Annotated in this window: 36 protein-coding genes and 3 pseudogenes; 11 read left to right on the forward strand and 28 right to left on the reverse strand. The window is 69.0% G+C overall.

Annotation, left to right across the window (positions count from 1 at the left end; genetic code table 11):
* Nucleotides 1-562 precede the first annotated feature (562 nt).
* Complete coding sequence (gene cpt / locus ACH4S8_RS43480) at nt 563-1093, forward strand: chloramphenicol phosphotransferase CPT (RefSeq protein WP_398404599.1); 531 nt, start codon at nt 563-565, stop codon at nt 1091-1093.
* A 51-nt stretch (nt 1094-1144) separates the two neighbouring features.
* Here cpt and ACH4S8_RS43485 read toward each other — a convergent pair.
* The 5 genes and pseudogenes from ACH4S8_RS43485 to ACH4S8_RS43505 form a co-directional block, all read right to left on the reverse strand.
* Nucleotides 1145-1282, reverse strand: a pseudogene (locus ACH4S8_RS43485) (IS630 family transposase); the annotation flags it as partial.
* A gap of 266 nt (nt 1283-1548) precedes the next feature.
* A complete protein-coding gene (locus ACH4S8_RS43490) occupies nt 1549-2091 on the reverse strand; it encodes a hypothetical protein (RefSeq protein ID WP_398404601.1) in 543 nt (180 codons plus the stop codon).
* 149 nt (nt 2092-2240) lie between these two features.
* Nucleotides 2241-2765, reverse strand: a complete 525-nt coding sequence (locus ACH4S8_RS43495) for a peptidylprolyl isomerase (protein ID WP_398404603.1) — start codon at nt 2763-2765, stop codon at nt 2241-2243.
* A gap of 503 nt (nt 2766-3268) precedes the next feature.
* Entirely contained in the window at nt 3269-3412 is a 144-nt protein-coding gene (locus tag ACH4S8_RS43500; protein WP_398404605.1) for a hypothetical protein, read from the reverse strand.
* Between the two features lie 557 nt (nt 3413-3969).
* Nucleotides 3970-4605, reverse strand: coding sequence for a maleylpyruvate isomerase N-terminal domain-containing protein (locus tag ACH4S8_RS43505; protein ID WP_398404607.1), 636 nt, complete (start codon nt 4603-4605; stop codon nt 3970-3972).
* Nucleotides 4606-4873: 268 nt separating this feature from the next.
* Between ACH4S8_RS43505 and ACH4S8_RS43510 the strand changes: the two genes are divergently transcribed.
* The gene (locus tag ACH4S8_RS43510) at nt 4874-5725 is read left to right on the forward strand and encodes a hypothetical protein (protein ID WP_398404609.1); all 852 of its coding nucleotides are present in this window, start codon (nt 4874-4876) and stop codon (nt 5723-5725) included.
* 96 nt (nt 5726-5821) lie between these two features.
* Here the strand turns inward: ACH4S8_RS43510 and ACH4S8_RS43515 are convergent.
* A pseudogene (locus ACH4S8_RS43515) lies at nt 5822-6627 on the reverse strand (IS5 family transposase).
* A gap of 52 nt (nt 6628-6679) precedes the next feature.
* Between ACH4S8_RS43515 and ACH4S8_RS43520 the strand changes: the two are divergent.
* Nucleotides 6680-7405: a hypothetical protein gene (locus ACH4S8_RS43520; RefSeq protein ID WP_398404611.1), complete on the forward strand. Its 726-nt coding sequence runs from the start codon at nt 6680-6682 to the stop codon at nt 7403-7405.
* Nucleotides 7406-7473: 68 nt separating this feature from the next.
* Here the strand turns inward: ACH4S8_RS43520 and ACH4S8_RS43525 are convergent, their stop codons facing one another.
* From ACH4S8_RS43525 to ACH4S8_RS43535, 3 genes and pseudogenes are all read right to left on the reverse strand, one after another.
* Nucleotides 7474-7980, reverse strand: a complete 507-nt coding sequence (locus ACH4S8_RS43525; protein ID WP_398404613.1) for a hypothetical protein — start codon at nt 7978-7980, stop codon at nt 7474-7476.
* A gap of 479 nt (nt 7981-8459) precedes the next feature.
* Nucleotides 8460-9048 (reverse strand): annotated as a pseudogene (locus ACH4S8_RS43530) (histidine phosphatase family protein).
* Between the two features lie 263 nt (nt 9049-9311).
* Nucleotides 9312-9677, reverse strand: coding sequence for a MerR family transcriptional regulator (locus ACH4S8_RS43535; protein WP_398404615.1), 366 nt, complete (start codon nt 9675-9677; stop codon nt 9312-9314).
* A gap of 91 nt (nt 9678-9768) precedes the next feature.
* Here ACH4S8_RS43535 and ACH4S8_RS43540 point away from each other — a divergent pair, with 91 nt between their 5' ends.
* Entirely contained in the window at nt 9769-10248 is a 480-nt protein-coding gene (locus ACH4S8_RS43540; RefSeq protein ID WP_398404617.1) for a hypothetical protein, read from the forward strand.
* A 383-nt stretch (nt 10249-10631) separates the two neighbouring features.
* On the opposite strand, the gene ACH4S8_RS43545 is transcribed toward ACH4S8_RS43540, so the two are convergent.
* Complete coding sequence (locus ACH4S8_RS43545) at nt 10632-11609, reverse strand: hypothetical protein (RefSeq protein ID WP_398404619.1); 978 nt, start codon at nt 11607-11609, stop codon at nt 10632-10634.
* A 333-nt stretch (nt 11610-11942) separates the two neighbouring features.
* A complete protein-coding gene (locus ACH4S8_RS43550; protein ID WP_398404620.1) occupies nt 11943-12068 on the reverse strand; it encodes a hypothetical protein in 126 nt (41 codons plus the stop codon).
* A 389-nt stretch (nt 12069-12457) separates the two neighbouring features.
* On the opposite strand from ACH4S8_RS43550, the gene ACH4S8_RS43555 reads away from it, so the two are divergent.
* Complete coding sequence (locus ACH4S8_RS43555) at nt 12458-13561, forward strand: hypothetical protein (RefSeq protein ID WP_398404622.1); 1104 nt, start codon at nt 12458-12460, stop codon at nt 13559-13561.
* 381 nt (nt 13562-13942) lie between these two features.
* Here the strand turns inward: ACH4S8_RS43555 and ACH4S8_RS43560 are convergent, their stop codons facing one another.
* From ACH4S8_RS43560 to ACH4S8_RS43625, 14 genes are all read right to left on the reverse strand, one after another.
* Nucleotides 13943-15442 (reverse strand): FG-GAP-like repeat-containing protein, encoded by a 1500-nt coding sequence (locus tag ACH4S8_RS43560; RefSeq protein ID WP_398404624.1) that lies wholly within the window; start codon nt 15440-15442, stop codon nt 13943-13945.
* Nucleotides 15443-15486: 44 nt separating this feature from the next.
* Nucleotides 15487-16923, reverse strand: a complete 1437-nt coding sequence (locus tag ACH4S8_RS43565) for a hypothetical protein (RefSeq protein WP_398404626.1) — start codon at nt 16921-16923, stop codon at nt 15487-15489.
* Between the two features lie 459 nt (nt 16924-17382).
* Complete coding sequence (locus ACH4S8_RS43570) at nt 17383-19305, reverse strand: ricin-type beta-trefoil lectin domain protein (protein ID WP_398404628.1); 1923 nt, start codon at nt 19303-19305, stop codon at nt 17383-17385.
* Nucleotides 19306-20017: 712 nt separating this feature from the next.
* Complete coding sequence (locus ACH4S8_RS43575; RefSeq protein WP_398404629.1) at nt 20018-20329, reverse strand: putative quinol monooxygenase; 312 nt, start codon at nt 20327-20329, stop codon at nt 20018-20020.
* A gap of 635 nt (nt 20330-20964) precedes the next feature.
* Nucleotides 20965-21297 (reverse strand): cation transporter, encoded by a 333-nt coding sequence (locus ACH4S8_RS43580; protein ID WP_398404631.1) that lies wholly within the window; start codon nt 21295-21297, stop codon nt 20965-20967.
* Between the two features lie 23 nt (nt 21298-21320).
* Nucleotides 21321-21686 (reverse strand): hypothetical protein, encoded by a 366-nt coding sequence (locus ACH4S8_RS43585; protein ID WP_398404636.1) that lies wholly within the window; start codon nt 21684-21686, stop codon nt 21321-21323.
* 72 nt (nt 21687-21758) lie between these two features.
* A complete protein-coding gene (locus ACH4S8_RS43590) occupies nt 21759-23663 on the reverse strand; it encodes an ArnT family glycosyltransferase (protein WP_398404638.1) in 1905 nt (634 codons plus the stop codon).
* A 41-nt stretch (nt 23664-23704) separates the two neighbouring features.
* Complete coding sequence (locus tag ACH4S8_RS43595; protein ID WP_398404640.1) at nt 23705-24766, reverse strand: NlpC/P60 family protein; 1062 nt, start codon at nt 24764-24766, stop codon at nt 23705-23707.
* A gap of 44 nt (nt 24767-24810) precedes the next feature.
* Nucleotides 24811-25293 (reverse strand): poly-gamma-glutamate biosynthesis protein PgsC/CapC, encoded by a 483-nt coding sequence (locus ACH4S8_RS43600; protein WP_398404642.1) that lies wholly within the window; start codon nt 25291-25293, stop codon nt 24811-24813.
* Entirely contained in the window at nt 25293-26756 is a 1464-nt protein-coding gene (gene pgsB / locus ACH4S8_RS43605; RefSeq protein ID WP_398404644.1) for a poly-gamma-glutamate synthase PgsB, read from the reverse strand. The genes ACH4S8_RS43600 and pgsB overlap by 1 nt, the downstream gene beginning before the upstream one ends.
* 15 nt (nt 26757-26771) lie before the next feature.
* On the reverse strand, nt 26772-29108 hold the full coding sequence (locus ACH4S8_RS43610; protein WP_398404646.1) for a HAMP domain-containing protein: 2337 nt from the start codon (nt 29106-29108) through the stop codon (nt 26772-26774).
* A gap of 153 nt (nt 29109-29261) precedes the next feature.
* Nucleotides 29262-30566 (reverse strand): alpha/beta hydrolase family protein, encoded by a 1305-nt coding sequence (locus tag ACH4S8_RS43615; protein ID WP_398404648.1) that lies wholly within the window; start codon nt 30564-30566, stop codon nt 29262-29264.
* A gap of 915 nt (nt 30567-31481) precedes the next feature.
* Nucleotides 31482-32174 carry a hypothetical protein gene (locus tag ACH4S8_RS43620; protein WP_398404650.1) on the reverse strand — a complete coding sequence of 231 codons (693 nt, stop codon included), beginning with the start codon at nt 32172-32174 and terminating at the stop codon, nt 31482-31484.
* Between the two features lie 331 nt (nt 32175-32505).
* On the reverse strand, nt 32506-33165 hold the full coding sequence (locus tag ACH4S8_RS43625) for a transporter substrate-binding protein (RefSeq protein ID WP_398404670.1): 660 nt from the start codon (nt 33163-33165) through the stop codon (nt 32506-32508).
* Between ACH4S8_RS43625 and ACH4S8_RS43630 the strand changes: the two genes are divergently transcribed.
* From ACH4S8_RS43630 to ACH4S8_RS43640, 3 genes are all read left to right on the forward strand, one after another.
* Nucleotides 33117-33611 carry a cupin domain-containing protein gene (locus tag ACH4S8_RS43630; RefSeq protein WP_398404652.1) on the forward strand — a complete coding sequence of 165 codons (495 nt, stop codon included), beginning with the start codon at nt 33117-33119 and terminating at the stop codon, nt 33609-33611. The two genes, ACH4S8_RS43625 and ACH4S8_RS43630, sit on opposite strands and share 49 nt — an antisense overlap.
* Before the next feature lie 161 nt (nt 33612-33772).
* Nucleotides 33773-35116, forward strand: coding sequence for an endonuclease/exonuclease/phosphatase family protein (locus ACH4S8_RS43635; protein WP_398404654.1), 1344 nt, complete (start codon nt 33773-33775; stop codon nt 35114-35116).
* Nucleotides 35020-35664 carry an RICIN domain-containing protein gene (locus ACH4S8_RS43640; RefSeq protein ID WP_398404656.1) on the forward strand — a complete coding sequence of 215 codons (645 nt, stop codon included), beginning with the start codon at nt 35020-35022 and terminating at the stop codon, nt 35662-35664. Before ACH4S8_RS43635 ends, ACH4S8_RS43640 begins: the two co-directional genes overlap by 97 nt.
* Nucleotides 35665-35955: 291 nt before the next feature.
* On the opposite strand, the gene ACH4S8_RS43645 is transcribed toward ACH4S8_RS43640, so the two are convergent.
* Both ACH4S8_RS43645 and ACH4S8_RS43650 read right to left on the reverse strand, forming a co-directional pair.
* Nucleotides 35956-36903 carry a 2-hydroxyacid dehydrogenase gene (locus tag ACH4S8_RS43645; RefSeq protein ID WP_398404658.1) on the reverse strand — a complete coding sequence of 316 codons (948 nt, stop codon included), beginning with the start codon at nt 36901-36903 and terminating at the stop codon, nt 35956-35958.
* Entirely contained in the window at nt 36900-38060 is a 1161-nt protein-coding gene (locus tag ACH4S8_RS43650) for an aminotransferase class I/II-fold pyridoxal phosphate-dependent enzyme (protein ID WP_398404660.1), read from the reverse strand. The genes ACH4S8_RS43645 and ACH4S8_RS43650 overlap by 4 nt, the downstream gene beginning before the upstream one ends.
* 471 nt (nt 38061-38531) lie before the next feature.
* Between ACH4S8_RS43650 and ACH4S8_RS43655 the strand changes: the two genes are divergently transcribed.
* The 3 genes from ACH4S8_RS43655 to ACH4S8_RS43665 all read left to right on the forward strand — a co-directional run bounded on the left by ACH4S8_RS43655 (nt 38532) and on the right by ACH4S8_RS43665 (nt 41261).
* Nucleotides 38532-39365 carry a helix-turn-helix domain-containing protein gene (locus ACH4S8_RS43655; RefSeq protein WP_398404662.1) on the forward strand — a complete coding sequence of 278 codons (834 nt, stop codon included), beginning with the start codon at nt 38532-38534 and terminating at the stop codon, nt 39363-39365.
* 138 nt (nt 39366-39503) lie between these two features.
* A complete protein-coding gene (locus ACH4S8_RS43660) occupies nt 39504-40004 on the forward strand; it encodes a GNAT family N-acetyltransferase (protein WP_398404664.1) in 501 nt (166 codons plus the stop codon).
* Between the two features lie 564 nt (nt 40005-40568).
* Nucleotides 40569-41261 (forward strand): VOC family protein, encoded by a 693-nt coding sequence (locus ACH4S8_RS43665; protein ID WP_398404666.1) that lies wholly within the window; start codon nt 40569-40571, stop codon nt 41259-41261.
* Nucleotides 41262-41490: 229 nt separating this feature from the next.
* On the opposite strand, the gene ACH4S8_RS43670 is transcribed toward ACH4S8_RS43665, so the two are convergent.
* Nucleotides 41491-41934 carry a hypothetical protein gene (locus ACH4S8_RS43670; RefSeq protein ID WP_398404668.1) on the reverse strand — a complete coding sequence of 148 codons (444 nt, stop codon included), beginning with the start codon at nt 41932-41934 and terminating at the stop codon, nt 41491-41493.
* Nucleotides 41935-42358: the final 424 nt, after the last annotated feature.

Below are 42358 nucleotides of genomic sequence, written 5' to 3' on the forward strand. Positions count from 1 at the left end.
CCCACCCCACCAAAACCACACCACCATCCACATCACCGGACACCAAAACAACCAACCCATCTTCACCACCCACCTCACCACCACCCACCCCACCCACCCCACCCACAAAGACCTCCCCCAAAACAAACAACAACAACGACAATGAAGAGAAGACCCGCCAACACACCCACCCCACAGACCACCCACCCAAACCCTGAAGACCTCCCGACCGGACCGTGCCTCTCACAGCCGACCTGACCAGCCATCCCGCCCTCCAGCACCGACCCAGCACCCGCTAAGCCGACTGCCGCAACAACCCACCCCCACCAGCCAGCCACAGACCCCCACCACACGCCCGCCCCACCAGCACCACGATCAACCACCCGCCCCACAGGGCCACACCCACCAACCCGACCACCAACCCCCACCCCACCCCACCCCACCCACCAGGCACCTCCACAACCAACAGATCCACCGTTGACCAGTGCTCTGACCGGGAGGGTTCACCGGGTCGTAGGAGGCGGGCAGCGTTCGCGGAAATCTGCTTCGGGGGTTGCTGCGGTGCCTCTACTGTGGCGCGGTGATGACTGAGGTGATCGTTCTCAACGGTGGTTCCAGCTCTGGGAAGTCCGGGATCGTCCGGTGTCTGCAGGCGGTCCTGCCGGATCCGTGGCTGGCTCTGGGGACCGACACGCTGGTTGACGCGATGCCCGCGTCCATGCAGGCGTCGGATGCGGGGATCGAGTTCGCTCCGGACGGAGAGGTGATCGTCGGGCCGGAGTTCCGGACGCTGGAAGCGGCATGGACCGAGGGGGTCGCCGCGATGGCCCGTGCGGGCGCCCGAATCATCGTCGATGAGGTCTTCCTCGGCGGAGCGGGCTCGCAGCAGCGATGGCAGAAGGCTTTGCATGACCTGCGGGTGCTGTGGGTCGGCGTCCGGTGTGACAGCGTGGTTGCCGCAGGCCGTGAGGTCGCACGAGGCGATCGGGTCATCGGGATGGCCGCGTCCCAGGCGGATGCGGTCCACCGGGGCGTGGTCTATGACCTGGAAGTGGACACCACTCATGCCGAATCGATGGAGTGCGCACGGGCCATCGCCGCACATGTCAGGTGACCGACGGCCCGGCTGCCCGCCGCTACGACCGCGGCACCGTGATGACCAGACCGCTGTTGCCAGGGGCCGTCCTCCCCAGCGGATGCCCTTCCCGCCGCGGATCCGGGCGCGCTCGCAGCGTCGGGCAGCCAGCACGCCGAGGCGGCGGGCATGAGCGTTGCGCCAGCGCAGGCAACGGTGCAGCTCACGAAGGCCGAACCGACGGCAACGCCGAAGATCGCCACCCGCACGGGCACCCAGTTCGCCCGCACAGTGACGGCTCATCGCTCCCCTCGGCAAAGACCCCACCGCGCACCGGTCAGTGCCGCGCGCCATCGCCACGCAGACACGATCGACTTCAGCCCCCACCCGTCCGAACCAATTGCTTCGAACCACCCGCCGCCGACAAACGGAACTGACAACATGCCGCGGTAATACGTCAACCCGAACGGAGCACGTCGCCACCGAGAAGGAACTCACCGAGGCGAAGAAGTACTCCTGGGCCAGTACTCCTGGGCCAGGATCCCCCGCTTCGACACACCCCGTCCGAGCGCCTCCGCTTCGTCCTTAGCGGTGGCCAACCGCACCGGGCGAGCGAATGGGCCGACGCTCTCGGACGCTCCCTCGAAGAGCAGCTCGCCGAGATCGCGCAGGAGGTCACCCTCCGCGGCGAAGCCGCAGAACGCAGACGTCTCGACGAGATCGAAGCGGCACGCCAGAAGCTCGTCCGCTGGGAAGCTGCCGTGGAGGGGGCTCGCGTCCGGTACGCGGAGGCGTACCGCGTCAGGCACCTCGAAGCCCAGGAAGCGGCATGGCGTCACGCCACCCGACTGACCGAATATGTGAACGCCGTGCGCACGCGAATCGAGGATGCCGCCGGGGAAGGCGAGAACCGAAGCCGAAGCATGGACCAGCTGGGCAGCAAACACCGTGGAGCGTCTCGAGTCCCTGGAAACCCCGCCCCGGTTGCCCGACATCCCGAGCCGCGAGCCGACGACCTGAAGCCCTTCCTCGGGCACTGGAGCCCCTACGGCCCCTGACGCGCACCCGCCTGACGGCCCGCCCAGCGGCACAGCCAATTGCAGTACGAGGCGTTCAGCAACGGCCCCTTCACATCACCGTGGGCTCAGGCACATAGCTGAACCCACGGTGACCGCACCACAGTTCATCAGGGTCGGCAGGACGGCCGGACGCTGAGCAGCTCAGTCCGCAGCACGGGCGTGCCGTCGACAGGCGCCGGGTCCTGCGAAGTTGGCTCGATACCACCAGCAGCGATCTTGTCGAGCGTCTTCAGACCGGCGGCACCGACAGTGCCGAACACCGTGTAGTTCGGTCGCAGCGCGGAGTCGCCGTAGACGACGAAGAACTGCGAACCGTTCGTGTTCGGCCCGGCGTTGGCCATCGCCAGCAAACCGCGCCCGTAAAGGCGACGGACACCGGTCGGATCGCTCGGCGCCGGCGGCAGATCCACCGGCAGCTCGTCCTTGTACTCGTACCCCGGCCCACCCTCGCCGGTGCCGGTCGGGTCGCCACACTGCAGGACCTTCAGCGTCGGATACGCCGTCAGCCGATGGCACACCGTACGGTCGTAGAACCGGTGCCGCGCCAGATGCACGAAACTCTGGACCGTACACGGCGCCTTCGCCCGGTCCAGACTCAGCGGAAGCGGGCCCTGACTGGTCCGGACAGCCATACCGACCGTGCCGTGACCGGGGGTGTGCCGCGGGTCGGGCGGCAGGGGAACCCGCCGCGCCGCCGGCTCGTCCGGGGTCTGGGTGTATCGGCAAGGACCGTGCGTGGTCCGCGGCGGGGCATCGTAAGCGGAAGCGGTGGTACTGCCCCCGGACACGGCCAACACTGCTGCCGCCCATGCGGTCATGAGAGCTCGGTCCATCCTGCACACCCTCCAAAAGATCGCCAGATTTCGGAGCGGTCGCAGCCTAAAGCGCGGCCCGGCGGGCGAGAACCCGCCCGCAAGCCAAATCCGCCCCCCAGCCCTCGGCCCGCGGCCGCAGGCCACTTCGTCCGGATGCAGCACAGCGTCAGCCGGCCGATCAGGGCGTCCACCCGGTGCACGACGGACACTCCCCGAACCCTGTCGAGCGGCCTCCCCAGTCCACACAGAGACCCCCACCGAACACTGCCGGGCGCATGAGGTGAACTCACCAGGACGCCGACGGCGGTGGTCGGGAACTCTTACTGAGCGAGGGAGGCACCCAGGGGGGTGACGGCGGCGACGTGCATGTCTTTGTGGAGGTCCACCCCTTGAGCCATCTCCTCCGCCGGGTCCGCGACTCCCTGCGCAGGCAACGTCGGCTGGGGCATGCTGATGATGGTCACGAGGCTCCTTGGACTGGGTCTGGTGGCTGGCACCGGTCCGGCGTGCGGTCAGGACTGTGACGATGCTTTGTACGGCAAAGCCCCTATCGGGACACGCTCACCCGGGCTGGCGGCAGTACGCGCTGCAGGGGCCGGAACCGACAGTTCTACTCCAAGGCAGCTGCGGCCAGTTGTCGCACGGGCAGGCTCCGGCCCCCTGCGGCGCACCGTAATCCTCACGATCGTCGCAGGCGATCTCAATCCGAATCGTCGGAGGAGAAAAAGCGTGCGCAGGTAGCAGCAGAACTCCAGGTATTGATCTGGCTGTCCAGCATGACGCGGCGTTACCCGACACCCTGCCGGAGACCTGAACGTTTGCTGTCATCGACAGTCGTTGCTGGCAGTTACTGGTTCCCGTCGAACGGCCCATAGACGGCCCGTGTCAGAGGCGGAAGGCGTTGCTCATGCAGGTGCCAAGCCGGCGGCCGGCAGATGTACAAACCGCGCGATAGCCATTCTCTGTCCTGCATATTTACGCCTAGTGCTCTGACCGGGAAGGTTCGCCGGGGCCAGCTCGATCAGTCCGATCGTGCTGCTTCCCACCGCCATGAGGTTTGGCGAGGGAGGCCGTCGAGGTCCCCGCGACCGGTGCACCAGAGAAGTACCTCGGTGGGGTCTCCAGGCGGGGCGGCAGGGAAGAGCCGGCTGAGTACGGCTGCGCTCAGCGGCGCTGGTGGTAGCCAGTCCACGGACAGCCCCTGCGTGATGTCGTGGGTGTGCAGCAGCGTTTCGGCCACGCCCATGGCTGCGAACCCCTCAGGGTCGCACGGACCCCAGTGCCAGGCACGCAAGGTCGGGTCGGCTGTGGCCAACGCGCTGCTGAGTAGCCTGCCGCGGGCGGTGGTGGCCTGGAGCACCTCAGCCGGTGAGGCGGTGGGGCGGACGTTCAGGTCGAAGGGAAGGTAGGCGTCGGCGGGCTGTGCTGCCAACTGTCCTGCGTAGGCCAGCAGGTCATGGCCGATATGCGCTGCTGTTTGCCAGCAGGTCCATTCGAGCGGCCCCGCCGGCACCGTCCAGTCCCGGGCACAGATATTCGCCGCTGGGCGAAGAGCAAGGTCGAGTTGTGCTTCACCCCGACCTGCGCCTTGTTCGTCGGCGGCGGCAAGGCCGTCGATGACGGCTGGGGCCGGCACTGCGTGCCGCACCGGTGGCACCGCCAGCAGCCGCTGTCAGAGGGCGTGCCTAGGGTGGCCGACAAGATCACCGGGAGTTCGTGCCGAGTCGGCTGGATCAATTGTGGGGGTTGGGATGCGCTGGTGGAACAGGGAGCCCCAGGAGCGTGCGCAGTGGGTGCTGGATCCGTTGGTAGGGGTAGGGCCGCTACGGTTCGGAATGAGTTCTGACCAGGTCGAGGCGGCCTTGGACTGCGGGGGTCCTCTTTTTGTCGGGGGTTATAGCGGCGACCAGTACCCGGATGTGGGTGTGACCGCGATCTACGGGCAGGGGAAGCGTCTGGTCGCTGTGGCGATCCACGCGGTGGACGGACCGCTGGTGCGGCTGGGGGAAGTCGCGCTGATCGGCCGGGTGCCGTCCGAGGCACGGTCGGACATCGAGGATCGCGCGCGCCGGGAAGGGGCAGGAGTCCGGGTGAACTGGAGCGGTGATCCCGAGGTGGCGGCATGGGGGGTGTCCATGGGGGCCATGACGGAGTGGGAGTTGTCGTCCGAGGGGTACGCCGGGCGGACGGACAGGATGATCACCGATGCTCTGTTCGTCGGTCCCGAGCTGGCGGAGGATCCGTACGGGGCCGAGCCGGTCATCCGGTGGCGGGATGGCCGTAGGTGGGAGACGGACCCGGCCGCGTGGCCGGTGAGGGACGACCGGGAGCGGCCGCGCTGGGACTGGACACCGCTGGCGAAAGTCGGCCCGCTCTGGTTCGGGATGAGCCCGCAGCAGGTGGCGGCGGCGCTGGACGGTGAGTCACCGGCCGCCGGCCGGCGTGGGTGGCAGTATTTGGGCAGCGAGCGGTTCGACAGGGCCGGGGTGACCGCGCACTACTTGTACCCGACAGATGTCCCTGCCCTGGCGGCCGTGACCGTGCACGGCCGCACCGGCCCTCAGGTCGCCTTCGCCGGCACCCGGCTCATCGGCAGGCCCCTCTCCTGTGTCGAGGCAACCCTGACCCGGTACGTCGAAGAGCACGGCATGCGTCTCCTCTACAGCTCCAGTGGAGATCTGGGGTCAGACGAAATCGGCCTGTACGTGCGGGCCACCAGGGCCGGGGACACCGTGGTCAGCGAAGCCCGGTTCTGCGCACCGGGCTGGGAGGACTGACGTTGCGCGGACGGCCCGACGGAGCATCGCAGCCGATTCACGGCAGTGGTGCCATGCCGGGTGCTGTCAGCTTGAGCGGGGTGGCTTAGCCGTGTCCTATGTGGTGAGCCGGACGAGTCGTTTGTAGCAGCAGAGGGCGGCGGCGAGGCCGAGGAAGGCCAGGTAGTTGTGGGGGTGGCGTTCGTAGCGGTGGTTGAGTCGGCGGTATCCGGTCAGCCAGGACATGGTCCGTTCGATGACCCATCTTCGGCGTCCCAGTCGTTCGCTTGGCTCGATGCCTTTGCGGGCGATGCGGACGCCGATGTGCTTGCCCCATAGCCACTTGCGCAGGTGGGGGATGTCGTAGGCCTTGTCGGCGTGCAGGCGTTGGGGCTTCAAGAAGCGTCCGCGGTGGGGGTCGTGTCTCGTTTGGTGCCCGGTGATCATGGGCTTCAGGGCGAGGCTGTCGTGGGTGTTGGCAGCCGAGAGGCCGACGAGGAGGAGCAGTCCGTTCGCGTCCGACAGGACGTGCATCTTGGAACCCGGCTTGCTTCGGTCCACGGGACTCGGACCTGTGAGTTCGCCCTCACGTGGGCGGAATCGAGCACGGCGCGAGAGAGGTCCAGCAGGTCGGCATCGTCGAGCCGATGCAGGATCTCTTCGTGTAGCCGGCCCCAGACGCCGGCCCTCGACCAGATCAGGAACCTGCGGTGGGCCGTCGACTTCGATATCCCGAAGCACGGTGGCAGTGCCCGCCAGGCGCATCCGCTGACCAGCACGTAGATGATCGCGGCGAACAGTGTCTCATCAGGTGTGTCCTGTGTTCCGCCACCCTGCGGCCGCACCTTCGACGGCGGGATCAATGGCTTCGCGATCTCCCACAGCCCGTCCGGAACAATCCAACTCCACGTACCCCGCCCCATGAACAGACCAACGTCCGCCTCACCACATACGACACGGTCTTACTGTGGAAGCGTGTTCTACTTCGCCTTCGACGGCGCCGAGCATTTCTACGGCGATCCCGAACCCGCGCCCGGGGCGCGGGTGTCCTTCGTTCCCGACAAGCTGTACGCCGCTCGAAAGCGCCGGACCGGGCGGCCGGTGGATCGGCAACTGGTCCACGACGACGGGCTGTTGGTCAACGAGATCGCCATGGACGTCTCGATGTGGCCGTCCAGTCTGTGGCGCGTGGCCGACCTCGAACCGATGCGGCCGGGGCCGGAGCGCAGATGGGTGCGCTGCCGAGCCTTCACGGTCGTGGAGCAGGTGCCCGCGTGGCTGGCGGCCGGCCCTCATGGGGAAGCCGTGGAGTGGGTGATGACCCAGGCGCGGGCGTTGAGCAGCGCCCAGGCCGAGGCCCTGGCCGCACAGTCGGACGAGGGCGAAGCGGCGCTGACACGAACGCTGTGGACTCGGTGGTCGCCGCAGTACAACGGCTGTTCTCCGGTCGGATGGGCCCTGACGGCTCTCCAGGAGGTGGTCACGGAGGCCGCTCGTCGGGTGGGCCCGCACCTGTTCGGTCCGGACGAGGACGACGAGGTCGAGGTGCTCTGCGATCCGGCGTGGCTGCGGGCCTGGAGCGCGGCGTACGCGGCAGCGCTGGCGCTCGGCGCTCCCGGGTTCCTCGCACCGGAGGAGAACGCGCGGCTCGCCCGCCGCTGGACCACCGTGTTCGGCTCGCCCGACCTGCCGGGACGGTAGCGGTCGTGGAGGGCTTCACGCACTCAGCGGGCCGGGGTGGGCGGGCCTCCCCGATCTCGCCTCCCGTGTCAGTTCAACGGAAGAGGGCCCCACAGGTTGTTCCAGAGCGCGCCCCGGCGTCGCCTCAACGGCCGCCAGACGAACAGCCATCCCCACACGGCCACGGCGAGGGATCCCAGCGCGAGGACCCGCAGATCATGGCTCCACACGGTACCGCCGGCCTCGTAGACGCCGGCGCCGTCGATCTCGACGGCCGGGACGTTCTGGCCGACGTCCATGGACCTGTGGCTGAACACCTGGATCGGCACACCTGTCCGCAGGGGCGTCGGCTCGCCGGCGACCGTGAAGTCACCGGCGATGACGCAGTCGGCCTTGCCGCACGACTTCTTCGTGACGCGATAGATGCCGGAGACTCCCTGGCCGTCGCGCGCGGCGTGGGCGGGCACGATGTCGACGAGAGCCTCGCCGAGCATGCTGATGAGCCACAGCAGGGGAATGCAGAGAAAGCCCCAGATGATGATCCGCCCGAGTCGCTCGTCGCTGCGGCTTGAGCGACGGGGGGCCGGGACCGCCATGGGAAGACTCCTGAGGGGCGTGAGGTCCTCGGCTTCGGCCGAGCGCAGCGGCATGGTGCCATGAACACGACCATCGGGGCCATACCCTCGGCAAAGGCCGGCGCCCGATGACGTCGACCGAGGCGCGGACGCCCTTGAGTTGCGAAGTCCCTGACCCCGGGCGGAGAGTGACACCGCTGCGGTTCCCCGTGGTCCTCGCCTCGCGGTGCCGATGGAGCGACCGCGCGCCTGCTGCAGGCTCCGCGCACCCACAGAGGGAGATCATGGTCGACGTCGCGGGAACCGATGTGGAGGGGCGGCCGCGGAACGGCACCGACGCCCGGGTGCGGGTTCGCGGCTGGCACGGCTCGTGACGGAGCTGGTGGTTCTCACCCCCGCCATTGGCCTTCGCGATCTTCTTCCTGGCTCCCTTCTCGGGGATGGGCTGTCCGGCGCCCGGCAGCGAGCCCCTGCCGCGACCGGAGGACCAGCGCGTTCGCCTACGGCACGTTCCGGGCGAGGATGACGGGTTGCCCGTCCTCGGTGGCGAGGACACCGAGCGTGCCCGGATACGGGTGGCCGAGCAGTCGGCTCGCGGAAGCGTCGAGGCCGAGCCGGCGGACGGTGAGGACGCGCGCCAGGTGGCCGTGCGCGACGACTGCGACATCACCGTCGCTCAGCAGCGGACGGATGCGGTCCAGCACCGCGTCCGTGCGCGCGGCTACCTGCGCAAGCTGCTCGCCTGGATGGTCGGCGTCGCCTGGGGCAACGCCGTCGCGCCACAGGTCCCAGCCTGGCCTTGACCCACGGATCTGCCCGGCGGTCAGGCCCTCGTAGCCACCGTAGTCCCACTCCGGCAAGTCGGGGTCCGGCGTGGCACTGGCCGGGCCTGCGCGCTCGGCCGTGCGCATGGCACGGCTCAGTGGGCTGCTGAACACGGCGACCGGACGGCGATTGGACGAGTCCTGGAGCGAGAGCACCGGCCGCGGCCTCGCCCGCTGCTGTCAGCGCGACGTCGGTCCGTCCAGCGTGCTGGCCCGACAGGCTCCACTCGGTCTGGCCGTGCCTGATCGCTATCAGCCCACCCATAGCCGCGCACGCCATCTGATCTTGTGACACAGCGAGGCGGTTTCATCGCTTCGCCAGGCTACGGGTGGGACAGGTGTCAGGCTGCCATGGCCTCGGCGAAGGGCGCGCTCACGAACAGCGCTGATCAGGGTCCCAGCCGTCCGACGGATGGCCGGCTCGCGCGAGGGCCGGGCGTCTGCACTCGATGGCTGTCACGTGAGCACGGACCATTCGACCGGATTGCAGCCCTCGGGTCCCTGGTCGTCCCAGGTCAAGCGGGGTACTCAGCCGTCCTGACCGGCTGCACGGAGCGGGCAGCCGGTGCCGGCGCGCTCCTGTAGGTCTGCCCGGAGGGCGGCAAGCTCGGCCATGCGCGCGTCGATGACCCTGATCTTCTCCTCCAACAGCGCGGACAACGCTTCGGCGTCGTCCGGCGCGTCGCGCAGTTCCTCGCCGTGCCGGGCGATCTCGGCCAGCGAGAAGCCGAGCGTCTGTGCGGTGCGGACGTACTGCAGCCAGCCGACTGTCTCCGGGGAGAAGTCGCGGTAGCCGTTGGCCAGCCGTCGACCCGTGACGAGGCCGATCTTCTCGTAGAAGCGGATGGTGTCCTTGGTCGTACCCGCCTGCGCGGCCAGCTCTCCGATACGCATGACCCTCCGCCGGGCTGTGGACTTGACCTTGGACAGTACTCCACTGTTTAGCGTGAGGCGTCGCTGCACCGAGACCAACAGGAGCCTCGCCGTGATCCGTCATTTAGCCCCCTCCCGCCACGCCTATCTTCGTCTCGTCCGCGCCAGCGCCTGGTACGACCTCGTCGTCACGGCGGGATTCGCCACGCCGTGGACCTATGCGCTGCTGCACGACGCGCTGTCGTCACTGGGTGGCAGGTTCGGGCTGGGTGTTCTGCCCGCCCTCGACCCGATGCAGACCCTGTACGCGAATCTGATGGGCTCGGTCGTGGTTGTCTGGGCACTCCTGCGGATCGTCAAGCCGCTGCCGGTGCACGGACTGCTCGACGGTGTCGCGCGCACGCTGTTCGCCACCTGGCAGGCGTACGCACTGACCCACGGTGCCACACGGCTGCTGTGGCTCTTCTTCGTCGTCGAGGCGGCGTTCGGCATCGTCCAGCTTGTGCCGTGGTGGCGGCCTCAGCCCACCAACCTCACGGTCGACCCCGCCGGCCCGGCCGCCGAACACCCCCTCGGCACCGAGCCTCAGTGACGCCCCGGTCCGATCAGGGGCCGGCAACGCGGGGGCTGACATGGGCGTTCCGCCGCATCGGGCTGCGTCAACAGGTCTGAGGAGAAGCACCTTTCGACTGAGACGTCCAGAAGGCATCTGTCCATGGACTCGTGCTACCAGTCCGGATCCATGTAGAGCCCGCCCGTGCCCGACTCCGCACGACGAACAGCGGTGGGCGCCACCTTCACTCGAGTGCCGCCCACCGCTGTGGTGCCCGCCCGGGTCACACCCGACCCGCTCCCGCTCCCTCTTCCGCCGGTTGAAACCGACGCGGACCGTCTGCCTGCGCACCCGGTCATGTGCTCGGCCGGGTACAGCGAAACGTGCTCAGCGCCGGGCCGGCACGATGAACGGAAACGCCGTCACCGGGTCCACAGATGAAGGGCGTTCTCCGTGTCGGACACGGTGTACCAGGTGCCGTCACCGAGAGCCCTGGGCAGACCGGACACCTCGAAGGGATAGACGAGCCGCTCGGCCAACTGCATGCGGGCCGTATCGACGAGCCAGTGTCGACCCGTACCGAAACCCTCATCACTCTCGACCGTCCCGACAACGACGGTGTCCTCGTCGAGGAAGCCCCCCTCATAGTCGAAAAACGCCGCTGCCTCGTTGTCGTCGAAGAGTTCGAACTGTTCGGCTTCCCGAGCGGGATGCCGGGGGATCACGGCCGCGCTCAGTTCGGCTTCCACCGCGCCGTCCGAGGTCCGGTGGAGGGCCAGGGTGTCCTGGTCGTGAGTGACGGTGAGCAGGCGGTCACCACTGGGGCTCACCGCCAGCAGGACGCGGTCCTCGTCGCCGAAACCGTCGACGGCGAGAGCGTCACCGTCCCACCGTCCCCATCGCAAGGGAGAACCGTCCTGGCCTTCGCCGATGCTCAGACCCATCTGGCCGGGGTCCGGGTGCGGAACGTGGTCGGAGCCCGCGGCAGCCGTGTGCGTCCGGGCACGTGCGAGCACCGTGCCATCCCCGGCATCGATGACCAGCCACTCCTCCGTGTAGCGGCCGAGGACGGGTTCCTCGTGCTCCAGGGGGCCGCGGATGTGTGCCCAGACGAGTGTCCCGTCGACGGAGAAAGCGGCCGAGCCGCTGCCGAGGTACCGGTGATGGCCACGATCGTCCGCGTATTCGGTGACGCTCTCGTGTCCCGCGCACCCTGCCCAGCAGCGGTGCCGCAGTTCCCACCGCACGCTCTCCGACCGGTCGACGGCCCACAGGGCGTGCGGGCCGACGAAGACCGCCAAGTCACCGGTAGGCGACACCGCGTCCCGGCCGAACCGGTGCGGCCAGGGGGCCGGAAAGCGGACGACCGGAGCCGTGACGGACGGCTCGAGTCGCTGCACAACCAGCTCCGTGTCCCCGCGCTGTACGAGCAGCCGGCTCGCGGGCCGACCCTCCAGACGCGGGGCGTCGTCGGCTCTCGAAAAAGCCAGAGGGGCGGCGATCGTGGTCACCAGTCGAGCAGGCTGCGGCACGAGAACTCCGAAGAAGGGAAATACGTTCCGACACCTTACGCCGCGTCGCTGACAGCCCCGACTCGACGAACAGCTCCCTCCACACGGTCACGGCGCGCCGGGCTCAAGTCGGCAACACCGGGGGGAGCCCGTTCACCCGTACCCGGTTGCGCCCCCTCATGTGTACGCCGGCACAGGAGCTTCGGGGCGCCCGCGCGATCGTCAGGCGCAGGTGAGGACCTCGACGCCGGTGCCCTTGGCCCAGGCTGTAATGGTCTCGCGGGAGCGGCGGCCCCAGGCGGACAAGTTGATCTGCCTGTCCCCGGTGTGCTGTTCGGCTTCCACCACACCCAAGCGCTGGTAGCAGGAAGGCGGCAGCCTGCACGACGAGGCATCCGTCGTTCGCAGCCTCCAAGCGGGGTCCGGATTGGCCGGTGGTCCTCTGCTGATCGGCGTGAGCCCGGTGAAACCCGGAACTCGGTGGCCGCAGGGGGCCTGGCCGAAGTAGCCTGCGCTACCGCCGATTTCGCCCCACCGCAACCCGAGCACCGTGTCCCGGGACAGGTGATCTCGACCGACTGCCGCTGAGCTGTGACCGATCGAGAGCTCGCGCGCGTCGGCCGCTGCTCCTCGGCACCGACGTCGGCGAATTCCGCCTGGCCGACAGTCGATTGGACTGTCACAGCCCGCATGTACAGTCCGCCCGAAACTCCAAGGTGGCCAGTGAAGGAGCACAAGTGTCGAGAACCACCCCGCCCCGGCCTGTTGACATCGCGTCCATATTCCCGGAGCTGGTGCCGTTGGCCAGGCAGGCTGTCCGCCTGCACCCCCGCGAGGGCCGGCCGACCGTTCACGACAGCTCCGTCGGCGGACCGCTCCTGTGGCCGGCCGACGAAGAATGGCCGACCTGTGCAAAGGAACACGACAACGCGCACCCGCCCGTCTCCCTCGACGACATCCGCCAAAGGCGGGCGATGCTCGAAGCGGCCTGGCTTCGCCCCCGCGATCCTCGCGAGCACCTCCTCAACCCCGATGAGCGCGTGTATTTCGCCACGCTCCAGGCAGGGCATCCGGCTCACACCGAGCCCAATGCCCTGCTGCCGGTCGCCCAGCTCTACTTCCGCGACGTCCCGGGACTCGCGGGCCCCGAGGGAGCCGACCTTCTGCAGGTCTTGTGGTGCCCCCTCGACCACCACAACGGGCTTCCCGCGGCCCGACTCGTCTGGCGGAACGCCGCGAGCGTCGGCAAACTGCTCACCGACCCCCCGGAACCCGCAGACGTCCAGAACTACGGCAGTTACGTTCCCGAGCCCTGTGTCCTGCACCCCGAGGTCGTCACCGAGTACCCGGCACCGCGCGAGCTCCCGGAGGAGCTCGCCGACCGTCTGTACGCCTGGGGAGAAGAGCAGGAGGAGGACACCGAGCTCCCTGCGCCGCACGATCGCCCGGAGGAGCTCGCCGACCGTCTCCACGACAGGGAGGAAGAGCAGGAGGGGGACTGGGACGAAAGCCTCGGCGGCGCCTACTACCAGTACGAGCTCTCGGTCGCTCCTGGTTGGAAGGTCGGCGGTTGGAGCCCCTGGGGCTTCTGCGACTTCAGGCCCATGCACTGCGATACCTGCAACGCCCGGTACAAGCCCCTGTTCACCATCGACTCCGGCGAAGGCGGCGGCGCAAGCGGCAGCTGGACCCCCCTGAAAGACCTCGAGAAGCCGACAGCTCCCATCGGGCTGCGCACTCCTGGCCATGCGCCGATGGTGACGGTCGGCAGGGGCTACCGCATGCAGATCTATGTCTGCCCGACGTCGTTCGACCATCCGCATCTCGAAGTCATACAGTGAGCGCGTCCGTGCGTCCCGCCCGCCGGACGAGCAGTTGGTGGCGATCGGTCTGAAGCCCGAACAGACCCCCACGACCGCCCGAGCCCGTGTACCAAAAGTGGATCTTGGGCTGCAGGTGATCACGGTCCATGCGTCGGGGAGATCTCACGGACGCACAGCGGGCGGCGCTGGAGCCGTCGTCACCGAAGGGTGCGATCACATAGGACCCGATAAGGCCAACCGCGAGAAAGTCCGTGCGGCGATGCCGGCCGACCGCCCCGTGCTGAGAACGTCCGACGACACATGGGCAAGCCGGCCGACTGCCGCCAGGCGAGCCGGAGAGAGCCGAGCGGGACGCCGTGGACCGGCCGGGTCCACGACACCCGTGTTTCCTGAAGTCCCTCAGACGGTGGAGTGCGCACCCGGGAGTGCTTCGCCGAAGTCGATCTCGGTGTACTTGCGGGTGAGACCGGCACCGGCTCCGCTGATCGTCGTCGATCCGCTGGTCACCGGTCCGGCCGCGGACCCGCGGGCCGTCCACAGCAGACCGTCCAGGTTCTCGCCGGGGGCGCCCACCATCACCTCGGCTCGGCCGTCCTTGGTGACGTCGACCAGATGCGTCGAGGTGGCGAACACGTCGCCGCTCTCAGCGGTTCCGGGCACGCCGCTGGTGTCCTGCGTGTAGGCGAGCGAGCCGGTCGCGGTGAGCCCGGCGGCCGATCCGCGCAGCAGGGTCGCCTGGCCGGCGCCCTTGACGGATCCCAGGGCCTCCCCGGGTGCCCCGACCAGGACGTCGGCGTACTTGTCGCCGTTGGTGTCGCCGACGGCGATCGACATTCCGAACTCGTCGCCGTTCTCTCCGCTGCCGGGCACACCCGCGGTGTCCTGGTGGATGATCTGCGGTTTCTGACCGGGAGTGATCCCTTGGGCGCTTCCGTAGAGAACCTGGATCTCGCCGCCGCGGTGGGTAGAAGGGTAGCCCAGGGATGCGTCGTAGGGTGCTCCGGTGACGAGGTCGCCGTATCCGTCACCGTTGATGTCGCCGATCCGGCCGGACAGTCCGTCGGCGAGGGGCAGTTCGGTGTACCGGCCGTCGTGTCCCTCGGCGTAGACGGGTCCGCTCTCGTCTCCGTCGGTCGGACCCGGCAGCCAGAACCGTTCGGCTCTCCCGTCGCCGTCGACGTCGCCCGCGACGACTCCGCGGTTGGTGCCGAGGTCGTTGACGAAGTTCCGTGCCGCCGGGGTACCGGTGCGGGTGAAGGGCCCGGTGTAGGTGGTGGCGCCGCAGTCTCCCGTGACGGAGACGTCGGGGGCTCCGTCACCGGTGACGTCGCCGACGGCGAGACCGGCCGCGAAGTGGCAGCCTTCGTCCAGGCCGGTCGGCGTCGGCACGGAAGCTCCGCCCTTGAGGCCGGACGGGCCTCCCCACACCACGGTGAGCGAACCGACGCCCCACATCGTGCCCGCGGACTCGTCGGGGGTGCCGATGAGCAGGTCGGCGTAGCCGTCGCGGTCGAGGTCGGCGGAGGTGACGGAGGTGCCGAAACGGTCCCCTTCCTCCGGTGTTCCGGGGATGTTGGACGTGGCCTGTGTGATCACGGTGCGGCGGGAGGCCGCGACCCCGTTCGCCGAGCCGTACAGCACGACGACCGCGCCCGCCGCGTCGACACTGCCGTTGGCGGCTCCGGGCGCGCCGACGGCCACGTCGCGGTAGCCGTCGCCGTTGAAGTCGTCCTGGACCGCGGCGGTGTTGGCACCACGGTAGGGCGCGTCCGCGGCGGCCGTGGCCGGCAGTGCGACGGCGGTCAGGGTGGCGGCCGTGCTGACCGCGATGGCGGAGGCCAGGAATCGGGAGGTGAAGGTGCCCGGGACGCGGACGCGCCTGGGGGTGCGGGAGGACATGGGTGCTCCGGGGGCGAGGAGAGGTGGGAGGGAGCGGAGCGGCGTCACGGGCCGGTCACCGCATTGCCGAAGTGCGCACCGCCGGCCGAGCCGAGGCCGGTGCCTGCGGCACCGGTGCTGACGGCGCCGGTCGTGGTGACGGACGAGGCCGAGCCCCGCAGCCACCACACGGCCCCCGCGCCGCCGTCCTCTCCGGGAGCGCCGATGACCAGGTCCGCGTAGCCGTCCTTGTTCAGGTCGACGACCCGCACGCCCGTACCGAAGGCGTCGCCCGCCTCCGAACTGCCGGGAACGCCAGAGCTGTTCTGCGTCCAGGTGGCGGCGTGGGCCGTGTCCAGGAGGGTCGCGGTGCCGCGTACGACGGTGACCGCGCCGCTGTCGCCGTTCTCGCCCGGGGCGCCGATCACGAGGTCGGCGCGCCCGTCCTTGTCGGTGTCGCCGATGGCGAGGGAGGCGCCGAAGCGGTCCTTCGCCTCGCCGGATCCCGGCACGCCCGGGGTGTCCTGGGTGATGGTCTGGACCCGGCTCGGGGAGCCGGAGTATCCGGCGTCGTAGTAGATGGTCACCCGGCCGCCGAGCGAGGTGTCCGGGCTCTGCGCGGGGTCTTCGGGGTTGCCGATGACGAGGTCGGGTGAGCCGTTGCCGTTCAGGTCGCCCACGGCCGATGTGGTGCCGGCGGGCAGGTCGGCGCCGTCGAAGCCGGCCGGGTCGGCGAGGGCGGTACGCGGGTCGTCGCCGGTGCCGTCGTAGCCCCAGCCTCCGTCTCCGGTGCCTCGTCCGTGGACGATCAGACGGTCGTCGTCGGTGCCGGGAAGGTCGATCGGGGTCAGGGCGACGATGCCGTGGGCCGGGTTGAACGCGAAGCCGTTGCCGGAGGTGTTGGACTGCGCGGACAGGTCGGCGGGCATGAACGTGACTTCGGCGTCGTTGGCGCCGACGGCTATCGACAGCTTGCCGTCGTTGACGGGGTTGAGACCGTTGTACGTACCCACGGCGAGCGTGCGTCCGTAGGCGTCGTGCGAGCCCGGCCAGGGGTCCTGGACCGACTTCGCCCTCGTCAGGCCCGAGGCGGTCCCGTAGACGACGGTGACCGAGCCGCCACCGTCGTCTCCCGCGACGTCCTCGCCGGGGGCTCCCACGACCAGGTCGCTGTATCCGTCGCCGTTGAGGTCGTGCACGACGACGGCCGCGCCGAAGCGGTCACCGCTTTCCGCCGTTCCCGGGACGCCGGTCGAGTTCTGGGTCAGCACGGTGCGTCTGGAGGGATCGATGCCGTGCGAGGTGCCGTACAACACGACCACGGCACCGGCCTTGGTGTGACCGGCCACCGTGGCGTCGGGGGCGGACACGACGACATCGCGGTAGCCGTCCTTGTTCACATCGCCCGGCGTGCCGCCGGCGGCCTCGGCGCTCACCACGGCCAGGGGGGTGAGGCCGGAGGCCAGCAGCGTGGCGGACATCAGCAGGGTGCGTTTGCGCACGGGGTCCTCCAGAGAGGGGAACTCGGAACAGACGGCGGTATACCGGCACGCCCGGGACTTCGCCCGGCATGACCCGGTCAAGATCGACGCACGCAAGACTCTCGAGGCGGCACAACGGTTGTACGGGATCGGCGGCATTTCCATCCGGCCTCGATCCGTGCGGTCGAGCCGTCATCTCAGGTGCCGCTCCGCGCAGTTGTCGCCGCCCGGCCGTACACCCGCACATCCTCGGTCTCCGCGGGCCCGCCCATGTCCTTCGCGTCTCCGTCCTTGAGCCACTGCACATGGCCGGGGCCTTGGTGGTGGAGAAGGCAGAACAGGGGTGCACGGTGGAACTGGTCAGCCTCTCGACCGGCGACGACGGACTTCCTTCCTCGCCGGCCGGTGAGAGACCGGACCGGCCACCGTGGCCCCGGGTGTGTCGTACGTGGGGTCCGGGGCCCGGTGGGGTTCATGGTTTTAGGGGGTCACCACCTTCCAGCGCTGGGCCAGGGTGTCGTTGCACGAAGCGAGGGCGACGTTGCCGTGGTTGGCGTCGGGGGCGAGGAGGCACAGGTGGTTGGCTTCGTTGCGGTAGCGGATCGTGCCGTCCGCGTAGGTCTCGGCCAGCCAGCGCTGGCCGGCCGCGTCGAAGCCGCGCGCGTCGTCGCACGTCCGCAGCACGGCGTCGGTCCCCGACGGGGCGCGCTCGCTGCGCACGCCCAGGCACCGGTTGTCGCCGTCCAGGCTCTGGAAGCGCACCAGGTTGTCACTCGGGTTGATCTGCTGGATGTTCCAGCCGTAGTCCTTGCGCTCGTAGGCCAGCCAGTAGATCCACCACCACCAGGGCGGTGCGGGCTGGGTGTAGACGCCGGTGCCGGGCACCGATCCGGAACGCCGCAGGCGGCCGCCCATGAAGGCGGATTCCAGGCGCACGTTGCCGGCGGTCGTCGGCCAGTCCTTGGGCAGTCCGACGGCGCTGGTCCACCAGCGCTGCAAAACATCGTCGTTGCTGCACTTCGTGGCGGTCACCTGCCTGTTGGACGGTGTCAGGCAAAGCGTGGGGACGGCCACGTTCCGCCACAGCTGCGGTCCGCCGTTGTCCTCGTTCCACTGCGGGTCGGGCCGCGGGTCGGTGATCGTCCAGTGTGCCCGTAGGTCGTCGCACGGACCAGCGACGACCCGGGAGTCGGAGGCGTCCCGGCGGACGGCGGACTCCACGGAGAGACAGGCCCTCCCATCAACCGCCTGGAGGGTGTGCGCGCCCGCGGCGGTGGTGTTCTCCCGAAACGTCTGGCTGCTGTCGAAGACGCCAGGGCCGACGCCGAACGACCCGTTCGCGTTCATCTGCAACTGGGTGCCGGTGATGGTGCCCAGAGCGACGGAGTAGGTGTGCGAGGGGCCGGGCGTCTGGACCGGCGTTGCCGTCCGGGCGAAGTGCACCTCCGCGTGGTCGGATCCGGCACCGCGCGGGATGGTCGCCCTGAAGCCGCCGGGCAGACCGTGCGAGATCGCGTAGTCCAGCTCGCTGGGCCTGTCGCCGTCGATGTACGTCGGCCTGCCGGTACGCAGCAGGGTTTCGTCGGCGCGCAGGTGCAGGGACTGGCGGGCCTCGCTGTCGGAGCGGTTGAGGATGTTCACGTTGAAGTCGCCGACCAGGACCCAGTTCCGGCCACGCTGGTCACGCCTGGCGGCGAAGTTGCGGACCTGGTCGAGCAGTCCGGGGCGGCCGTCGTGCTCGGTCACGTCCTCGCCGCGGCCGTGGATGTTCCAGTACCACGTGTTCCCGAATCGCAGGCCCAGCAGCGGACGCGCCCGGTAACGGTTGTTCGGGGCGTTCGGGTTCGGGTCGTAGGAAGGGTTGTCGAGGACTTCGACCGCGTCGGCCCGGGCGTCGGTGACGGTCGCCAGGTTCACCCTGCCGCCGTCCCAGGTGTCCTGGCTGGTACCGGTGATCCTGCGGGGATCGGTCTGGAGGAAGTACACCCAGCGGTCTTCGCCCCGGCTGCCCGTACCGAGCGGCCAGCGCGTCAGCGTGACCGTGTTGGGCTGGTTGTGAGGGCGGGTCCTGTTGAGCGGGATCGATTCGAACCGGTTCTGCAGTTGGGGTGACGGCTCCGGCGGGCCGGAGCCAGCTTCCTGTAGTGCCACCACCGGGTTCTGCCTCACCAGCTCTCTTAATTCCGAGTCCCACCGGCCGCCGTTGTCGGAGCCGCGCATGTTGTACGAGGTGAAGGGGGAAGTGCCGTCCCGGTTGACGGCGTGCGCGGGCGCGGCGCTCAACGGAACGCTCAGCAGGGCCGCCGCCGCGCTCAGGACGGCGACCAGGGCGGTGATCCACCGCGGTGATCGCCGTGACGCCTTCGGGGTCCGCAGAAGCTGCGGACGGGATTCTCTGCTCAAGGATCAAGTCTCTTCCGTTGACCTCCGCGCTGTGCGGCGCGGAGGGGCTGATGGACCCGCCGACTTCCCCTGCTGCCCTACCGGCAGCGGGGCGGAACCGGGTGGGTCACGTCCGATTCGTGTCGAGCGGGTGGTGCGCGGACTGCCGAACGGGCGCTCGCTTGCCCGTCGGCCAGACGAGACGGAAGATCCCTCTGCGCGGTTCGGAGCCCCGTCGATATCCGGCCCCTCACCCGCACTTCGCGTCGTGTGCCGGTCGTCAAGCGGCGGACCAGCACGGATGCAACGACGATGTACGCACGCGCACTCTGCTCGGCGACTTGGTGCCACCGCCCCAGAGCGTCACAACAAGGTGTCCCAGCCTGGCGATACGCAGCGCCCGGCCGTACTGCGAAGCGGCGGAGCGATGTTGTCCTTATTCGAGGTCTTCGCCGGGAAGGGGAAGGGGGCAGAGGGATGACGGTTTTCCGTCGCGGAGGCGTGGGTCGCTCGGCCGGGCGCGGGTCGTGTCCCCTTGTAGTGGTGAGCCGATCAATCGGCCGTTGTGTTGATGGTGTCGGGTGGTCCGGGGGCGCTTTCGGGGAGCTCGGCGGCGTAAATCTGGCCCATGCTGTCCTCGGGAAGGCAGGGCGAGGGAAGGCGATCCCACCGAGGGTGTCGGGACGGTGGTGTTCAGCCTGGACAGCAAGCCCCTCGCCCCCGGCAGCGGCGATTACCCGTGTTGGTTGGTGGCCACTTGGGTGTAGTCGGTGAAGACGACTGGTCCGGCAGCGAGGTAGGGGCGGTAGACGGCCTCGAACTGTCGGACGGCTGCGGACTCGCCGTGAGCCTGGTGCGCGGCCTCGTCCTCGAAGATGAACAGGTGAACGAACTTGCCCGGGGCGTCGGCCTGCTGCCATGAGGTGTATAGACGCGTGCCGGGCTCGTTCTTGGCGACGTAGTCGACGAACTCGGTGATCGCGGCCTTGACCGCGTCGATGCCCTCGGGCTGAATCGCGTAGTGAGCGGTTTGGTAGATGGGCATTGCCGATCTCCTCACTGCCTGGCGGAGGTGGCTTTAGCGGCCATGTCAGGCTCGGACATTATCCGAATCTGTTAAATATCAGACACGGTGGGGCGTAAGCCAACAAGGTGCTTGAACATTCGGCGCTCGACACGCAGTACGCGACGCTCGCCGACCCGGTACGACGGGCGATCCTCGTCACCCTTCGCAATGGGGGGCACGCGTCACGGACCTCGCCACGCCGTTCCCGATGACCTTCGCAGGGGTGTCCCGGCATATCGGCGTCCTGGAGAAGGTCGGCCTCCGACTCGACAGAAGCGCGGGCGCGAGCACCGGCTCCGCCCGACCCCGGGCGCACTCGACGACGCACAGGAGTGGAGGCTCGAGCAGACCGCGTTCCGGGCGACCCGGCTCGACGCCCTCACCACCCAGCTGTCCGAAAGGCGCAGCGGCAGATGAACGCAGCCCCACAGGCACGATCACCCGGCGGATCCCCGCCACCCCAGCCGAGGTATTCGCGGGGCAGCTCGCCCCCAACGGGCTGCGCAAGTGGATGTGCCCGCATCCCGCCCGTGGTGTCGCCCCCGCATTCTCCCGGCGCGGTTTGTCATGGTCGCCTCAGCAGCCACGGCACAGCGTGGACGAGACGACTGTGCTCAGTAGTCCCTGAAGAAGATCTCCATCACCTCGCGGACGGCGTAATACACCAGCACGTAGCCGACGGCAGGATCCGCCCACCACAGGCCGGCCAGGAAGTTCAGCAGGAGGCCGAACAGCACGGCGGCGGCCAGCAGAGCGTCGATCAGGGTGACCCGGCTTTCCGTCTTCAGCACCGGGTTGTCCAGCGCGGCACCGGTGCGGGCCTTACCGAAGGCCAGGGCGAACATCACCACTGCGGTCACCGCCGTCCACCCCATGCCCAGCGGCGAGTGATGCGGCCGGAAGCCCCTGACCAGCACCCACGTCGACTGCCCGAGCAGATACACCACCAGCAGCGCGAAGCCGACGCCGATCAGTCGCAGAGCACGACGCTGCCGGGCCTGACGGTGCCGGACAGCTCCCAGATCACCACCGCCGAGGCGCCGATCTCAATCAGGGAGTCCAGACCGAACCCGGCCAGTGCCACCGACTTCGCCGTAACCGCCGCGATGGCCAGCACCACGACGCCCACCACGTTCCAGCCCAAGGTCACGTACTCCAGCACGAAACCCCGGCGCAGCAGTACTCGGCGGGAAGACTCCTTCGCATCGCCCACCAGGTGAGTCTCCCAGCCGTCCCACAGCACCAGCAGCCGGGGCAGCGGCTTGGTGATCTTGTCGGGTCGTCCAGCACACCGGAGAATGGTCCGGTCGTGTCGGCATGCTTCGGGCGGCGGCACGAGCAGGGTTCCGTCCGCCGGGTTGCCGACGCTCAGCCGTTGACCGTGATCCCCGGATTCCCGAGGCGCCCCTCACGCCTTCGGGTTGCAGTCGTAGAGGGAGAGGGTTCCGCCGGTGCGGCGGCCGTAGGCGCTGGGGCGGACGCGGGTGCAGTGGGACTTCACCCAGGTGGTGGCGGCAGTGGTGGGGCGCTTCCTGGTGAGCAGCGCGTAGCGCAGCTGGTGGGTGGTGACCAGCGTGCCGAGCTGCCGGGCACTCGGGTAGGGGGTGAGGCCGGTGAAGCCGCCCATGACGAGCATGGGCTCGGACTTCGCGCGGAGCAGGGGCTCGGCGGCGTAGGCGGCCTGGGTGGCGAGCAGGTACTTCTCGCCGTGCCGGTGCGCGGTGACGTACCGGAGGATGGCGGTGTCACGGGCGCCCGGCTCGTCGAGCCCCACCCTGGGGACGGGTCGGTGGTTGCGGAGGGCGGCTTCGTACCCGAGGCCGACCGGGCCGGCCGTGGGCGAGGTGGAGGCGCCCGCGTACATCGGGTCGAGGCAGGCGAAGGACCAGCCGGCCGGGACGACCAGCGTGGCCGCGATCCCGGCGGCGAGGGCGCTGTGCACCAGGCGCGGGGAGGTGCGGGGCCCGCGGATCCACAGGCCCACCGCGCCGCATATCGCGAGCATCCCGGCGAGCGGCAGCAGCCAGGGCAGGAAGCGGGTGGGCCAGTCGAGCACCAGGGCCCAGAGCGTCGTCAGCGCGATGGCGGCCGGCAGCGCCACGCGCCGCTGACCACCCGTCTCGTACTCCGAGCGGAAGAGCTCGAGGCCGCCGCCGGCCAGCGCGGCGAGCGCCGGGGCGATGACGGCGGTGTAGTAGGCGTGGTTGCCGTTGGACACGCTGAACACCAGCGCGTGCACGGCCAGCCAGCCGCCCCAGAGCACGAATCCGGCGCGCTGCGGGTCGGTCCGCGGCTGCCCGGAGCGCCAGAGGATACCCAGGACGGCGGCGGCGATGGCCAGCGGCAGGAACCAGGCGACCTGGGGACCGACGTTGTGATTGATCAGCATGGTCAGGCCGGTGTTGCCGTGCGTGCGGCTGGCGGCGGTTCCCGCGACGGCGCCGAAGGCCGTGGGGTCGCTGCTGAAGCGGCTCAGGCCGTTGTAGCCGAAGACCATGGCGAACGCGCTGTTGTTGGACGTTCCGTCGAGGTAGGGGCGGTCGGCGGCGGGTGTGGCCCAGGCGAGCAGCACCCAGGAACACGAGACCGCCAGGGCGACCGCGCCGGCCGCCAGTGACCGCAGGGCCCTGTTCAACGGAGTTCCGGGCGCCACGAGTTGATAGACCAGGGCGAAGACCGGCAGCACCAGCCACGCCTGGAGCATCTTGGCCTGGAAGGCGAGCCCGACCCAGACCCCGCAGGTGATCAGCGGTAGCAGCCGCTCGGTGCGCACGGCTTTCTGCAGTGCTCCGGCGGCCGTCACCAGCAGCAGAGTGAGCGCGGTGTCCGGGATGGTGGCCCGGGTGAGGACGACGGTGACCGGGGTGAGCGTGAGGACCAGCGCGGCGACCAGGGCGGCGAACGGCCCGGCCCAGGCCCGTACGATCCGGTGCAGCAGCCACACGGTGAGCACGCCCTCGACGACCTGGGGCAGCGCGGCCGCCCAGGTGTGCGGGCCAAAGAGCCAGACAGAGACGGCCTCGGGCCAGAAAGCGCCGGGGAGCTTGTCGATGGTGATCGAACCGCTGGTGTCGAGTCCGCCGTAGAAGAAGGCGCGCCAGCTGCCGGCCATCGACCGTGTCGCCGCGCCGTAGAAGGGGTGGAGCGCGGCGTGCCCGATGCCCCAGGAGTACAGCCCCAGGGCCGTGACCAGCACCGCGGCAAGCGCTGGGCGCTCCCAGCGCTGGAGGGCTTCCGGTGGGTTGGAGCGAGGGGTGTTCGCCCGTCGGCTTCGACGCGCGCTGGTCGACTGGGCGGCGGGGATGGTGGCCATGACAGTGGTCCTCGGATCAGCGGACGGGTGCGGCGGCGGGTTCACAGGCGGCGGGCCGCCCTGAACCCGCGGGCGTAGAAGTCGGTGCCGTCCAGCAGCGAGTGGCCCGACAGGTCGCCCAGGGTCGGGCCGTTGGCGGCGGAGCGACTGGAGTAGAAGCGGTGCCGGCCCTGGTCGTCGAGGCCCATGTACATGCCGCAGTGGTCGATGAAGTTCGGCCGGTTCTTGATGATGGCGAAGAAGACCAGGTCCCCGGGCTGCAGAACGTCGAGTTCGGTGGGCTGGGTGTTGGTGTGGGGAATGACCATGCGGCCGGGTCCGTAGGCGGCGATGGCGAAGGCCCGGCGCGGCAGGCCGGCGCCCTTGGTGTTGGTGTTGTGCAGGGGCAGGCCCATGCGGTAGCCCCACACCAGGCGCTGGAAGCCGGAGCAGTCGACGTCGCCGTAGCGGGCCTGTTCCGGCTGCGCGCGCGTGCCGTCCGAGAAGGTCCAGGGGATGCCCAGGTAGTCGTAGAAGTCGGACTGCTCGTCGTGGTAGGCGAAGTCCAGGGGGCTGTTGACTTCCTGGTTGCGCGGGCCGAAGTGGGCGGTGCCCGCGTAGCGCACGCCGGCGCTGTTGTGCTTGTCGGGGGCGCCGGCGCTGCTGTACTCGAACGCCGCCGCGAAGACGTCCGGTCCCTTGTCGGCGAGCGTCTTGGTGAACCAGCCCTTGAACCAGGCGGACTTCTCCATGCCCTGCTGCCACGCGTGCGGCAGCACCCGCACCCAGGCGTTCGTGGTCACGGTGGCGTCGGTGGTCCGCGGCTCGCTGAAGGTGCGGCTGGGCCCGGCGAGTACGGCGGTACGGGCACCGTCGGTGAAGGTGGCGAGCGTGTCGCCGTCGGCGCCGCGGACGACGGTGCGGCCGGGGTCGGACAGTCGCTCGAAGGTACGGCTCCCGGGCCGGTCGCTCACGCCGCCGCCGTCACTGCCGTTGCCGCTGCCGTGTCCGTGGCGGTTCCAGGCGTAAGCGCCTGCCGCCCCAGCGGTCGCCACGCCCGCGACCGTCCCGAGCACGGCGCGGCGGGTCGGGCGGTTGCGCCTGCCGACGGGTTCAGAGTGCATGGCCGGTGCTCCTTGAGAGTGTGGGGTGCAGGGCGGTGGACGGGTCAGGCGGCGGGCAGGGCGCCGAGCAGCAGTCCGACGACCAGGACCACGTAGGTGGCCAGCGTCACCGCCGTGGTCGAGATGAGCGTGGCCCCCAGCGGCTGGCGGACCATTTGGTAGGACACCAGGCCGGGGACGATGAAGCCGAGCGTCTGGGACGTGTAGAGCAGCGGGTACTCGTGACTGAGGGCGAGCATCACGGTGGTCTGCATGAGCACCGCGCACAGCACCACGGCGGCGAACAGCCGCTTGCCGTAGAGGATCACCGTGCGCTGCAGCAGCCTGGTCATGAAGTAGGTCAGCGCCGAGACTCCGACCATGAGCGCCGCCAGCTTGACGTCGGTGATGAGCGTGAGGGCGATCCAGCCCGGGGTGATCATTCCCCCTGGCGAGAGGTTGGTGGTCAGGTAGCAGACGAGCGAGAAGACCAGCCCGAGGGCGATCCCGAGCGCGGCTGTCTGTGCGGTGAGATTGGCGGGGATCACTAACGGTTCCTCGGGGACTGGTGCGGATCGTAGGAGTGGTACTGGTCGTCTTCGGTTCGCTCGGCGTCGGACCGGTCATTGCGGGCGGCGAACCGGCGGGCGAGTTCGCGCTGCCCCGGGATGTGGAGTGCGTACGTCGGTGTCTCCAGCGGTGCCACCCAGCTGTACGGCTCGGGGGTGGGAGGCCGGGACAGTGCCATCTGCTGGCGGGGAATCGCGATCTGCATCGTCTCCTGGTCCAGGCCGTCGCCCGCGGGCACGGCGGCGAGCTCGTCCTCGGACTCGTCCAGCGGCAGTTCGGCGAGGCATTCCAGGAACAGTTCGCCCTGACCGTGGATGTTGCCGATCGCGACCAGCGAGGAGGCGGGGCCGAGTTCCGCGAGGATCGCCGCGGTCAGCTCCTCGGGGTCGCGGCGGTCCCCGCCCAGATCCACCACCCGTCCGGTGAAGCCGGCCGGAATGGCGTCACGTGCGCTCTTGGTCGGATGGCCGATCAGGAAGACGGTCTCCGGAGCGAGGTCGGGGATGATCGTGCCCATCTGGCCGTTGCGCTCCACCCGGTCCGGACGGCAGTTGATGATCACGTTGAGCGGCTGCCGGATCGCGCCCAGATCCTGCAGCTGCTTGACGTTCATCAGCGTCGACTCGGGGTCGTTGGCGGCGAAGATGTTGGCGAAGCGGAGCCGCTTGCCCTCGGGCGTGATGTAGCGCTCCACGGACAGCACACCCGGGTCGGGGGGTGCGTCCCACATGCCCTGCAACGCCGTCTGCCGCTCCACACCGAGCAGTTCCGCGACCGCGAGCGCGATCGCCACGTTCTCCTTGAAGGTGAACCAGCTGAAGCCGCGCAGTTCGGCGTCGCTCACCGACTCCGGATCGACGGAGACCAGGCGGCAGTTCCGCTTGTCGGCCTCCTCCTGGAGGATGTGCAGACGGTCCTTCTCCGCCGTCACGCACACCCCGCCGACCGGCATCGAGCGGGAGAGCGAGCGGGCCACGTCGTCCAACGTCGGCCCCATCTCCTCCAGGTGGTCCTCACGAACGTTGCACAGGACGCCGATGGTGGAGCGGATCAGCTTCTCCTGGTTGATCTCCTGCAGCGCGGGCATCACCGCCATGCACTCGATCACCAGCGCGTGCGGTCGGTAGGTCGCCGCCCGCCGGACGATGCCGATCTGCTCGACGATGTTGGACAGCCCGAACTTGCGGTAGATCGGCTCCTCGGTGGCGTCCGGGTGGATGAACCGGGCCGCGGTACCGGTGGTCTTGGCCACCGTGACCAGGCCGCCGCCGCGCAGCGCGCCCGCGCACAGCCGGGTGATCGAGCTCTTGCCGCGGATGCCGTTGACCAGCACCCGCGTCGGTATCTGGTTCAGCGAGTCGAAGTGCCGCCTCTGCTCCACGATTCCGGCGACCCACAGCGCGGCGCAGCACAGCAGGACTATGACATATAGGAAGAGCACGCTGAATCCTTTCTCCTACTGCTGCAATGTATTCTCGCGCCACGACCCGAAGGGGTCGTCGGCCGGTTCGGATCTGGCTGCCCGGCTGCGGTCCGCGAGGGCCTGGCGTATCAGCTCCAGGCTGCGGGTGACCGAGCCGATCTCGTCGTGGTTGACCGGGTGCAGCACGGTACGGCGGTCTCCACCCGCGAGCTTCTCGATGAGCGCGGCGACCGCTCGCAGCGGCCGGATCACCACGACGTGCAGCCAGCCCAGGCAGGCCGCACCGAACGCGAGAGCCAGGATTCCGACGAGCATCGTGCGCTGCTGGGCCTGTGTCGCCGGGAGCCGGAGCGCCGCCGCGGGCTCCGCGGTCACCACGCGCCAACCGAGGTGTGCTGTCGGGCCGTTCTGCGCCAGCGGCGCGGCGGCGTCGACCGAGGGGCCGGTGGACGTGGAGAGCACCTTCGAAGTGGCGGTGCCCACGGTGCCAGGGGCACTCTGGGCGGCGCGCGCGAGGCGGGTCAGGCCGGCCTCGGGCAGGTCCTGGAAGGCGCGGTACCCCTCGCTCGCCGCCAGCACCTTGCAGTCGGCGTCCGTCACCCAGACGGTGCCCAAGTTGGGCCTGGCCAGTGTGGAGTTGAGCGTCGTCACATCGATCTCGCCGAAGAGGACCACTCCGTCCGCCGCGGCCTGGCCCTTGACCGGCCGGACCTGCGCGTAGGAGGCGATGGCGGGTATCCGGCCCGAGGTGTTGACGGTGGTGACCCCGCCGCCGTGCGGCACGTGGACGAGGGTGCGCAGCGGGGTGTCCCCGACCCGCAGGGTGATGGCGCCGGAGCGGTCCAGGAGGTAGAGCGAGCGGTACTGCCCGTGCTTGGACAGGGCGTGTCGCAGCTCCTCGGTCTGGGCGGCCCGGCTCTTGCCCGGCAGGCTCGCGGCCACGTCGTTCAGCTCGACGTACGACTGGTCGAGCGACTGCCGGACACGGTTCGCGGCGAGCTCGGCGCGCGCCTGCTGGTTGGCGATCACCGGCGCCGGAACCGAGCCCGCGTCCGCCCGGTTCAGCACGAAGATCATCGGCAGCGCCCAGCAGGCCACCAGCACCAGGCCGAACGCGGCCAGCGCCCGGTAGCCGGGTCCTCGGCGGGCCGGGAACTCCTGCGGGCCGCTCTCCCCCAGCAGTTGTTGCCGCAGCGACTCCAACGCCTTTCCGATCCGGGCGAGTTCTCCGATGCCGTGAACCGGGACGGGCCGGTCCAGCTCGGCCTCCTCGGCCGAACCGTCCTCCGTCACGCCCCGGGCCAGGCGGCCGGCGGACAGGTACAGCCGCAACAGCGGACGCTGCACGAGGAAGTTCAGCGCCAGCCCGAGCAGCAGCGCGATACCGGCGAGCGCCCCGGCGGCCTCGATCGCGAATCCCGAGTAGTCGGCGGCGGCGGTCGAGGCGGGCACGACACGGGAGGTGAGCACCACCAGGCCGAGATCGTCGGTGTCGCCCGGCCCGGTCGTCGAGGCGACCTGGGCCCAGCCGGCCACCGTGGGCCGGGAGCTCGTGGCGGCGCCCAGCAGACTTCCGGAGGCGTCGGAGTCTCGCCCCGACGCGCTCACCGCGCGGGACGCCGACCGTGGCAGACCGCTGTCGGCCGCGGTCGGTGACGCCGCGCCGTGGGACGCGGTGACGAGTGCCTTGCCGCTCGCGTCCAGCACCTTGGCGATGCGCCCGTCGCCGGACGTCGTGACGGTGGGGAGCGCCTCGGAGACCACCAGCAGCCACTGCCGCTCGGCCCCGGTCGGGACCTGGTTCTGGTCCTGGTTGGCGTCCACCTGCTGCGCGGGCAGCGTGACCCTGGCGAAGTACAGCAGCCGCGTCCCGCCCGAGGTCACCAGCCGGGGCGCGATCGTTCCCTGCTCCGACGCCTTCCTGGCGGCCTCGGCCTGGGCCAGCGCCACCGACGCGCCACCGGAGGCCAGCAGTTTGCCGGTGTGCGCGTCGAGCAGAGCGCTGCCGAGATCCGCCTTGTTCGCGGCAGTCAGCGACTTGAGCGCACTGGCGGGTGTCGAAGTGCTCGCCGCCGGGTAGGCGTCGGCCGTACGGCGCACCGTGCTCGCCTCGGCGTCGATCGCGGTACGCACCGACAGCGCGGTGTCCGAAGCGATCTGCTGCTCCGAGTTCAGCACGGCCACCGGCACACGCTCGGAATGGACGTCGCCGAGGCCGGCGACGGTCAGGGCGGCGACCACGAGAAGCAGCAGGAGGAGCAGGACGATCGGCGGGCGAACACCGCCCAGCAGCGGCATGTCGGCGCGGCGGCGGACTCGATGTCGGCGCGGCGCCCGGGACTCGGTGGGCAGGACAGCTTCCTTTCTCAACGGGCGCCTAGCGCAAAGGTTCGATGGATCGAACTGTCACTCTAGTGTCACGCGATCACATCACCATCACATATCCGTACCGCAGTCGTACGAATGGCGTGTTGCATGAAAGGGCGGACCCCGCACAGCGGAGCCCGCCCTGGGAACGCCCGGTCAGCGGACGAAGGAGATCTCCGGGTACTTCTGGGCGGGCCCGTCGAGCAGGGTGCTGTGCTTCTTGCGCAATTCCTGGTCGAAGAAGGCGGCGAGGTAGACGCGCTGGATCTGGATCGCGCGGTTCGGGTCGATCGTGCCGTACTGCTGCTGGAGCTGGCTCTTGGAGAGCCCGAGCAGACCGGCCTCCTGCTGCACCATCCACTCGTTGTCACTGAACGACAGGTGCGCCGCGCCGTGGAGCTGGATGTCGACCCGGTAGCCCTTGAGGTGCGACCACATGGTGCGCCACGAGCCGTCGGTGTTCCGGTTGTGGGTACCGGAACTGAACAGCATGAAGGGACGGTTCAGGTCCTTGCTCGGCGCCGTGCCGAAGAACTGTCCGTCCAGGTTCGCACCGGCGGCGATGCGCTTGTCGAGCTGCATGGAGGTGGCGACGGCCGCGCCGCCCAGCGACCAGCCGAACATGCCGATACGGGACATGTCGACGTTCTTCGTCAGACCGGTGGGGAGCGTGGCGTGACCGTAGTCGGGGTTGCCACCGGTGCTGAGCGTGCCGAGCTTGTCGATGACGAACTTCATGTCGGCCGCGCGCACCTTGAGCGTGTCCGAGGAGTGCGAGCCCGCCGGCATCGCATTGTGCTCGACCCGGTTCGCCGGGAACTGCACCTCGTTGGCGTCGTGGGTGTGATCGACGGTGACGACGAGGTAGCCGCGGCTGGCGAGGTCCTGGACGAGCGCGGTACCCATCGCACGGTCCGAGTGCAGCCCGGTCGAGTACAGCAGGACGGGCAGCTTGCCGAGCGAGGTGTCCACGGGGGCGAGGACGTGGCCCGCGGTCGCCGGCAGCGTCACCTGCTGCGAGTTCAGGCCGCGCGAGGCGAGGAAGGAAGCACCGGACAGCGAGGGCATCCACGGCGCCTGGTAGTGCCCGGAGGGAGAGGAGGTCGGGTACCAGAGCGAAACCATCAGCTCGCGATGCTGGCCGGGCACATACGGGTCCGTACGCGACTTGTCGACCAGGTGCAGGCCGACCATGCCCACGCTGTGGCTTCCGGTCGGCGCGGGGATGTTGAGCTTGAGCGGGGAGCCCGCGGTCCTCGGCGCGACGGTCGCGGCACGGAGGGCAGCCTTGTACTGGCCTGTCGCCACGTCGTTCTCGGGCGCCCAGGGCGCCTTCACGTCGGGCGAGGCCTTGCTGAGCGTGGGCCCGCCGTGCGGCGTCCCGGCGGCCATCGCCGGCGTCATCCCGGCACCCAAGGCGACTGCGATCGCACTGGCCGTGCTGACCGCTCTGGCGATCACTTTTTCACGATGACGCGGGCGGCGGTGCCTCATGGAACCCCTCGTTGGTCAGTGACCGCGGAACAAGCGATCGACTGCCGTACACCGTACCGTCGTTGCGGGGCCGACAGATCAGCGCACCCCGCTCGACGGTGCGAAGGGCGATTCCCGGCCGGTCCGCCCCCAATGCCGCCGACGCGAACGAGCCCGCGCTCTGCCACTGCGGGGTACCCCGACCGGCCGCAGATCAGCCAGGCCTCGTGGGGGCACGCCGAGTCTGTCGAAACCTGCACCTCGTACGCTTCTTCCTTCAACCAGGTGGCGACCGCCTCCACTTCCACTCGCGGCTTCGTCCCGGCACTGTGACACGTGCATGAGGCCCACGAACCGTGGACGTGTACTGCGGAACGTGGCCTGTCGCAGGGCTCGGAGAGAATCAGTTTGTTGCTTCCCGTGATTCGACTCGTCGGTGTCGACGCGGCACATTGATCGCTGCCACGATGTCCTGATGTCCTCCCCCGATCTTGCCGAACCGTGGCTGCGCGGTGTCGCGGCCAATCCGGCGGCACCCAGCGGGGTGCTGCTGCGTCTCCTGGCCACGCGAGCACGCGCTGCCTGGACGATCCTGTGCGAGGAGCGGGACCTTCCCGCCGACGTCGTCGAGGCAGTGCTGGCGCACCCGGAGCGGGCGGTCCGCCGCAGCTTCGCCCGCAACCGACACGCCACTGTCGGGCAGCGCGGCCGGCTCGTCGACGATCCTGACGCGCTGGTCCGTGCCGATCTGGCCTCCGGCCCCCGCCCCCGCTCGGAGAGGGTCGAGAAACTGCCAGATGATGTCCTGGAAGCCCTGCTGACCGCGGACGACAACGACCCGAGCCAATTGCTCCCACTGGCGTCCCCTGCAGAACGGCCGCCGGGGCTGCCGGGCCCCGACCGTCAGGCCCGGGTCGGTGCAGTCCCGCTGGGTGAGTCCTCGACACGTGTGCCCCGGGCCCGCCGGAGCACTCGCCCCAGCCCCGCCAGCGCGGTGACGGTTCCGGCTCCGACGGGAACAAGCGGCCAGTACGCGATGGTGTTCCCGAAAGCCGCGCACCCCATGAGCACGAAGCTCGCCGCCAGTGCGACGAGGAACCCCAACGCCCAGGGTCCGGCCCGCTCCTGCCGCACCAGCCGGACCCGGCCGTCGCGGCCTGTCAGGTACGCGGCGGCGGCCAGGGCGAGGGCGATCAGATAGCCCGTGATCAGCGGGTAGAGCACGAACAGCGCCAGGTCCCACCCCCCGGGGTGCCAGCCGCGCCACACGTCACGCCCGTCGATCTCCACGACCCGCCCGTGCCACAGGCCCGCCGGGACCCGCTGTCCCTCCTGGAGGTCGTTCACGGAATCGTCCGGGACGCCGTTCACCGTCTTGGTCTCGTCACCGATGCGCAGTTCGATCGTGTACGTGGTGGTGACGGTCCATTCGCCGCTGCCGCCGTCCTGGCCTCCGCCGTCTCTTCCACTCGTCGTGCGGGACGTCAGCTTCGTGATGGTGGCCTCGGTCGTGTGCAGCGTCCCGTCCGACTGTGCGTGTGCGACGCCCGTCTCCTCGTAGGTGCGCATGGCGAGCAGCAGGATCAGGGCAGCCATGACCAGACGGAACACCCAGTGCAGTACATGGCCGCGCATTGTTCTGGGCCGCCTCGTGCCCGGTCTCGTCCGCGACGTCGTGCCCCCGGTCTGCTCCTGCGTCATCGGGCTCCCCCGCCTTCCGGTCGGGAACGGACGAAAGCCGTCCCACCGGATCACACGCCGCACAGCCGACCATGGTTGCGGTCGGCCACCCGGCCTTGGCCGTGTCACCGGATGGCAGCTGCTCCAGGCCGTCGACCCGGTAGTAGGTAAGGGGCTCGGGGCCGACCGGTCCGCAGCTGCACGGCCCTTGCGTACGCCGGCGGCCTGTTGTCCGCAAGGCCGCTGGTCATGCGCGCGACGGCCTCTCATCCAAACGGTCCGGCAGGCCGAAGAGCGGAAACGGGCGGTCGGTGTCACGGAAAGCCGTGACACTGGTGATCCGTTCGTTGGAGAACTCGACGACCTGGAGTGCCCAGGGAAGGTGGCCGGTGCCGGCTGGGTGGGATCGGTATCGACCGAAGGCGGGCGAGCCGTTCACCACGGTCGGGACCAGACGCGAGCCGCGGCATTTGCCGATCCGGGCGGTCTTGCAGACGTGCTGGGTGGCGCCGTCCACGGTGACCTTGCCCTCGGGGGCGTCGAGTTGGATGCCGCCGGAGGCGGCCTTCGCCTTCGCCACGTCGAAGGACCTGGTTTTCTCGACCTTTTCCTTCCACAAGTGGACGGAGTTGCAGGCGGCCTCCATCGGGTCGGAGGTCGGCTTGTCCTTGCCGTACGCAGCCCGGCAGGCGGCCACGAACTTCGTGTTGGCCGCGCCCGTGGTGGTCTCGCAGTAGTGGCGACCGCCACGAAGTGGCGCAAGGTCCGTAACTCCACGCTGCAACGATACCCACGGGGTATCGGCGCCGCAGGACGGGTCTTGGACAGTCTTGGGGCGCCGGCGGTGAACTCGTGAGCATGACCGAAGAAGCCAAGACCGGCGAGCCGCAGACCCACCCCGCCCTATCGGTGGTGGGTCCCGGCGACGGCGAGACGATCGTCCTGGGCACCACGCACATGCGCGTCCTGGAGGACGGCAGCCACACCGGACACCGCCTCGCGATCACCGAGTCCGTCCTCGCACCCCACACCCAAGGACCCCCGCAACACCGCCACACCCGACACGACGAAGGCTTCTACATCCTCTCCGGCACCATCCGGTTCACCGCCGGAGACAAGGACCACGACGCCGGCCCAGGCACACTCGTCATAGTCCCGCCCGGTACCCCGCACACCTTCGCCAACCCGACCGACCAACCCGCCGTCATGCTCAGCACCTTCACCCCCGACCTGTACATCCAGTACTTCCGGGACCTCCAGGAGGCACTCGCCGACGGCCGACCCCTGACACCCCAAACCAACATCGACACGATGAGCCGCTACGCGACCGAACCCGCCACCGACCTCGACTGAAGCGACATGGCCAAGGCCGGTGGGCTGGCACCAGGCCGAAACCCCGTGCTCGCGGCGGGCGCATGGCGCGTGAGGGGCTCTTGACGCATGCCTGCCGAACTGAAGAGATCGTTCGTGCGGCTGTTCGCAGCCGTACACAGATCGCTCCGAAAGGGAGACCGATGCGATTACCGTTATTCCCGTCCCGCGCCAAGGCACGCTCCGGCCCACGCGGATCGCGGCTGACCGCCGTCCTCACCTCCGCGCTGCTGGCTGCCGGACTGCTGATCGGTGCCGCCCCTGGCCCGGGTGGCTACTCGGCGCGGGCGGACGACCGGCGGACGGACCCCTCGTCGAACGGCAGCCTGCCGTTCGCCACCTACAACATGCAGGGTTCCAACCACGGGCTGCGATGGAACGGCGAGGTCGGGCCGCTGACGATGCGACACCAGGTCGTCGCTCTCCAGGAGGTCGGCAACGGACCGCCTCCCGAGCCGCACCAGACCCTGGGCACCGGTGAGTCGATCCCCATCCCCGGTCCGTTCCCGGCCGGCCTGCCGAATCATGTGAGCCATACGCAGTGGGAGTACAACCACCACCGCCTTCACGTCTACTACCTGCAGACCGACCCGCGTCGCAACAGCACCACGGGACAGGACCGCTGGCAGGGCGGCCGGGTCAACCTGGCAGTGGTCACGCACACCCCCGCGGCCGAGGTCCGCGTCATCGAGAACCCGCTGTACGACCGCGACGAACCCCGCGACGAGTACCGCTACCGCCGCGTCCTCGGCGTACGGATCGGCAGCACCGTCTACTACGACGTCCACGCTCGCGGCGCGGACGTCCCCTACCTGCTCGCGGGGATCCGTGCGGCCGCCCGGCCCGGCGAGAACTGGGTCATGGTCGGCGACTTCAACCTCAGCATCCGCAACCGTACCGACCAGCAGGCCAGGGAACAGACCTTGCACCTGCATGCCGACGAGCAACTGGCGCGTCCCGACCGCGCCACTCACCAACAGGGCGGCGAACTCGACTACGCGATCACGCGTGGTACACCCCGGTTCAACGCGGACATTCCCGTGGCGCGCGGATCGGACCACTATCCCGTCCAGTTCGAACCGGCTCCCACTCCCGTTCCGGCCGCACCCGACGGCCCGGTCCACAACTTCACCTCGAGCCTCGAGAACGCCCGGACCGGGTTGGTCCTGGACGCCCAGGACAGGGCCTGGGGTGAGGTGACCACCACCCAGGAGCGTTACAACCTGCGTCAGCGGTTCCGTGTGGGCACCGTGCAGGCGCACTGGTACCGCTTCGCCGTCGGCGGCAGCCCCACGGCGAGGTCCGGCGCCCGAGGCGCTCTCGCCGACCGCGCCGCCGGGATGTGCCCCGGCCTCAACCCGTTCCTCCCGGTGGCCGTCATCGTGCTGTCGTGCGACTCCCCCTCGCACAGTGGCAACCCGACGACCTGGGGACACCCGGCGGCCCGCTGCGCTGGCACAACTCGGCCTATCCGGGCCTGTGCCTGACCGGTCTGGGCAACGAACAGCGTGTCCTGGCCCTGGCGTGCAACGACAGTGCCTCCCAGCAATGGTGGGACAATTCCCGCGGGGTGTCCGACCGTGCGTGGGAAGCCGGTGACCTGCGGGTCCGGCTACGCGCCTGGAACGGCCTCTACCTGGATCAGTTCGGGGAGCCCGGCCGTGACGGCACCCCGCTGACCACCCGTCCGCGCAACAACGTGTTCACCCAGCGCTGGGACATGGAATACGCCGGCCTGGGCGACAACATCGTCCGGCTGAAAGCGTTCGGCAGCGGCGGACAGTGCATCGACATCCTGGACACCCATCAGCCCCGGCCCGGCGAACGTTCCCTGCTGCACAGCTGCACGGACCGCGGTGCCAGGGACGACGGCACGGGGCACCGCTGGCAGGCGGAGATGTACGAGGACGGCTCCCTCCGCTTCCGCAACGAGGCCGCGCACCAGTGCCTGGTGCCGTCGGCGCGGGAGGCGGCCTACGTGACGATCGAGAACTGCAACGACGACGCCCGGCAGCGCTGGACGATCGTGCCGTAGCCGTGACGCCGTGACTGCGACCCCGCAGCGGCAGGACGAACCGGGCCTGGGCCGACGTACGGCAGTCGGCCCAGGCTTTGGTGCTGGTGAGGTGGCGTGCGGCGACGTCGGTGAGGAGTCGGGTGCCGGCGGCGGAGTCGTGGCCGCCGGCAGCGGCGACGGCGAGCAGGAGGCCGAGCCTGTCGGTGATGCCGTGCCGTTTGCGTCCGATGATCTTCTTGACCGGGTCCATGCCTTGGCTGGTCAGGGGGACGGTGGCGGAAGTACGCCCTCGGGCCCGGATCTCGTCCGTCATGGCGAGCTTTGTCCGTGGGGCGCGGTCAGTACGTTGGCCGGTCTGCCGGCGAGGTACGTGGTCAGGTTGTGGTGGATCTCGGCGAGGTTGGCGGTGCGGGCGGTGTCGGTGTACCAGGCGATGCCCGGGCTGAGCACGACATTGCCGAGTCCGCGCAGTACTTCGGCATCGTCGTCCACCAGGTCGTCCAGCGCGGCGCCCGCGAGCCGGCCGTCCACGAGCATGCGGGCGAGGGCCGACTGGTCGACGAGTGCGCCCCGGCAGGTGTTGACCAGGACAGCAGTGGGCCGCAGCATGGCCAGTCGTTCAGCCGTGAGGATGCGCCGGGTGGCGGGAGTCAGAGGAACGTGCAGCGACAGAACGTCACTGCGGTCCAACAGGTCCTCCAGGGGAACAACTGTGATGCCGGAGACGGCGGTACCGGTCCGGTTGGCGCCGATCGCCTGCATGCCGAAACCGGCGGCGATCCGGGCGACGGCGGTGGCGATGCGTCCTGTCCCCAGCACTCCCAGCGTCAGGCCGCTGAGTTGCCGGCCGAGGAAAGGCGGGTAGAGATGGCTCGCGCCCTTGCGGACCGCACGGTCCGCCGGCAGAAGCCGACGGCTGACCGCGAGCAACAAGGCGAACGTGTGCTCGGCCACGGCCTGGCAGGAGTAGTCGGGGCAGTGGGCCACGGTGATCCCGCGCTCCCGTGCCGCCGACAAGTCCACCGCGTCGAAGCTGCTGGTCACCAAGGTGAGGTAGCGCAGCCGGTCCACCTCGGCCAACAGCTCGGCGTCGAGGTGTGTCCACTCCACGATGGCGGCGTCGGCACCGTTGAGCCTATTGACGGCGGTCCGGCGGTCGGGCCGATCATGGAAGACCTCGAAGTCGCCCAGTTCGGCGAACCTTCGACGCCAGGCCCCGGGCAGGTACGTCGGCTCGTCCAGGTACACGATCCTCATGCCGCTCCTTCCCGGCGCGGCGATGAAGCAGCGACCAGTGCGGCTCCGGCCCTGGCACAGGCGGCGGCGAACAGGGCCGGATCGCGGGCGAGCGCGAAGCGCACGTACCGGGAACCGGTCGCCGTGTCGTCCCAGTGGAAGTGATCGCCAGGCAGGATCCCGACCCCCGCGTCCGCGAGGAGTCCCACCACGTCGAGAGCGCTGAGCGCGGGAGAGGAGATGCGCACCCACTCGACGCTGATCGTCGCGTTCGGCTCGACGGGCTCCAGCACAGTGCCTTGGAGCGCATGGCGCAGGGCCGCCCGGTTCTCGCGGACCGGTCGGCGCACGGTGGCTTCCAGACCTCGCTCGGCGGAGTCCTCCAGGTATCGGGTGATCAGGAGCAGGACGAACGGGCTGATGTTGAGCAGCAGATCATTGTGCAGCTCGTAGAGGGGGTCGAAGAGGTCCTCGCTGGTGGCCAGAATGCTGCACTTCATGTCGAGGGTCGGCCAGGTCTTCCCGGTGTCTTCGACACAGAGGTAGGAGACGCCGGAGTTGTCCAGTACCTCGTACTGGTCCCATCGCTCGCAGGCGGCGTGGAAGCGGAAGGTCCAGTCGATGACCAGGAGGGTGCCGGTCATGGCGCAGCGCTGTACGAGGCGGGCGAACTCGGGCTCGGTCGGCATGAATCCGGTGGGGTTGTTGGGCAGGGTGAGAAACAATGCGCCCGGTCCTCCCTCTCCGAGCAGTCGTTCCGGACCGGGCCCGGTGAGATCGGACTCCGCGACCGGGCGCAGCAGGGCCCCGCGTCGCCGCAGAATCCCGGGAAGGTTGTCGAAACAAGGCCGCAGCAGCCCGACCTCCTTCCCCCGAGCTCCGAGGAAGGCCGCGACCAGATCGATGGACTGGGACGCCGACTGACACAGCAGTGTCCGCCGTCGGCCCGCCGCGGCCGACTGACCGGCCAGCCCGTAGAAGCAACTCTGGAATTCCTTCTCGAGATCCCGCAGCGGCCGCCTCTCGCTCTCCGCGAAGACCGACGACAACTGGCGGACTATGAGTTGCTGCGCCGGGTCCTGGAACTGGTGAGCGTGACCGTCGGCCAGATTGAACTCACATTCGATTCCCAGATGCTCGTACTGAGTCAGATTCGGAAGGCTGACCGATGGCGTCACTTCGTTCTTCCCTTTCCGGATGCGACAGTTGTGCCGGGTGTGGCAATTCCGTCGTCTGGCTCTCGCTGCCGGCCAAGCGCAGCATGAGGTCATGCACGAGGAGCGCGGCCGTGAGGTATTGCCACAGTTCCGGCTGGACCAGCAGGGGAAGCGCTATGAGAAGTGTGCCGACGGCTACGACGAGTCGCCGCCGTAGATTCCGCGATCGCGGTGAGCGACCCCTGATACTGATCATTTCCCCCTCCACGGCTCATCGTGGTTTCACGGTACGAGTGGATCCCGCAGGTCATCAAATATCTTCTGTACCGCAGAGACGGCAGCAGCTAGTGTGAATAAGACGGAACCCCGTGGAAGCGGCAATCGTCTTGCGTTGAGGTAGCGACCATGACCCGTGAACCGCGACCCGTTGTCTTCGAAGCATCTCTGCGCAGCTTGCTGGACAGCCCGGCACTAGCCGGGAACAGGAAAAAGTTGGCCCGTGCGCTGGGCGTCAACGAGGCGACGATCTCCCACTACCTTCACCGTCGGATCAGACCGAGTTTCGACACCCTCGTCGGCATAGCCGCCTTCTTCAATGTCAGCCTGGACTACCTGGTGTTCGGGGAGCGGCCGCGACTCCAGGCTCCCGAGGACCCGGTCGGACTGCGGGCCCAGATCAGACGCGCCGTCGTCGAGTCGAGCGACCTCAGCGGCCGACATCTGGACATGTTCACCAGGATCAGCCGCCGACTCGAGGCGAAGATCGACGGTGTCGCCCGGGCCCTGGTCGAGGAGAAGGAGGACTGGGGGCCGGTGGGCTTCGTCACCGACGCGGAGGCGATCGGTCTCGAGGCGTGCATCACTCGAATGCGGATCATGACCCGGTTGTTCCAGTCGGACGTCCAGGACGGCGAACCGGGCGCGTTCTTCGAGGTGGTCTCCGCCAACCTTCTCTCCGGCCGCCCCTACCAGTACCTGCTGTACGGCGAGCACAACTCGTGGCTCCCCGCCGTCGAGTCGTTCCGAAACCTGGTGATCCGCAACAGCGTGCCCGTGGAACTTGCCCGCGAACTCCTGCAGTTCCGCACCGTCGAACAGGAACTGGTGAGCTCGGTGTGCATCCTGGATCTCGACTTGCCACTGGTCAGCCGCCAGGAGCCCATCCTCCTGGAACGTCACCGGGACAACATCTCACGCGAGGGGATCTGGGCGTACATGTCCATCGAACGGGCGGACGCTCAAGGAGGAGTGACGATCGAACCGCTGTACCTGGAGTCGACGCTGCGTCAATTCAACCGGGACTGGGCGGTCGCCCGCCCCATTTGAGCGGTGCGACAGTGCGGTGAACCGAGCCGGGTGCTCTATGCTTGCGCCTCAAACCGGACGCCGAGTTCAGTGCGCTCCTTATAGGACAAGTGAGTGGTCCGAGCGTCCGTAAGGATCTTTACGATGGGGTGTCTCCGGATGAACCAGCCAGCGGACCCGACCGCCGGAAACAGCGCACCGGCAGCCCAGCCATTCGTGCCCGAGGACTTCCAGGTGCCCGACGGATACGAGGGGGAGGCATTCCACTTGGTCCCGCTCCGCCCCGAACACAACGAACGCGACTACCACGCTTGGAGCACGAGCGTGGAACACATCCGGCGCACCCCCGGATTCGAGACGTACAACTGGCCCGTCTCGATGACGCTGGACGAGAACATGAATGATCTCGTCCAGCACACGGCCGACTTCCACGCCCGAACCGGATTCACCTATTCCGTGATGAATGACGAGGACGACGTCATCGGCTGCGTGTACATCTATCCCTCGAACCACCCCCTGCACGCGAACGTCCGCTCCTGGGTGCGCGAGGACCACGCCCAAATGGACACACTGCTGTACGACACCGTCGACAACTGGCTCCGCAAGGTCTGGCCCTTCGCCGACTTCAGCTACGCCCCACGCTTGAAGGAATACGCATAGTCGGCGAACCGCCTTTCCGGCATCTGCCGATGGCAGCACTCCTCGGGCTGGAAGAACCAGCCGGGCTCCGGCATGCGCCAAGCCCCTCTCCGAACATGGTGCGGTCCACGAGCATGGCCTGGCGCCCAGATGCCTCGTTGGACTGGGCATGATGGGAGCTGGGGCGCTTGGATTGATCGTGGCGGAGTACCGGGTCACCGGGTTGTCACCGAAGGTGATCGCCGAACTCGTCGCTGAGGTCCGGCCGTTGTAGGCACGAGCAGCGTCAGGCGCGCCTGACGGCCCGGCCGCGGCGACGGGCTGTGGGAGCGGGGGCGAAGCACAGGTTCGTCTTCGTCGACCGACTGCCGGCCACGTTGGTGAGTCTGCGCCATGGCACCACTCGTGACGTGCCGGCCCGCTCTCACACCAGCAGACCACCGCCCTCGGCAACGCTCGTCGAACGTGAACACCGACAACGCCACAGACCTCGACGCGCCACGGCCACCGTGCACGAGCTCGCTACGTCCTGTTTCAAATGTTCGACCGGCACTGCGCGGACGGTCGGGCTGCGAGGATGTCGTCATGGAGCAGACGCTGAGTCGGCAGGAAGCCTCAGACGCGGTCAGCGACGCAGGATGGCGCTTCCTACTGGGCACAATCCGAACGTCGGTCCCGGTCGGGTCACTGGCCGAGGGAGTCGAGATGGCGGCGAGCGCGGTGGCGGCGTGCGGTGACTCCGCCGATCAGCACCTTCGCGCCGATGTCCGACCTGGGCGGGTGGTACTCACTCTTCAGTCGCTGGACCATGCCGCGGTGACCACTCGCGATATTGCCCTCGCGCATCGGATCTCCGGTGTTGTGCTGGAGGCTGGGTCGCGGACGGAGCCTGAGATCGGTGCGGAAGCACCACGGTCGGTCCAACTCCTGGAGATCGCGATCGACGCACTCGACGCTGCGGCGATCCGGCCGTTCTGGAAGGCGGTGTTGGGTTACGCCGACGAGGCGGGAGCCGACGGTCCCACGGATCCGCTCGTTGACCCGGTCGGACAGGGCCCGGCGATCTGGTTCCAGCAGATGGACCAGGCGCGCCCGGAACGCAATCGCATCCACCTGGATATCTGCGTCCCGCACGACGAGGCATCCCGGCGGATCGATGCCGCGCTGGCCGCCGGCGGCCGACTGGTGTCCGCCACCCGAGCACCAGCCTTCTGGGTACTGGCCGACATCGAGGGCAACGAGGCCTGCGTGACCACCTGGCAGGGCCGAGACGGATAGAACGTGCTTTGAACGCGCCGGTTCCAAGCATTCATTGACGACTGCGACCGTCACGGTGGCCTCGTAACGGACGGCAAGTCCGTCGTATCGAGTCGCGACGGACCGGTGCCACTTGAGGCGATCGATCCCGTACGCGATGGCGTGGCGTTCGCGGCAGTCGGCCTTGTCGAACCTGGGCGGTCGGCCGCCGCGGATGCCGCATCTCTTGGTGCGCCCGCGAGCGCTTCCATCAGGTCGCCAAGGGTCCTGCCGCGGCTCGGTACCGCGTGGGCAATGCCGAGCGCACGGCCAGCACGCGCTCACGCCCCCACAGCACGATCCGACGGGGTTCCGGCTTGGGCGCCTTCACGGACGACGAACGACAGGGGTTGTGCGGAATCAGGCGATCGTCGACGGCAGCCGCCAGCATCGCGTTGAGGTTCGCGAAGATGACCCGCTGATAGGCGGGAGACAGTCCCCCGTCTTCGAGCTTCCGCAGCCACTCACGGATGTGGATCGACCGCAGCGAGTCGAGGGAACGGCTGCCCAGATGCGGCAGGACATGCAGGCGAATGCGCGTCTCGGTGCTCACGAACGTGCTGGGGTCCATCGTGAGGGAGGCCAACCACCGTTCGGCGTGCTGCCGCACGGTGAGGCGGCCGGCCCGCGGGTCGATGTACAGCCCGCGCGTCATGTCCGCCTCGACCCCGGACAGCCATTTCTCGGCGAGGCGCTTCTGCCCGTCGGGAAAGCTCTTGGACTTCTCGGTGCCATCGGGACCGACGTACCGGGCCCGGTAGCGCAGGCCGCTGCCGTGGCGGTCGCTCTTGACGCGGACGGTCTTGCCATCGGAGTCGGTCTCGGTCTTGAACCAGCAGTCTTAGATGTGGCCGGCCATGGGGGCTGATCCCTTCTCGGTAGCAGGACAGGGCGGGGCTCGATGGCCGCTGTGCGGCGGGTTTCGGGGTGTGCTGGGCCGGGACCGCTACTCGCTACGGGCTTGATCATCGGGGGTTTGGGCTGCTAGTGTGATGCGCCAGAAATCCTGATGCTTAGTTACTACCCTGTTGGCATGTCGCATCCCGGGCCTTCTGCTGTGGAGATCACACTGTCCAAGG

Source organism: Streptomyces sp. NPDC021080 (genome assembly GCF_044333225.1).
In the GTDB taxonomy this organism is placed as follows: Bacteria; Actinomycetota; Actinomycetes; order Streptomycetales; family Streptomycetaceae; genus Streptomyces.

Bases quoted from the DNA above. Each gene is read 5' to 3' on its own strand.
- ACH4S8_RS43575 (WP_398404629.1), bottom strand. From the start codon at position 20,329: ATGCCCATCTACCAAACCGCTCACTACGCGATTCAGCCCGAGGGCATC.
- ACH4S8_RS43670 (WP_398404668.1), bottom strand. From the start codon at position 41,934: ATGACGCGCGGGCTGTACATCGACCCGCGGGCCGGCCGCCTCACCGTG.
- ACH4S8_RS43590 (WP_398404638.1), bottom strand. From the start codon at position 23,663: ATGGCCACCATCCCCGCCGCCCAGTCGACCAGCGCGCGTCGAAGCCGA.
- ACH4S8_RS43495 (WP_398404603.1), bottom strand. From the start codon at position 2,765: ATGGCTGTCCGGACCAGTCAGGGCCCGCTTCCGCTGAGTCTGGACCGG.
- ACH4S8_RS43535 (WP_398404615.1), bottom strand. From the start codon at position 9,677: ATGCGTATCGGAGAGCTGGCCGCGCAGGCGGGTACGACCAAGGACACC.
- ACH4S8_RS43635 (WP_398404654.1), top strand. From the start codon at position 33,773: ATGCGATTACCGTTATTCCCGTCCCGCGCCAAGGCACGCTCCGGCCCA.
- ACH4S8_RS43630 (WP_398404652.1), top strand. From the start codon at position 33,117: ATGACCGAAGAAGCCAAGACCGGCGAGCCGCAGACCCACCCCGCCCTA.
- ACH4S8_RS43525 (WP_398404613.1), bottom strand. From the start codon at position 7,980: ATGGCGGTCCCGGCCCCCCGTCGCTCAAGCCGCAGCGACGAGCGACTC.
- ACH4S8_RS43620 (WP_398404650.1), bottom strand. From the start codon at position 32,174: ATGGCTGCCCTGATCCTGCTGCTCGCCATGCGCACCTACGAGGAGACG.
- cpt (WP_398404599.1), top strand. From the start codon at position 563: ATGACTGAGGTGATCGTTCTCAACGGTGGTTCCAGCTCTGGGAAGTCC.
- ACH4S8_RS43665 (WP_398404666.1), top strand. From the start codon at position 40,569: ATGGAGCAGACGCTGAGTCGGCAGGAAGCCTCAGACGCGGTCAGCGAC.
- ACH4S8_RS43560 (WP_398404624.1), bottom strand. From the start codon at position 15,442: ATGTCCTCCCGCACCCCCAGGCGCGTCCGCGTCCCGGGCACCTTCACC.
- ACH4S8_RS43660 (WP_398404664.1), top strand. From the start codon at position 39,504: ATGAACCAGCCAGCGGACCCGACCGCCGGAAACAGCGCACCGGCAGCC.
- ACH4S8_RS43595 (WP_398404640.1), bottom strand. From the start codon at position 24,766: ATGCACTCTGAACCCGTCGGCAGGCGCAACCGCCCGACCCGCCGCGCC.
- ACH4S8_RS43645 (WP_398404658.1), bottom strand. From the start codon at position 36,903: ATGAGGATCGTGTACCTGGACGAGCCGACGTACCTGCCCGGGGCCTGG.